Origin of the sequence: Streptomyces sp. UW30, assembly GCF_008042075.1 — a bacterium.
GTDB lineage: Bacteria > Actinomycetota > Actinomycetes > Streptomycetales > Streptomycetaceae > Streptomyces.
This window is the reverse complement of record NZ_RDBN01000008.1, coordinates 1-57,671: the sequence shown is the minus strand read 5'-3', so window position 1 is coordinate 57,671 and position 57,671 is coordinate 1. Positions and strand designations below refer to the sequence as shown.

General features: G+C 71.2%; 43 protein-coding genes and 1 pseudogene (1 of these 44 running past the window's edge). 26 read left to right on the top strand and 18 right to left on the bottom strand.

What is annotated here, in order from left to right; all coding sequences use genetic code 11:
* The 6 genes from EAO75_RS08200 to EAO75_RS08175 all read left to right on the top strand — a co-directional run.
* Positions 1-2,849, top strand: partial view of an AfsR/SARP family transcriptional regulator gene (locus tag EAO75_RS08200; RefSeq protein WP_147994391.1) — the 3' portion only. The gene continues 283 nt to the left of window position 1, outside the view; 2,849 of the gene's 3,132 nt are visible here — the last part of the coding sequence; its start codon lies beyond the left edge, outside the window; its stop codon occupies positions 2,847-2,849.
* Between the two features lie 137 nt (positions 2,850-2,986).
* Entirely contained in the window at positions 2,987-4,540 is a 1,554-nt protein-coding gene (locus EAO75_RS08195; RefSeq protein ID WP_147994390.1) for a GMC family oxidoreductase, read from the top strand.
* A 146-nt stretch (positions 4,541-4,686) separates the two neighbouring features.
* Positions 4,687-5,529, top strand: coding sequence for an oxygenase MpaB family protein (locus EAO75_RS08190; RefSeq protein WP_147994389.1), 843 nt, complete (start codon positions 4,687-4,689; stop codon positions 5,527-5,529).
* A 124-nt stretch (positions 5,530-5,653) separates the two neighbouring features.
* Positions 5,654-7,831 (top strand): tetratricopeptide repeat-containing serine/threonine-protein kinase, encoded by a 2,178-nt coding sequence (locus EAO75_RS08185; protein WP_261989196.1) that lies wholly within the window; start codon positions 5,654-5,656, stop codon positions 7,829-7,831.
* Positions 7,832-7,949: 118 nt separating this feature from the next.
* Complete coding sequence (locus EAO75_RS08180; RefSeq protein WP_147994387.1) at positions 7,950-8,465, top strand: hypothetical protein; 516 nt, start codon at positions 7,950-7,952, stop codon at positions 8,463-8,465.
* Positions 8,466-8,531: 66 nt separating this feature from the next.
* Positions 8,532-10,130 (top strand): phytoene desaturase family protein, encoded by a 1,599-nt coding sequence (locus EAO75_RS08175; RefSeq protein WP_187284346.1) that lies wholly within the window; start codon positions 8,532-8,534, stop codon positions 10,128-10,130.
* Here the strand turns inward: EAO75_RS08175 and EAO75_RS08170 are convergent.
* Positions 10,127-10,912 carry an SDR family NAD(P)-dependent oxidoreductase gene (locus tag EAO75_RS08170; RefSeq protein WP_147994386.1) on the bottom strand — a complete coding sequence of 262 codons (786 nt, stop codon included), beginning with the start codon at positions 10,910-10,912 and terminating at the stop codon, positions 10,127-10,129. The genes EAO75_RS08175 and EAO75_RS08170 overlap by 4 nt on opposite strands.
* A gap of 87 nt (positions 10,913-10,999) precedes the next feature.
* Here EAO75_RS08170 and EAO75_RS08165 point away from each other — a divergent pair, with 87 nt between their 5' ends.
* Positions 11,000-11,851, top strand: coding sequence for a helix-turn-helix transcriptional regulator (locus EAO75_RS08165; protein ID WP_147994385.1), 852 nt, complete (start codon positions 11,000-11,002; stop codon positions 11,849-11,851).
* 4 nt (positions 11,852-11,855) lie between these two features.
* Here the strand turns inward: EAO75_RS08165 and EAO75_RS08160 are convergent, their stop codons facing one another.
* On the bottom strand, positions 11,856-13,625 hold the full coding sequence (locus tag EAO75_RS08160; RefSeq protein WP_147994384.1) for a serine hydrolase domain-containing protein: 1,770 nt from the start codon (positions 13,623-13,625) through the stop codon (positions 11,856-11,858).
* 167 nt (positions 13,626-13,792) lie between these two features.
* Here EAO75_RS08160 and EAO75_RS08155 point away from each other — a divergent pair, with 167 nt between their 5' ends.
* Together EAO75_RS08155 and EAO75_RS08150 are read left to right on the top strand one after the other, a co-directional pair.
* Entirely contained in the window at positions 13,793-14,902 is a 1,110-nt protein-coding gene (locus EAO75_RS08155) for an NAD(P)H-dependent flavin oxidoreductase (RefSeq protein ID WP_147994383.1), read from the top strand.
* Positions 14,899-16,476, top strand: a complete 1,578-nt coding sequence (locus EAO75_RS08150) for an acyl-CoA synthetase (RefSeq protein WP_147994382.1) — start codon at positions 14,899-14,901, stop codon at positions 16,474-16,476. Before EAO75_RS08155 ends, EAO75_RS08150 begins: the two co-directional genes overlap by 4 nt.
* Before the next feature lie 24 nt (positions 16,477-16,500).
* Here EAO75_RS08150 and EAO75_RS08145 read toward each other — a convergent pair whose 3' ends face one another.
* The 4 genes from EAO75_RS08145 to EAO75_RS08130 all read right to left on the bottom strand — a co-directional run bounded on the left by EAO75_RS08145 (position 16,501) and on the right by EAO75_RS08130 (position 24,730).
* Positions 16,501-19,410: an ATP-binding protein gene (locus EAO75_RS08145; RefSeq protein ID WP_147994381.1), complete on the bottom strand. Its 2,910-nt coding sequence runs from the start codon at positions 19,408-19,410 to the stop codon at positions 16,501-16,503.
* 205 nt (positions 19,411-19,615) lie between these two features.
* A complete protein-coding gene (locus EAO75_RS08140) occupies positions 19,616-20,623 on the bottom strand; it encodes a (-)-alpha-amorphene synthase (RefSeq protein WP_261989195.1) in 1,008 nt (335 codons plus the stop codon).
* Complete coding sequence (locus EAO75_RS08135; RefSeq protein ID WP_147994379.1) at positions 20,607-22,091, bottom strand: cytochrome P450; 1,485 nt, start codon at positions 22,089-22,091, stop codon at positions 20,607-20,609. Before EAO75_RS08135 ends, EAO75_RS08140 begins: the two co-directional genes overlap by 17 nt.
* Before the next feature lie 221 nt (positions 22,092-22,312).
* Positions 22,313-24,730 carry a penicillin acylase family protein gene (locus tag EAO75_RS08130; protein ID WP_147994378.1) on the bottom strand — a complete coding sequence of 806 codons (2,418 nt, stop codon included), beginning with the start codon at positions 24,728-24,730 and terminating at the stop codon, positions 22,313-22,315.
* A 109-nt stretch (positions 24,731-24,839) separates the two neighbouring features.
* Between EAO75_RS08130 and EAO75_RS08125 the strand changes: the two genes are divergently transcribed.
* The gene (locus EAO75_RS08125) at positions 24,840-26,348 is read left to right on the top strand and encodes an acyl-CoA synthetase (RefSeq protein ID WP_147994377.1); all 1,509 of its coding nucleotides are present in this window, start codon (positions 24,840-24,842) and stop codon (positions 26,346-26,348) included.
* Between the two features lie 10 nt (positions 26,349-26,358).
* Here the strand turns inward: EAO75_RS08125 and paaK are convergent, their stop codons facing one another.
* On the bottom strand, positions 26,359-27,651 hold the full coding sequence (gene paaK / locus EAO75_RS08120) for a phenylacetate--CoA ligase PaaK (RefSeq protein ID WP_147994376.1): 1,293 nt from the start codon (positions 27,649-27,651) through the stop codon (positions 26,359-26,361).
* A 259-nt stretch (positions 27,652-27,910) separates the two neighbouring features.
* Between paaK and EAO75_RS08115 the strand changes: the two are divergent.
* The 3 genes and pseudogenes from EAO75_RS08115 to EAO75_RS08105 all read left to right on the top strand — a co-directional run.
* Positions 27,911-28,108: pseudogene (locus EAO75_RS08115) on the top strand (alpha/beta fold hydrolase); the annotation flags it as partial.
* A 92-nt stretch (positions 28,109-28,200) separates the two neighbouring features.
* On the top strand, positions 28,201-28,686 hold the full coding sequence (locus EAO75_RS08110) for a cation:proton antiporter regulatory subunit (protein WP_147994375.1): 486 nt from the start codon (positions 28,201-28,203) through the stop codon (positions 28,684-28,686).
* Between the two features lie 6 nt (positions 28,687-28,692).
* Positions 28,693-30,006 carry a cation:proton antiporter gene (locus tag EAO75_RS08105; RefSeq protein ID WP_147994374.1) on the top strand — a complete coding sequence of 438 codons (1,314 nt, stop codon included), beginning with the start codon at positions 28,693-28,695 and terminating at the stop codon, positions 30,004-30,006.
* Between the two features lie 211 nt (positions 30,007-30,217).
* On the opposite strand, the gene EAO75_RS08100 is transcribed toward EAO75_RS08105, so the two are convergent.
* The 3 genes from EAO75_RS08100 to EAO75_RS08090 form a co-directional block, all read right to left on the bottom strand.
* A complete protein-coding gene (locus EAO75_RS08100) occupies positions 30,218-30,640 on the bottom strand; it encodes a hypothetical protein (protein ID WP_187284345.1) in 423 nt (140 codons plus the stop codon).
* A gap of 136 nt (positions 30,641-30,776) precedes the next feature.
* Entirely contained in the window at positions 30,777-32,594 is a 1,818-nt protein-coding gene (locus tag EAO75_RS08095; protein WP_147994372.1) for a sulfatase, read from the bottom strand.
* 116 nt (positions 32,595-32,710) lie between these two features.
* A complete protein-coding gene (locus tag EAO75_RS08090) occupies positions 32,711-34,339 on the bottom strand; it encodes an acyl-CoA synthetase (protein WP_147994371.1) in 1,629 nt (542 codons plus the stop codon).
* Between the two features lie 166 nt (positions 34,340-34,505).
* Here EAO75_RS08090 and EAO75_RS08085 point away from each other — a divergent pair, with 166 nt between their 5' ends.
* From EAO75_RS08085 to EAO75_RS08055, 7 genes are all read left to right on the top strand, one after another.
* Complete coding sequence (locus EAO75_RS08085; protein ID WP_147994370.1) at positions 34,506-35,306, top strand: crotonase/enoyl-CoA hydratase family protein; 801 nt, start codon at positions 34,506-34,508, stop codon at positions 35,304-35,306.
* A 116-nt stretch (positions 35,307-35,422) separates the two neighbouring features.
* A complete protein-coding gene (locus tag EAO75_RS08080; protein WP_147994369.1) occupies positions 35,423-36,364 on the top strand; it encodes a Zn-ribbon domain-containing OB-fold protein in 942 nt (313 codons plus the stop codon).
* Positions 36,361-37,410, top strand: a complete 1,050-nt coding sequence (locus EAO75_RS08075) for a thiolase domain-containing protein (protein WP_147994368.1) — start codon at positions 36,361-36,363, stop codon at positions 37,408-37,410. Before EAO75_RS08080 ends, EAO75_RS08075 begins: the two co-directional genes overlap by 4 nt.
* The gene (locus EAO75_RS08070) at positions 37,407-38,573 is read left to right on the top strand and encodes a thiolase domain-containing protein (protein ID WP_147994367.1); all 1,167 of its coding nucleotides are present in this window, start codon (positions 37,407-37,409) and stop codon (positions 38,571-38,573) included. Before EAO75_RS08075 ends, EAO75_RS08070 begins: the two co-directional genes overlap by 4 nt.
* Before the next feature lie 121 nt (positions 38,574-38,694).
* Positions 38,695-38,940 (top strand): DUF397 domain-containing protein, encoded by a 246-nt coding sequence (locus tag EAO75_RS08065; RefSeq protein ID WP_147994366.1) that lies wholly within the window; start codon positions 38,695-38,697, stop codon positions 38,938-38,940.
* Positions 38,941-39,091: 151 nt separating this feature from the next.
* Positions 39,092-39,589 (top strand): hypothetical protein, encoded by a 498-nt coding sequence (locus tag EAO75_RS08060; RefSeq protein ID WP_019758880.1) that lies wholly within the window; start codon positions 39,092-39,094, stop codon positions 39,587-39,589.
* Positions 39,590-39,832: 243 nt separating this feature from the next.
* Positions 39,833-42,067, top strand: coding sequence for a glycosyl hydrolase family 95 catalytic domain-containing protein (locus tag EAO75_RS08055; protein ID WP_147994459.1), 2,235 nt, complete (start codon positions 39,833-39,835; stop codon positions 42,065-42,067).
* 4 nt (positions 42,068-42,071) lie between these two features.
* Here the strand turns inward: EAO75_RS08055 and EAO75_RS08050 are convergent, their stop codons facing one another.
* Entirely contained in the window at positions 42,072-43,970 is a 1,899-nt protein-coding gene (locus EAO75_RS08050; protein WP_147994365.1) for an N-acetylmuramoyl-L-alanine amidase, read from the bottom strand.
* 288 nt (positions 43,971-44,258) lie between these two features.
* Positions 44,259-45,401 carry an aminoglycoside phosphotransferase family protein gene (locus tag EAO75_RS08045; RefSeq protein ID WP_147994364.1) on the bottom strand — a complete coding sequence of 381 codons (1,143 nt, stop codon included), beginning with the start codon at positions 45,399-45,401 and terminating at the stop codon, positions 44,259-44,261.
* A gap of 244 nt (positions 45,402-45,645) precedes the next feature.
* Between EAO75_RS08045 and EAO75_RS08040 the strand changes: the two genes are divergently transcribed.
* Entirely contained in the window at positions 45,646-47,139 is a 1,494-nt protein-coding gene (locus tag EAO75_RS08040; RefSeq protein WP_147994363.1) for a hypothetical protein, read from the top strand.
* A 79-nt stretch (positions 47,140-47,218) separates the two neighbouring features.
* Here the strand turns inward: EAO75_RS08040 and EAO75_RS08035 are convergent, their stop codons facing one another.
* Positions 47,219-48,625, bottom strand: coding sequence for a PP2C family protein-serine/threonine phosphatase (locus EAO75_RS08035; protein ID WP_147994362.1), 1,407 nt, complete (start codon positions 48,623-48,625; stop codon positions 47,219-47,221).
* Between the two features lie 430 nt (positions 48,626-49,055).
* Here EAO75_RS08035 and EAO75_RS08030 point away from each other — a divergent pair, with 430 nt between their 5' ends.
* Positions 49,056-49,469, top strand: coding sequence for an SsgA family sporulation/cell division regulator (locus EAO75_RS08030; protein WP_147994361.1), 414 nt, complete (start codon positions 49,056-49,058; stop codon positions 49,467-49,469).
* 40 nt (positions 49,470-49,509) lie between these two features.
* Here the strand turns inward: EAO75_RS08030 and EAO75_RS08025 are convergent, their stop codons facing one another.
* The gene (locus EAO75_RS08025) at positions 49,510-50,607 is read right to left on the bottom strand and encodes a chemotaxis protein (protein WP_147994360.1); all 1,098 of its coding nucleotides are present in this window, start codon (positions 50,605-50,607) and stop codon (positions 49,510-49,512) included.
* Between the two features lie 65 nt (positions 50,608-50,672).
* Positions 50,673-52,259 (bottom strand): alpha/beta hydrolase, encoded by a 1,587-nt coding sequence (locus EAO75_RS08020; protein ID WP_147994359.1) that lies wholly within the window; start codon positions 52,257-52,259, stop codon positions 50,673-50,675.
* A gap of 270 nt (positions 52,260-52,529) precedes the next feature.
* On the opposite strand from EAO75_RS08020, the gene EAO75_RS08015 reads away from it, so the two are divergent.
* Both EAO75_RS08015 and EAO75_RS08010 read left to right on the top strand, forming a co-directional pair.
* Positions 52,530-53,168 carry a chaplin gene (locus tag EAO75_RS08015; protein WP_147994358.1) on the top strand — a complete coding sequence of 213 codons (639 nt, stop codon included), beginning with the start codon at positions 52,530-52,532 and terminating at the stop codon, positions 53,166-53,168.
* A 260-nt stretch (positions 53,169-53,428) separates the two neighbouring features.
* A complete protein-coding gene (locus tag EAO75_RS08010) occupies positions 53,429-54,283 on the top strand; it encodes a GNAT family N-acetyltransferase (protein ID WP_147994357.1) in 855 nt (284 codons plus the stop codon).
* A gap of 63 nt (positions 54,284-54,346) precedes the next feature.
* On the opposite strand, the gene EAO75_RS08005 is transcribed toward EAO75_RS08010, so the two are convergent.
* Entirely contained in the window at positions 54,347-54,832 is a 486-nt protein-coding gene (locus tag EAO75_RS08005) for a nucleoside deaminase (protein ID WP_147994356.1), read from the bottom strand.
* Between the two features lie 133 nt (positions 54,833-54,965).
* Here EAO75_RS08005 and EAO75_RS08000 point away from each other — a divergent pair, with 133 nt between their 5' ends.
* Positions 54,966-55,742, top strand: a complete 777-nt coding sequence (locus EAO75_RS08000; RefSeq protein WP_147994355.1) for a GNAT family N-acetyltransferase — start codon at positions 54,966-54,968, stop codon at positions 55,740-55,742.
* A gap of 195 nt (positions 55,743-55,937) precedes the next feature.
* On the opposite strand, the gene EAO75_RS07995 is transcribed toward EAO75_RS08000, so the two are convergent.
* A complete protein-coding gene (locus tag EAO75_RS07995) occupies positions 55,938-56,201 on the bottom strand; it encodes a GlsB/YeaQ/YmgE family stress response membrane protein (protein ID WP_147994354.1) in 264 nt (87 codons plus the stop codon).
* A gap of 70 nt (positions 56,202-56,271) precedes the next feature.
* Entirely contained in the window at positions 56,272-56,847 is a 576-nt protein-coding gene (locus EAO75_RS07990) for a hypothetical protein (RefSeq protein WP_147994353.1), read from the bottom strand.
* A gap of 72 nt (positions 56,848-56,919) precedes the next feature.
* On the opposite strand from EAO75_RS07990, the gene EAO75_RS07985 reads away from it, so the two are divergent.
* On the top strand, positions 56,920-57,660 hold the full coding sequence (locus tag EAO75_RS07985; protein WP_187284344.1) for a phosphotransferase family protein: 741 nt from the start codon (positions 56,920-56,922) through the stop codon (positions 57,658-57,660).
* Positions 57,661-57,671 lie beyond the last annotated feature (11 nt).

The following is a 57,671-nucleotide window of genomic DNA, read 5'->3' as shown; positions in this document are numbered from 1 at the left end:
CGGGCGACGACATCGACGTACCGCTGTACGAGGCCGACGTACAAGAGGGCCGCAAGCGCCTGGCCGAAGGGGCGTACCGCCAGGCAGAAGAGCGTCTTCGGCGGGGCCTGTCGCGATGGCACGGCCAGGCGCTGGAAGATCTGCCGGGCCGGTTCTTCGACGGTGAACGGGCACGTCTGGAGGACCTGCGCCAAAGCGCTCTGGAGGACGCCGCCTTCGCCGCCGTGGAACTCGGGCGCGCCGACGAGGTCATCGCCGAGCTGAAGGCGCTGGTCGCGACGGTACCGCTGCGCGAGCGCTCCCGGGCCCGGCTCATGCTCGCGCTCCACCGCGGCGGCCGGCCCGCCGAGGCATTGGAGGTCTACGAGACCGGCCGCCGCCTCCTGCGATCCGAACTCGGCGCCGACCCGTCGTCCGAGCTCCGTCAGCTGCATGCCGCGATCCTCCGCGACGAGGATCCGGTTCGCGGGCTGCTTGCCGTGAGCTCGGAAGCGAGGCCGGAGCCGTCCCGCCGTCCTGCCGCTTCTCGGGCGGCGTCCACCGAGGGCAATCTGGTCCGGCCGCTGGGGAAGTTCATCGGGCGCCGCGACGCCGTCGACGCCGTACGTGCCATGGTCGCCCGTGAGCGCTTGGTGACCGTGCTGGGGCCGGGCGGCGTGGGAAAGACCCGACTGGCGCTCGAGGTCTGCGCGCTGTCGGTCCGCTCCTACGACGCCGTCTGGTGGGTCGACCTGGCGCCGGTCGACGTCGCTGCCGTCCCCGCGGCGATCGCGGGCACGCTCGGCTTGTCGGACACCTCGGTGCGTCCCGACCAGCGCCCCCACGACTACGTCCACCGGCTCACGTCGTTCCTGGCCGGGCGACGAACCCTCCTGGTCCTGGACAACTGCGAGCATCTGCTCGACGCCGTCGCGCCGGTGGTCGCAACCCTGCTGAGCGCATGCCCCGCACTGACCGTCATCACCACGAGCAGGGCGCCGCTGGAGATATCCACCGAGGCGCTTTATCCGCTGTCGCCGATGACCGACGACGAAGCCGCCCGGCTCTTCGTCGCCCGCGCCGTCATGGCTGATCCCGCGTTCGCCGTGGCTGCCACGCAGGAGAGCGCGATGCGCGACGTCCGCTCCCTGTGCGGCAGGCTCGACGGCCTGCCGCTGGCAGTGGAACTGGCCGCCGCCCACGTCCGCCTGCTCTCGGTCCGGGAGATCGAGGCCCGCCTCGACAACCGTTTCGCCCTGCTGGCCAAAGGGGACCGCACCGCACCGCCCAGGCACCGCACCCTGCGAGCGGTGCTCGACTGGAGCTACGACCTCCTGGACGAGAGCGCACAGCAGGTGCTCACACAGCTGGCCCTGTACGCAGGCGGCTGCTCCATCGAAACGGCGGAGGAGATCGCCCCGTTCCCACCGACGGACGACTCGGAATCGCTCACCGTCCTGGCCCGTCTGGTCGACAGTTCCCTTCTGGTCCCCACCACCACACCCTTCGGCAGCCGACTGCGGATGCTGGAGACGGTCCGCGAGTACGCGCTCATACGGCTACGGGAATCGGGCTTCGCGCAGGACGCCGAGGAACGCTTCATGGGCTGGGCCGCGGACTTCGCCCGGGAAGCCGCCGAGGGCGTCGCCTCCGGCGACCAGCAGTGGTGGGCCCGACGGCTCACCGAGGAGGGCGCGAACCTCCGCGCGGCCTCCGAACTCATGGCGGCCGGCGCCCGCCCCTCCCGATCGCTGCTGCTGGAAGCGCGCCTGGGCTACTACTGGTTCATCAGCGGACGTGAGGAGGAAGGCATCGAACCTCTGCGGCGCAGCCTGCGGGCGTACGACGCCGCCGCGGAGGACACCGGAACGCGGCCGATCGGGGATGACGAGGAGTGGGCGCTCTTCTACACGATCGCCTGGCTGGTCTGGCTGAACTACATGTCGGGTCGCTACGCCGAGGCCGGCGCACTGGCCGAGCGGCACCGCGAGGTCTGGCGGCGCGCGAGGAACCCCGTCCTCGCCGTGCTGGGGCGCTGCTACGACCCGCTGCACGCGATGCTGAACGGGCGGGAGGATCTTGAGCAGTTGTTCGTCACGGCGGACGCCGCCGTGACGGGCACGGATCTGTACTGGGAGCGGGTCGTCCTGCAGACCAAATGGTCGATGTACTGCCTTCGGCACGGGGACGCCGAAGGCGCCCGCGGGCACGCCCTGACCGCCGTGGAGGTTGCCACCGCGGCCGACGACGCCTTCGCCCGAGCCTGGTCGCTCACCCTCTGCGGCGACGCGGAGGAGAGCGACGGTCGTCGCGAAAGCGCGCGGCGCCGCTGGACCGAGGCCGCGGCCGTCTTCGGCTCCGTCGGCGCCCGCATCCGGTGGGCGTACGCCGTTCTGCGCGTCGGATTCCTTGATCTCGCCGAGGGCGACCACGCCGCGGTCGAGCGGCGGTTGACGGACGTACACCGCCTGGCGGACGAGATCGGCGCCGAGGATCTGCACGCGGCGGTCGGCAATCTGCGCGGTGTGCTGATGCTCCAGGGCGGCCGGCTCTCCGAGGCGGCGGCCGCATTCCGCCGTACCTGGGCGAACTCCACGGCTCCGCTCGACCGCAGAGCCGTCGCGGGCGCGGGCCTGGCAGCGGTCCGGCACGCGGCCGGCGAACCGGGCCACGGGGACGACGCCCGGCCGCACATCGACCTGGTGCGTGAGATGCAGTCGCGACTGCTCGAACCGCAGGCCCGCCGTGCCGTCGGCGTCCTCCTCGACAGCCTGGAAGCCCACCGGCACACACCGCCCACGCACACCGACGCGCTCCGCACGCACGACTGGCCGCTCGGCGGCCCCTCCGTCCTCGCGGCCTTCTGCTGAAACCCGCCCCGTCCACGGACGCCCCCGCGCGGGACGCCCGATGCCGTCGGCAGTGAACCTGCCCGGCGCCGAGGTCGTAGAGACCCCTGGCGCCAGAGCAGGACGACAGCACGGACGACAACGACGGGACAGAGACAATGAACGACTACGACTACGACTTCGTCGTGGTGGGTGCGGGAACCGCGGGCTGCGTGCTCGCAGCCCGACTGTCGGAGAACCGGGCCACGCGCGTCCTCCTGATCGAGGCCGGCGCCGACAAGGCTCCCGACAACCCGCTGGACTACGTCGGCATGTGGGACTCCGGCGTCGACTGGTCGTTCCGCAGCACGCCCCAGGCAGGACTGGACGGCGTGGTCGTTCCGGTGCCGCGCGGCCGGGTGATCGGGGGCAGCAGCGCCATCAACTCGATGGCGCACGTCCGCGCCCACCGATCCAGCTACGACGCGTGGGAACAGGCCGGGGCCACGGGCTGGAACTTCGACACCCTGCTGCCGTATCTCCGGCGCAGCGAGCGGGCCGACGGCATGGCCCCCCGGTGGCGTGGCACGGACGGACCCATGCGGGTGGCCCCGGGTCCGGCGGCGGAGCCCGGATCCTTCTACGACGCCTGCTACCGGGCCGCTGCCGAGTCCGGCGCGCCCACCACGGCGGACGGAAACGGCGAGCAGACCGAGGGGGTCGCGCGCACCGAGATGAACCTCGTGGACTTCGCCCGCCAGAGCGCCGCCGACGCCTATCTCGGCCAGGCCCGCGACCGGCCGAACCTCACCGTCGTCGCGGACGCGTTCGTCCAGCGGCTGCTCTTCGAAGGGCGCCAGTGCACCGGCGTGGAATACATCCTCGGCGGACAGCGGCGCACGGCACGGCCCGCCCGGGACGTCGTGCTCGCGGCGGGAGCGATCGGATCACCGCACCTGTTGCTGGCGTCGGGGGTCGGGCCGGCCGAACAGCTACGGCGCCTCGCCATCGACGTCGTACACCACCTGCCCGGCGTCGGGGAGAACCTGCAGGACCACCCCTTCGCCCAGGTCACGTTCACGACGAGGGAGCCCGTCGACGCCGGCGGCATGCCGGACACCCCGCACGTGGTGCTGCGCAGCGACCCGGCCGCGGACCCGGACCTGCAACTCGTGTTCGTGCACTTTCCCCTGCCGCACCGAGGGCCCGGCGCAGCCGTGGAACCGTGGGGCAGTTCGGCCTGGCAGCCGGAGCGGATGGACGGCTACTCGGTCCTCTGCTCACTGCAGCGGCCGTACAGCCGCGGCAGCCTCGAGCTGGCCGATCCCGATCCCCGCGAGTCCCCCCTCATCGATCTCGGCTACTACACGGATCCACGCGACCTGGACCTGATGGTGACCGCCCTGCGTCGAGCCCGTCGGATGGGTACCGCGAACGCGCTGGATCCGTGGCGGACCGGCGAGTTGGCCCCGGGCGAGGAGGTCATCGGCGACGCGGAGATGCGCGAGTACGTCAAACTGGCCACCAGCTCGTACGGCCACCTCGTGGGCACCTGTGCCATCGGCACCGGCGAACGCGCCGTCGTGGACCCGGACCTCCGGGTACATGGCATCGGCGGCCTCAGGGTCGCGGACGCCTCCGTCATGCCCTCGATCGTCGCCGCCAACACCAACGCGACCGTACTCGCCGTCGCCGAGCGTGCCGCGGCGATCCTCACGGGACAGAGCGCCTAGGACGACGGCCGGGTGCGGACCGACAGGGGCCCGCACCCGGCCGCCGTGTGGTCTTTGCCGGGCAGAAACCCACGGCAGAGCGGTCTAAAGCACAGGTCAGCGGCGACATCACGTGACAACCACTGGCTGCGGTCATACTTGCGGGCATGGGCGATCCCGGGCTGTTCACGCCGAACTCGGTGACCTGGCAGATACACGGCGACCCGATCATGTGGGTCGCCGGAATCCGCGCGCTCTATCTCCAGGCCCTGCACCCGCGCGCCGTACGCGGCGTCATGCAGAACTCCGACTTCCGGCACGACGCCTGGGGCCGGCTGCTGCGCACCGCCAACTTCGTCGGGACGATCACGTACGGCACCACCGAGGCCGCCGAGAAGGCCGGCGCCCGCGTGCGAAGGATCCACAGCCTGCTGGGCGCCACCGATCCGGACACGGGGGAGCGCTACGGCGTGGGCGAACCCGAACTGCTGCTGTGGGTGCACTGCGCCGAGATCGACTCCTACCTCCAGGTCGCGCGGCGCTCCGGCCTCCCCCTCACCGACGCACAGGCCGACCGGTACATATCCGAACAGCAGGTGAGCGCCCGCCTGGTGGGCCTCGACCCCGACGCCGTACCGGCGAACCGGGCGGAGATGGCGGCGTACTTCGAGAAGGTGCGCCCCGAGCTGGCGTGCGGACCCGAGGCTCGCGCGGTGGACGACTTTCTGCTCCGCCCGCCGACGCACCCCCTCCTCGTCCCGGCGCGCGAGGTGCTGTGGCGGCGCGTGGCGCAGCTGGCATACGCCGCCCTGCCGCCGTACGCCCACGAGCTGTACGGCAGACCCGCCCCGAAACCCGCCACCGTCACCCGTCAGTTGCGTGCCACAGGCACCCTGCTGCGCTGCGTTCCCGCACGTCTGCGCTGGCAACTCCCGCCCAAACACATCCTGCGCGCCATGGCACGACTCGGTCCCGGCTCGCGCCCGGCACCGTACAAACTCGGACGATAGCTCGCCATACTGGACGCCCAACTCGCGTCCGTCGTGCGGGCGTTCCTCGGGGCGCTTGGCCAGCAGGTCGAGGATGACCTTCTCGAAGTACTCGGGCAGCTCGGCGCGGTGACTGCGCGGCGGTATGGGCGAGGTGTGGCGTGCGCGCGACGAGTCGCTGGGCCGGCACGTCGCCGTGAAGTGCCTGAAGCCGATGGGACCCCACCACGACCACTCCTTCACCCGTGTCCTGCGGGAGCGGTTTCGCCGCGAGGCCCGGGTGGCCGCGGCCCTCCAGCACCGCGGTGTCACCGTCGTCCACGACTTCGGCGAGTCCGACGGCATCCTGTTTCTGGTCATGGAGCTGCTTCAGGGCCGCAACCTCAGCCAGCTCCTGGAGGACAACAAGCACCATCCGCTGCCTGTCCCGGACGTCGTCGAGATCGCCGAGCAGGTCGCCGCCGCCCTTGCCTACACCCACCAGCAGGGCATCGTGCACCGCGACCTGAAGCCGGCGAACATCATGCGGCTCGCCGACGGCACGGTGAAGATCTGCGATTTCGGCATAGCGCGCCTCGCCCACGACATCGGCTTCACCTCCCGGCTGACCGGCACCGGCATCGCGATGGGCACCCCGCACTACATGTCGCCGGAGCAGATCGGCGGGGAGGAGGTGGACCAGCGCAGCGACCTGTACTCGCTGGGGTGCGTGTTGTACGAGATCGCCACCGGGGTACCGCCCTTCGACCTCGACGACCCCTGGGCGATCCTCGTCGGCCACCGCGACACCCCGCCCCGGCCGCCGCGCAGTCACCGCGCCGAGCTGCCCGAGTACTTCGAGAAGGTCATCCTCGACCTGCTGGCCAAGCGCCCCGAGGAACGCCCGCACGACGGACGCGAGTTGGGCCGCCGGATCGGTCTGGGCCGTACGACACCCGCGTACGTGCCGACCGTGGTGACCCCGCAGCCGGCCCTCAGGCCCCCGGAGCCCCTCGCCCGCGGGCCCCGCCTGCCGTCCTGGACCCGAGGCATGACCACCGGCCACAAGGCCACCGGCGCGGGACTGCGCACCACACCTCCCGACGCCGGGGCCGGACTCACCGGCGAGTGGATCCCGCGGCCCACCACCGGCCGGCCCGAGGAGACCGCCGCGCCCGAGGTGCCGTCCGCCCCGTCCGCGGCGACGCTCACCGCGCTCGCCGGACGGCACAACGCCGGACTGAGCCTCGGCCGGCTGGGCCGCTGGGCCGAGGCGGGCGAAGTGCACCGGGCCGTCGCCGCCGAGCGCGAGCACCTCCTCGGACCCGACCACCCCGACACCCTCGCCAGCCGCTACGAGGTGGCGTTCACCCTCAGCCGTACCGGCCGCGCCGCCGACGCCCTGCGCGAGTACAAGCACGTCGCCCGCGCCCGCAGTCTCTCCCTCGGCCCGGACCACCCCGACACGCTCGCCGCCCGGCAGGAAATGGCCTACGTGCTCGGTCAGTTGGGCCGCCACTTCGACGCGCACCAGGTCTACACGTCCGTGCTTCTCGCCCGCGAGCGCAGCATGGGCGCCGAGCACCCCGACACCCTGCGCTGCCGCCACAACCTCGCCTTCAATCTCAGCAGGCTCGGCCGCCTGGAGGACTCGTACCGCATGGCCGACGAAGTCGCCGCCGCCCGCTCCCGCATCCTCGGCCCGCACCACCCCGACACCCTGGTCACTCGTTACGAAGTCGCCTACGCGCTCGGCCAGTTGGGGCGCTGGGCGGAGGCCCTGCAGACCTACGGCGAGGTCGCCGACGCCCGCGCCCAGGCGCTCGGACCCGACCACCCCGACACCCTCGCCGCCCGCTACGAGGTCGGCATCAGCCTCGGCCGCCTCGGGCGCAGCGCGGAGGCGCTCCGGCTCTACCAGGACCTCGTCGACAACCGCACCCGCGTCCACGGCCCCGCCCACCCCGAGACCCTGCGCGCCCGCCACGGCCTCGGCGTCAACCTCGGCCGGCTCGGGCGCTGGGAGGAGGCCCTCGCCGAGTCCCGCGACGTGTGCGCGATCCGTGAGCGGGTGCTGGGCCCCGACCACCCGGACACCCTGGTCAGCCGTCGCGAGGTCGCCGTTGGTCTCGGCTGGCTGGGCCGCTGGCCGGACGCGCTCACCGAGTACCGCAGGGTGGCCACCGCCCGCGAACGCGTCCTCGGCGCCGACCACCCCGACACCCTCGCCAGCCGCAACGACGAGGCCCACTGCCTTCAACAGCTCGGCCGCGGCGCGGAGGCGGTCGAGCTGTACCGGAGGGTGGCGGTGCTGCGCCAGCAGCGGGCGTCGGGCGGACAGTGATCCCGGCCCTCGCGGCTCACCGGGCCGAGCACCAACTGCCGTAATCCGCCCCCTTGTTGTGATATTGGACGGCGGTCACACTGCCTCTGGCAACGCTCCGACCGAGACGGAGGGCGCCATGTACAACGCCGCCACGCTTGCTGTCTCACTCATCGCCCTCGTGCTGTCGGGGATCGCCACCCTCCGACAGACGCGGCACGCGCGCTCCGCGAGCGACATGACCATGGTCCTCGAAGTGGCCATGCGCAACATCCGCGACAAGGAGTTCCAGAGCGACCAGCGATACGTCCTGACGCAGCTCGTCAGAGACCACCCGGCGGACGGCGGAATGGACGCGCTGCCCGAACCGGCCCGATCCATGACGCGCAACGTCGCCTTCACCTACGAGTACATCTCCATCCTGTACGCGCTCGGAATCGTGGACTCCCGTGTCGCCCTGGGCATCTTCCACTTCCGCGTCAACCAGGTGTGGGAAACCCTCGAACCGTACATCCGAGCGGAACGAGTGGCCCGGCGGGCGCCGTGCTGTCCGTTCTTCGAGAGCCTCTACCTGCAGGCCCGCAGCAAGCCCGCCGAGGAGATCCTGCGGTCCCTCGGGCTGCGCAGCGTGCGCGGATTCAGCCCGGACCCCTGAGCCGGCGTGCCCGCCGAGGGCCGCGTACCTCTGGCCGACCTAGATCAACGCGTGTTACGAAGAACCATGCCTGCACACGAGGGAACCACGGGACACGGTACGCACGACGTCGTCATCGTCGGCGGCGGTCACAACGGGCTGGTCGCCGCCGCCTATCTGGCCCGGGCCGGGCGGTCCGTGCTGGTGCTGGAGCGGCTGGACCACACCGGCGGGGCCGCCGTGTCCACGCGGCCGTTCGCCGGGGTCGACGCACGGCTCTCCCGGTACTCGTACCTGGTCAGCCTGCTGCCCGACAAGATCGTGCGGGACCTCGGCCTGACCTTCCGGGTCAGCACGCGCGACGTCTCCTCGTACACGCCCGTGGAACGGGACGGACGGCCGACCGGACTCCTGGTGGGAGGCGGTGAGAGCCGCACCCGGGAGGCCTTCGCCCGGCTCACCGGCGGCGAGCGTGAGCACGAGGCCTGGCAGCGCTTCTACGGCATGACCGGCGAGGTCGCCCAGCGGGTGTTCCCGACGCTCACCGAGCCCCTGCCCAGCCGCGAGGAACTGCGCCGCCGGGTGGCTGACGAGGACGCCTGGCGCGTCCTGTTCGAGGAGCCCATCGGCGTCGCGGTCGAGGAGCGCTTCACGGACGACCTGGTGCGGGGCGTGGTCCTGACGGACGCCCTGATCGGCACCTTCGCCGACGCCCACGACGCGTCGCTGAAGCAGAACCGCTGCTTCCTCTACCACGTGATCGGCGGCGGCACCGGCGCCTGGGACGTCCCCGTCGGCGGCATGGGCGCACTCACCGACGCGCTGGCCGCCGCGGCACGCGAGGCGGGCGCGGTCATCGTCACCGGGCACGAGGCGGTACGGATCGACACGGACGGCCGCACAGCGGAGGTCACCTACCGCACGGACGACGGCGAGGGCGTCGTCGCCGCCCGGCACGTCCTGGTGAACGCTTCCCCGCAGGCACTGGCCACCCTCACCCAGGACACGCCCCCGACCCCCGCCGAGGGCGCCCAGCTCAAGGTGAACATGCTGCTCAAGCGCCTGCCCCGGCTGCGCGACAGCTCCGTCGACGCGCGCGAGGCGTTCGCCGGCACGTTCCACATCGCCGAGGGCTACGACCAGCTGGCCACCGCCCATGCCCAGGCCGCCGCCGGTCAGCTCCCCGCCGCGCCGCCGTCCGAGATCTACTGCCACTCGCTGACCGACCCGACGATCCTCGGCCCCGCCCTCGTGGAACAGGGCTACCAGACCCTCACCCTGTTTGGCCTGCATACGCCGGCCCGGCTGTTCGAGCGCGACAACGACGCCGTCCGCGAGGACCTGCTGAAGTCCACCCTCGCCCAGCTCGACGCCCACCTCGCCGAACCGCTCGCCGACTGCCTGGCGACCGACGAGGACGGGCGCCCGTGCATCGAGGCGAAGACCCCGTTGGACCTGGAACGCGACCTGCGCCTGCCCGGCGGAAACATCTTCCACCGTGAGCTCTCCTGGCCGTACGCCCAGGAGGGCACCGGCCGCTGGGGCGTGGAGACCCGGCACGCGAACGTGCTGCTGTGCGGGGCGGGCGCGGTGCGTGGGGGAGGGGTGAGCGGAGTGCCGGGGCACAACGCGGCGATGGCGGTGCTGGAGGGTTCTGCCCAGGCCCTGCCCCAAAGTGGGGTCTAGGCGCGGACGCCCCCGTCCACCTGGAGGATCACACCGTTGACATAGGACGCGCGGTCGCTCAGGAGCCATGCGGCTGCCTGGGCAATCTCCTCCGGGGCGGCGGCGCGGCCCAGCGGGTTCTGCGCGGTGAGCCGGTCGATGATGCCGGGAGACTGGCGCTCCCACTCGTCGACCATCTCGGTGAGGGTCAGGCTGGGCGCGACGGCGTTGACGCGGATGCCCTCGCGGCCGTACGTGACGGCGGCCGACGCGGTCAGGCTGTTGACCGCCCGCTTCATCGCGCCGTACACCGGCAGCTCGGGGTTGGCCGCGAGGCTGCCGACGCTGGAGTTGTTGACGATCGCGCCGCGCCCTGCGGTGGCCCGGATAGCGGCGATCTCGGCCTTCATGGCCAGCCACGGCCCCCTGAGATTGACGGCAGCGACCCGGTCGAACTCGGCGTCCGACAGCTGGTCCAGCGGGCCGGGCGGCTGGATGGTCGCGCCGTTGTTGAAGGCGACGTCCAGCCGGCCGTACAGGTCCACGGCCCGGTCGACGGCGGCCCGGACGCTGTCGGCGTCGGCCAGGTCGCACAGCACGTGCTCCGCGGTGCCGCCGGCCGCCCGGATCTCCTCCGTGACCGCCTTGAGCTCCGACTCGGTGCGAGCCGCCAGGACCACCCGGGCGCCCTCACGGGCGAACAGCCGAGCGGCGGCGGCGCCGATGCCACGGCCGGCACCGGTGACGAATCCGACCTTGCCGTCGAGCAGGCCGGTCGGGGAAATCGGTGTGTTCTCGTTCATGCCGTCGAGCCTGCGACCGACCGCAGGGCCTATCCAGGCACCGGCGGTACCTGGCTGGCCACCCGACCGCACGCGCACACTTCAGATGTGGACCGACGACAACTGGCGGACTTCCTGCGCAGCAGGCGCGAGCGCGTCACCCCTGCCGACGTGGGGCTCCCGGCGGGGCCGCGCCGCCGGACACCCGGCCTGCGCCGCGAGGAGGTGGCGCACCTGGCGTACATCTCGACCGAGTACTACACGAGGCTGGAGCAGGCCCGCGCCCCGCACCCGTCCCGCGAGGTCCTGGCGCAGCTCGCCCGCGCCCTGCGCCTGTCGGAAGCCGAGCGAGCCCACCTCCACCACCTCGCCGGGGCGCCGCCCGGACCACCGCCGGGCCCCTCGCGCGAGGTCCGCCAGAGCATCGTCGACCTGCTGCACCGCCTGCCGAACGCTGCGGCGACCGTGATCTCGGCGACCTTCGAGGTCATCGCCTTCAACGACCTCGCCGCCGCCCTCATGGAGGACTTCTCCGCTCTGCCCCGCCGCGAGCGCAACCTCGTCCGGCGCGCCTTCCTCGGCCCGCGACCGGACGGCCGGCGGCTCTACGGCGTGTCCGACGTGGCCGAGTTCGCCCGCAACTCCACGCAGCAGCTGCGCGCCGCCACGGCCCGCTACCCGGACGACCCGGAACTGGCGGAGCTGGTCCGTGAACTCCTCGACGGCAGCGAGGAGTTCGCCGAGCTCTGGGCAACCCACGAGGTGGCCGCCGCACCCACCCTCCGCAAGACCTTCGACCACCCTGTCGTCGGCCCCGTCACCGTCAACTGCGACGTCCTCGACATCACCGACCGCGACCAGCGGGTCGTCATCTACACCGCCACCCCCGGTTCGCCGTCCGAGGAGGCGCTGCGGCTGCTGTCCGTGATCGGCACGCAGCGCCTGGACGTGCCGGGCTGAGCCGTCAGTCCGCGGAGGCGGTCCAGCCGCTCGCCGTGATCCGGGCCGCGTCCGCCGGTCGGGCCTCGTCGAAGAGGACGGTGTCCGCGGCCTCGACACGCAGGCCGTCGACGTACGCGCCACGTCCCACGTACAGCCGGTCGGTGGCGTACCGCCAGCGCAGGAGCAGCTGTCGGTGTGCGGGGAGGCTCGCCGTGAGCCGGTGCCAGACGCGGCCGGACCAGCCGGTGGCGATGCCGGTCGGGTGGGTCTGCGGCTGCTCGCCGTGGCGCGTCGTCGTGAAGGGGACCGGCTGCCAGGTGGCGCCCCCGTCGGTCGTCGACTCCAGCGCGAGGACGTCCGACTGGGGCTCGGTGTCCCACCACAGGGCGCAACACAGCCGGGCGTCGCCGGACGACGTGTCGAGCGCGGGGAGCGCGAGGGTCGCGCTCGTGGAGGTCGCCATTCCCGAGAACCATGCCCTACGACCGTGCCGTGGGCGGACCGCCACCGCGCGGGCCATGTCGTTGGCCGTCGCGACCCGTGGAGCCGAGCCGGAGCGCCAACTGCGCACCGGGTGCACCGAGTTGCCGAGGACGACGAGGAAGGAGTCGGTCGTCGGGTCGAGCACCAGCGAGGTGCCGGTGAAACCGGTGTGCCCTGCGGTGCGCGGGGTGGCCATCGCGCCCATGTACCAGTGCTGGTAGAGCTCGAATCCGAGGCCGTGCTCGTCGCCGGGGAAGGCGGTGTTGAAGTCGGTGAACATCAGCTCCACCGAATCCGGCTCCAGGATGCGGCAGCGGCCGTAGGCGCCGCCGTTGAGCAGGGTCCGGCCGAGGACCGCGAGGTCCCAGGCGTTCGAGAACACGCCCGCGTGGCCCGCGACCCCGCCGAGACTGAAGGCGTTCTCGTCGTGCACCTCGCCCCACACGAGCCCGCGATCCAGGCCGGACCAGGGCAGGCGGGCGTCCTCGGTGGCCGCGATCCCCGGCTTCCAGGCGGCGGGCGGGTTGTAGCGGGTGCGGCGCATGCCGAGCGGGCCGGTGATCTCCTCGTGCAGGAGGGTGTCGAGCGCACGGCCGGTGATCTTCTCCAGGACCAGCTGGAGGGAGATCAGGTTCAGGTCCGAGTAGAGGTACTTGGTGCCCGGCGGGTTGAGCGGCGCCTCGTTCCAGATGAGCTGGAGCTTCTCCTCGTACGTCGGCGCGGCGTACAGAGGGATCCAGGCGCGGAACCCCGAGGTGTGGGTGAGGAGCTGACGGATCGTGATGTCCTGCTTGCCCGCGCGGCCGAAGTCCGGGAGGTAGGAGGCGACCGTCGCCTCCAGGCCGAGCGCACCGCGTTCGATCTGCTGCACGGCGAGGATCGAGGTGAACAGCTTGGAGACCGAGGCCAGATCGAAGACGGTGTCCTGCGCCATGGGGAGCTGCTGCCCGGGCGGGAATTCGACGCCGGTGTCGGTCTTCTCGTCGTACGCCTGATAGCGCAGAGCCATCCCGATGGGCTCGTGCAGTGCCACGGTGCCGCCACGGCCGGCGAGCAGCACGGCGCCCGCGTACCAGGGGTGCTTGGGTGAGGGGCCCAGGAACGCCTCGGCGTCGGTGACGAGTTGGCGCAGGTGGTCGGGGAGGAGGCCGGCGCGCTCGGGGGAGCCGTGCCGCAGGGTGGTGCCGCGGCCCGAGGGGGAGGCGGCCGCCGGTCCGACGGGGAAGGGCGCGATGGCCAGGGCGCCGCCCAGGGCCAGAGCCGTCCTGCCCAGCTGACGTCGAGTCGGTCTGCTCGTGCCGTCGGTCATCGAGGTTCCTCCCGCCGTTCCGCCTGAAAGTATCTTTCGGGACCGCCGTGCGTGGTGAAACTTTCGTGTCAGGCGTGAGCTGTGTCAACGGGGCGTTCGACGGAGAGATCTGACGGAGCATCAGAAAAGGCCTTCCGTCGTCCGGAGGACTGCGGCATCCTGCGCCCATGCAGACGGAGCTGAGCAAGAAACTGGGAGTCGAGCACGCCATTTTCGGCTTCACGCCGTTCCCCGCCGTCGCCGCGGCCATCAGTCGGGCCGGCGGTTTCGGGGTGCTCGGCGCGGTCCGCTACACGGCCCCGGACGACCTCAAACGCGACCTCGACTGGGTCGAGGCGCATATCGACGGCCGGCCCTACGGCCTGGACGTCGTCATGCCCGCGAAGAAGGTGGAAGGCGTCAGCGAGGCCGACGTCGAGGCGATGATCCCGGAGGGGCACCGGCAGTTCATCAGGGACACCCTCGCCAAGTACGCCGTCCCCGAACTGGCCGCGGGGGAGGTCTCCGGCTGGCGTATCACCGGGTGGATGGAGCAGGTCGCCCGTACCCAGCTCGACGTCGCCTTCGACTACCCGATCAAGCTGCTCGCCAACGCCCTGGGCTCACCGCCCGCGGACGTCGTGGAGCGCGCCCACGACCGGGGCGTGCTCGTCGCCGCGCTCGCGGGCAGCGCCCGGCACGCCCGCAAGCACCAGGAGGCGGGCATCGACATCGTCGTAGCGCAGGGCTACGAGGCCGGCGGCCACACCGGTGAGATCGCCTCCATGGTGCTCACCCCGGAGGTCGTCGACGCGGTCGACCCGCTGCCCGTACTCGCGGCCGGGGGTATTGGAAGCGGACAACAGGTGGCCGCCGCATTCAGCCTCGGCGCCCAAGGTGTGTGGCTGGGCTCCATATGGCTCACCACCACAGAAGCGGATCTGCACTCGTCCGCCCTGACCGCCAAGCTGCTCGCCGCCGGCTCCGGGGACACCGTCCGCTCCCGCGCCCTGACCGGGAAGCCCGCACGCCAACTGCGCACCGAGTGGACCGACGCCTGGGACGACCCGGACGGGCCCGGCACCCTCCCCATGCCCCTGCAGGGACTGCTCGTCGCCGAGGCCGTCTCCCGGATCCAGAAGTACGAGGTCGAGCCCCTGCTCGGCACACCCGTCGGACAGATCGTCGGCCGGATGAACAGCGAACGCAGCGTCCAGGCCGTCTTCGACGACCTCACCCGCGGCTTCGAGCGAGCCGTCGACCGCATCAACCGCATCGCCGGAAGGAGCAGCCAGTGACCAGCACGTCCGCGGCACACGCCGTCAGCACCCCGCCCGTCGGCTTCTGGGCCCAGGCCACGGCCGACCCCGGGCGCACGGTCCTCGTCGCCCCCGACGGCGAGCGGTGGACCGCCGGTCGCCTGCACGCCGCCACCAACCGCCTCGTCCACGGCCTGCGCGCGGCCGGCCTCAGGCGCGGCGACGCCTTCGCGGTCGTCCTCCCCAACGGCGTCGAGTTCTTCACCGCGTATCTGGCCGCCTCCCAGGCCGGCTTCTACCTGGTCCCCGTCAACCATCACTTCGTCGGCCCCGAGATCGCCTGGATCGTCGCCGACTCCGGCGCCAAGGTGCTCATCACCCACGAGCGCTTCGCCGGCACGGTCCGCGAGGCCGCCGACCAGGCCGGATTCCCGGCCACCCACCGATACGCGGTCGGCGAGGTCGAGGGCTTCAGGCCCTACGCCGAACTCCTCGACGGACAGCCGGATTCGGCACCCGAGGACCGCACGCTCGGCTGGGTCATGAACTACACCTCCGGCACCACCGGCCGCCCCCGCGGCATCCGCCGTCCGCTGCCCGGCAAGCCGCCGGAGGAGGCCTATCTGGGCGGGTTCCTCGGCATCTTCGGTATCAAGCCGTTCGACGACAACGTGCACCTCGTCTGCTCGCCGCTCTACCACACCGCCGTGCTCCAGTTCGCGGGCGCGTCCCTCCACATAGGGCACCGGCTGGTCCTGATGGACAAGTGGACACCCGAGGAGATGCTGCGTGTCATCGACACCCACAAGTGCACGCACACCCATATGGTCCCGACCCAGTTCCACCGTCTGCTCGCCCTCCCGGAGGGGATACAGACCCGCTACGACGTCTCCTCCATGCGGCACGCCATCCACGGCGCCGCACCGTGCCCGGACCATGTGAAGCGGGCGATGCTCGACTGGTGGGGTCCCTGTGTGGAGGAGTACTACGCCGCCAGTGAGGGCGGTGGCGCCTTCGCGACCGCCGAGGACTGGCTGAAGAAGCCCGGCACGGTCGGCAAGCCCTGGCCGATCAGCGAACTCGCGATCTTCGACGACGACGGCAACCGGCTACCGCCCGGCGAACTCGGCACCGTCTACCTCAAGATGAACACCGGTGGCTTCGCCTACCACAAGGACGAGACCAAGACGAAGAAGAACCGCATCGGCGACTTCTTCACCGTCGGCGACCTCGGCTACCTCGACGAGGACGGCTATCTCTTCCTGCGCGACCGCAAGATCGACATGATCATCTCCGGTGGGGTCAACATCTACCCGGCCGAGATCGAGTCCGTCCTACTGGCCCACCCGGCCGTCGCCGACGCCGCCGCCTTCGGCATCCCGCACGACGACTGGGGCGAGGAGGTCAAGGCCGTCGTCGAACCGGCCCCGGGCCACGAGCCGGGTCCCGCCCTCGCCGCCACGATCCTCGACCACTGCGCCGGGCAACTCGCCGGCTACAAGCGGCCCAAGAGCGTCGACTTCATCACCGACATGCCTCGTGACCCCAACGGCAAGCTGTACAAGCGGCGGCTGCGGGATCCGTACTGGGAGGGGCGCACACGGCCGGTGTGAGCGGAACCGCAGGGCGTTCGTGGGTCACGTCCGAGGGCGCGGGAAGGTCTCCAAGGCCTGGGCGAGGCCCGCCGCGTCGGTGCCGATCTTGCGATAGACGCAGGACAGCAGTTGCCGTACGCCCTGCTCGGTGAGACGCAGTTCCTTCGCGATCACCGCCTCCGGATGGCCCTGGACCGTCAGTTCGGCCGTTTGGCGTTCTTGAGCGGTGAGGGTGTCCGTCTGCGCGTAGCGCAGCGGCAGCGGTCGCAGCCCGGCCGCCGAGAGCTCTTGCCTGGCCCGGGCGACGAGAGCCTCGGCACCACAGTGAACGGCTCCTTCCAGCCCCTGGTAGAGCCGATGGGCGGCCTCCTGCACCTGTCCGTCGCGGGACAGCGCGGCGCCGTGCCCCACGAGCGCACGCGCCAACTCGTACGACGCGGGTGATCGCTCCAGGTGTTCGACGGCCTCGGCGTGCAGATCGAGCGCGGCCGGACCGCCGGTCACCTCGGCCTCGACGTGGAGCGCCTGGCCGATCGCGGAAGCCGCACCGAAGTCCCGCGCCCGCTTGACGGCGTCCTGGGCGTGGCGGACCGCCCGGTCGGGGGCGGTGCGGGCGAGAGCGGAGGCCAGGTCCAGCTGCCAAGGGCACCAGGCCGGGTTGCGCCAGTTCCGTGCCTCGAGCCAGTCCCCGACGGCGGACAACAGCCGTGCCGCCTCGACGTGTCGCTCCTCGGCCAGGAGTAGTTCGGCGTACACCGTGCGGGGATCGGGGAAGATGACGGCGTTCGGGACCACATCGCCGTAGTGGTGGGCGTCGGCGAGCCGACGCGCGTCGGCGGTCCGCCCGCGGGCCAGCAGGATCTGGATGAGGATGCCGATGGCGAACCACTGGGCGGGTACCGCGCCTTCGACGCGCTCGGCGGTGCGCAGCCCGGCCCGAACGAGCTCCTCCGCCTCGGAGAGGCAGCCGCGACGGTAGCGGATGTAGCCGGAGAGGGTCTGCCCCTGCGCCAGGTGGGAGCCGCTCCAGCCCTTGTGCTCGCATTCGGCCATGCCCTTGGTGAACAGCTCTTCGGCCCGCCACGGCTGGTCGCAGTACATGAAGAGCAGGGCGACCGCGACGGGCACCTCGAAGCCGCGGTTCTCATCGGTCCAGCTCATTCCCCCGCGCAGCGCCTCCTCGGCATGCCCGAGGGCGGTTCGCCGCGGTTCACCGCGTACCAGGGCGTCCCACGCCCGCAGGCCCAGGATGTAGCGCTCCTCCAAGCCGCGGCCGGTCAGCTTGTCGGCCAGCCGTGCCAGCCGGCGCGAGCGGGCGGACGAGTCGGGCTCGTCGGCGCGGAACGCGCTCCACACGAAGTGATCGGCCTGCATGCGCAGTTTGATGCGCGGATTGGGGGCCCGCCGTGCCTCGTCGGCGGCCACGGCGGCGGCCTCGGTCAGCCGGTCGGTGTTGGCCAGCGCCTGGGCCAGCTTGTAGACGATGGAGGCGCGGAGTTCGGGGTCCATCGCGGGCTCTGTCAGCGCCTCCTGGAGGTGGCTGACCGTGGCTGTGGGCTCGATCAGGAAGGTCGAGCAGGCGAGTTCGTGCAGGAGCGCGGCGCGGTCCTCCGCAGGGGGCGGCTCTCGCAGCGCTCGGGTCAACACGCGACGCGCGGCCTCCGGGGCCCCGGCGCGGAGATACTCACGCGCGGCGGCGCGCAGGACGGAGACCGCTTCGGGCCGACCGTCGCAGGGCACTTCCAGCAGGTGTCGGGCGGCGGCCGTGGGGCCGAACCCTGCCGCCTGTGCCGCGTCGGCGGCCGCGTTGTGCATGCCCACCCGCAGGCCCGAGGGGATGTCGTGGTAGATCGTCGTGGCGATCGACGGGTGGACGAACTCCAGGCTGCGCCCGGGCCCGTCGCCGTCCGCGAGGATGCGGGAGGCGCGCAGCTTCCGGGCCGCTTCGGCGGCCTCCTCGCTGCCGACCACGGCGATGCCGGTGGCGAGCTCGGCGGAGAAGGACCCACCCAGTACGGCCGCGGCCCACGCGAAGCGGACGGTGCTCGGGCCGAGCCGGTGGAGACGCTCGATCAGTCCGGGGCCTTTGACCGCCGCGGCAAGGTCCCCGATCACGGGCAGTTCGTCCTGACTGCCCTTCATCTGCCGTTCGCGGAGCCTGATGGCCAGTTCGACGGTCTCGAACGGGCTGCCGCCGGTGAGCGTCCAGCACTCGCCGCAGAACTCGTCCTCGGCTTCCTCACCCACTTCGTTCCTGACGATGCGCGCCACACCGTCCTTGCCGAGCGGAGACAGCGCGTGAGGGCGCTCTTCGTGGCGCTCGACGAGCGTGCGGAAAGAGGTCGCGTCGGGCGGGAGGTCGTCGGGCCGATAGGCGACGACCATCAAGAGCGGGAGGTCCGCGACCCGGGGCGCGAAGGAGGCGAGCCAGTCGAGGGATTCGGCATCGGCCCAGTGCAGGTCGTCCAGGAGCAGAACGACAGGCGCGTTCATCACCGTGAGGCGCGTCATGACCCAGTCGAGGCCGTCGCGCACTCCGGTCGGGTCCGGCACCTGAGTGCCGGCCGTCGCCTCGAGGCCGAGCGCGGCGCCGACGATCCCGTACCAGCTGCCCAGGAAGGTCCGACGTTCTGTTTCGCTCATCGTGGCCAGGGTGGGCTGCATGACCTGGCGGACGACGCGGAACGCCAGGCCCTGCTCCTTCTCGCCGCCCTTGCCCGAGAACACCGTGAGTCCGAGTGCGGCGGCGCGGGCGCGCGCTGCCGCGATGAGTGTGGTCTTGCCCAGCCCGGCCGCACCGGTGAAGGCGAGCAACCCGCCGCGCGGCGTCCGGGGTACGCCGTCGACGGCGTCACGGAGGTCCGACAACGCGGAGTCGATTGCCTGGAGTTCCCGGTCGCGTTCCAGTAGAGGCCGGTGTTCGGTGGTCGGTTGCCGCAGCCCATGGGCCATATGGTCCACCGCTTCCTGTCGTTGCTCCCCGCGGGACGGGGGCGAGCGTACGCCCTCACGGACGCCCCTTGGACGGGTTGGAACAGGAGGTCGACAGGGAAGGGTGAACTTTCCCGCAGCAGGCGTTCAAGTCTCGGCCCTTTGGGTAAAATGTCCTGCTCCCCGCTCGGGCCCCTCTGCTGTGGGCGAGCGGTCAGGCAGAGGCTCAGGGCACGGCGGATGCGGCGATCGTGTCCGCGTACCGCGGAACGGTACGCGACCAGAAGTAGCATCCGGGGATCCAGCCGCCCATGCCCTCCACATAGCCGACGCCGCTCGGGCTCAACTCCGGCCTGATCTCGGCGTAGAGCTCCTCGAACTCGCTGATCGTGCTGTTGATGCGTCGGATGGCCAGCGTGACGGCCTCCGGCAGCGAGCACTGGTGTGTGCGCTGGTAGTCAAGGGCCAGATTGATCACGCCGCCTGCCCGCTGCTCCTTCACGGCGGAGAACAGGTCGGCTATCCACACCGCCGCGTCCACCGACAGCCGCCCCAGACGCCGGACGACAGGATGCCGGAGCTCCTCCGGGGCCAGCTCGTGCGGCTGCGCGGCCTCGCACAGCGGGTGGAACGGCTCGATGCCCGCGATGAGGGAACGTATGGACCGGCACAGCCCGCTCCCCGGAGGGGTGGAGTGGGTCTGGGCCACCGCTTCGTACAGCAGACCGTGCACGTACTCACGGCTGTTCCAGGCCCATCGTGCGGCCTGAGCGGGTGTGCACCGCTCCTGGACCTGCCGGTGGAGATCGGCAAGGGCGGCCCCGAGCGGGGTGTCGGGCGGTTGGCCGTCCCGCAGGATCCTGACGCTCTCGGACAGCATGGGCAGCAGCCGGCCGGGCCGCTGCAGGCCGACGTCTTCCGCCTGGTCGTCGAAGATGAACTGGTAGGCAATTTGGTTGGCCATGATCTGGAGGAGGCCGGAATCCACAGTCGGGCTGTTGTGGGCCGCGAGTTCGGCGGGGCGGGTATAGGAGATCATGGCCGCTACTGTCGGCTCATCGGTAAGCCCCCATGTATTCAGCCAATTCTCGACGCCCGCTGCGGCTTCAGAAGCGTGGGGATTGCTCTGGAACGGGAAGGGCATGTAAAGGTTCGCGTCGATCAGCTGCCGCAGATTGGGGGCGGGAATTGCGCGCGATGCGGCGACCGCGATTTCCTCATGCGTCGTGGACACCGCTGCCACCTGCCGTTCGGGGGTCGTGGACGACGGGGGTCCCCGTTGCCCGGGGTGCGGAAGCGGGCGCCCGAGGCGGTGTGCCCATCGGCCGTGGTGTCCGCGGTTCGCAGACCATCACCAGATCCCTCGGCCCCAAGGACGCCGCGGGGCGCAGCCGTTCGACGTGTCCGGGCAGATGGTGCAGCCGCCAATGGCGGGCGATGAACGCGACGGCCACCGTGGCTTCCGCCATGGCGAACGTCTCGCCGATGCAATTCCGGGTGCCCGCGGCGAACGGGATCATCGCTCCGGGCGGGACCGTGACGGCCTGCTCCGGCCGCCAGCGGTCGGGGAGGAAGCGGTCGGGGTCGGGGAACGAGGCGGGGTCGTGGTGCAGGAGATATGGGCTGTACAGGACGGTTGCGCCCCGCGGGAGACGGTGCCCGGCGAGATCCGTCTCCTTCGTGGTGACCCGGGTGAAGAGCCAGCCCGGCGGGCGGTGGCGAAGGGTCTCGGTGATGACGCGCTGCGTGTGGACGAGCCGCGGCAACTCGTCGCGGCCGGGCGGCCGCCCTTCGGCGAGCACGGCGTCGACCTCGCAGTGCAGGCGGTGTTCGTCCTCGGGATGCCGGGCCAGGAGATCGAAGGCGGAGGCGAGGCACAGGGAGGTGGTCTCGGCTCCGGCGAATATCAGCGTGAGCACCTGGCTGCGCACTTCCTGTTCGGTGATCGCCGCCCCTTCGCCGTCGCTCCGCGCGGCCGACAGCAGGACCTCCAGCAGGTCGTCCCGGTCACTTGAGGGAGTGCCTCGCCGGCGCTCGGCGATGGCCGCGTCGACGATCGCGCGCAGGCGGGCGGAAGCGTGCCGGAAACGCCGGTTCGCGGGCGTGGGAACCCGGAACAGGGCCTCGACCGGCACCACCGTCCGCAGGAACAGGCCGCGGACGATGGTGACGAGGCAACTGTGCACCTCGGCGGCCGTCGCGGCGTCCAGCGAGTCGGAGAACAGGACGCGGCCGATCACCCGCGCCGACAGCGTCAGCATGGTCGCGCTGACGTCGACCTCCTGCCCCGCCCGCCACTCGCGGCACACCGACTCCGCTTCCTCGCCCATCAGTTCCGTCTGGTCGGCGACGCGGGCCTTGCGGAAGCCGGGTTGGAGAAGCCTGCGTTGCCGCCGATGGGCCTGATGGGGGCATGTGCCGATGCCGTCACCCAAGAGCGTCCGCAGCCTGTCGTAGAGCGGCCCCCCTTTGTCGAAGGTGCGCGCGTCCATGAGTACCTGGTGGACCAGCTCCGGGTGGCACACCGCCCAGGCGCGCAGGGGGCCCAGGCGGACTTCGACCAGATCCCCGTGAGCGGGTAAGGATTTGAGAAAATCCAGCGGTCGCCGAAACAAAGCGATACCGTGGGCTACGGTGGGGAATATGCCTGGCGCAACCCCCACCCTCCAGGTGTGTCCTGATTCAGGCACGACATGACTCATGGGAAACCCCTGTCTCAATCACCACATGGAACTCGGTAAATGCTCCACCGAGTTGGCGCTTGAGTCATGTCCTGCCCAGTTCAACCAGCTGTCGCTTTCGCGAATCCTTTCTGCACGGGGGCGCACAGGAGCACAGAGATGCAAAGAGCAATTCGCCCGGGTCGTTCTTGTGGGGACGAAAAGTGGTCCCGCCCGTGGGACGGGGCGGGACCACATCCCTGTTACCTGTGTTCGCCCACCGACACCACCCTCAACACGGGTGACGCCAGGACGTCCTTCTCGCAGAACCGCGCGGTCACCCACTTCTCACCGGAGAACAACCGGGTCTGATCGCTGAAGTGGGGCGAGTTCGGGTTCGACGACTGCGCGTACGTCAGCAGCGTGCGGGCCACCGGGCAGCGGCTGCCGTTCCAGCCCACCGCCTGGATGTGACTGGAGCCGGTCGTCACCTCCGTGTAGCCGCCCCGCGCCTGATCCCACACCGGCTCGATCTTGTTCCACACACCCATGCCCTCCGTGCCGCCGTGCACGGGGATGCGCTGACCGTTCCGTACGACGACCTGGTGCTCCCCGAGGCGGGAGTCGAGCACGATGCCCGCCGCCCGCAGCTCGGCGACCGCGTCCGCGAGGGCCGTGGCGAAGCCGGGAGCACCGGTGTTGAGCGTGTTCGGGGTGCGCACCGGGTCCGCCGCCGAGAACGGCACCTTCCACCGCTGGGCGGCCGGCACCTTCGCGGACAGCTTCCGCCAGAACCGGTCGAAGAGCAGGGCGCCCCGGCTGGAGGTGTCCATCGTCCGGTCCCATGCCGCGAGCACCGAACAGGCCTGTGTGACGTCAACGGCCTTGCCGTCACTGCCCGTTGCCGTACCGCCCGGCAGCGCGGCACACGCCTTCGCGGTGTCGGCCACGGCCAGGTCGGCCGCGGGCACCCGGTTCCCGAACTGCTGACGCTCCAGGTCCCGGACCGTCAGACCGCCCCGCTGCGCCATCGCCGCCACGTCCTCGATCGCACCGCGGGTGCGCAGGGAGCGCTGCGTACCGATGTTGCCGAAGACCCGCTCGTACCCGGTCAACGGACGGTCGGCGTTGGCGAGCCACGCGCTGTCGTTGGAGTTCTCCACGTACGGCGCGTCCTTCAGCGTCGGCATCCGCGCGGGCCCGAACGTCCCACGCTGGACGGCGTCCGGGTCGCTGCCGAGCGCGCAGTCACCGCGGGAGCCGTCGAGGACCGCGAGACCCCCCGCCGGGTAGGTGGCCCGGCCGAGGTCCGTGGAACACCGCGCCGCGAGGTCGTCGGTGATCCGCGGCAGTACCTGCGACTGGGAGTACAGGGAGTGCCCCGAAGAGTCCGCGGCGATCGTGTTCACCCACGGCAGGCCCTGATGCCGGGCGAGCGACGCGAGGACATCGGCCGTGCCGCGCGCCTTGCTGAAGCCCAGCGAGGTGTCGGCGAACCGCATGTTGGCCGCGTTGGGGTCGTTGAACGCGAACGCCGTCGTAGCCGTCCAGGGCAACGGGAGCTCGCCCCCGGCGTCGGCCGCGACAGGGCCGTACCGGGTCCACCACTGGGTGCGGGTCACCGGTGCGCCGCCCTTGACCGCGACGGTGACCGTCCGCTTCTTCATCCGCTCCGGCTTGCCGTCCACCAGGTACACGGTCGGATCGGCAGGGTCCAGCTTCAGCTGATGCAGATTGAACGGAACTCCGGTCGACACGGTGTGGCTCCACGCCACATGGGAGTTGTATCCGATGGCGAGCGTCGGCGACCCGAGCAGCGCCGCGCCGGCGACGTCCAGCTCGCCGGGAATCGTCTGCTGCGCCTGCCAGAAGCGGCGTCCGCCGTGCCACGGATAGTGCGGGTTGCCCAGCAGCAGCCCGCGCCCGTTCGCCGTGGTGTCGCCCCGGAAGGCGACCGCGTTGGACCCCATGGCCGTATCCGCGCTCCGCTCGCGCACGGCCCGGACCAGGGCCTCGGCGTTCGGGGCCGCACCGCCGCCGCGGGCGGCGGATCCGGTGGGCGGCCGGGCTGAGGTGATCTCGTCCACGGCGCCGCCCTGCCCGCCGAGCACGGCGATGGCGTAGAAGCGGGCGGCCACGTCCAGCGTGGTGACCGGCCGCACCCAGGTGGCTCCCCGGCACGCCGGGTCGTTGATCCGGTTCTGTTTCAGCCAGGTGTTGTACCCGGCCGCGAAGCCCCGCATCAGGTCCCTGACCTGGCGGCTGGGCCCGCGCGGTGCCGGTTCGGCGAGCAGCTTCTCCACGGTGCCGGTCTGGCGTACGCCGCGGAAGTACAGGTCGCCGGCGAGGTTGCCGGTCGCCGAGGACAGCGCGGAGTCGGTCGCGCCGTCCGTGCCGAAGAAGCGGGAACGCTCGCCGCGCACGGTCACGAACCCGTCCGCCAGCGTGCACACCTGGTCGGCGGCCTGCGCCCAACCGGTGCCGAAGCCGAGCGACTTGTAGTCCTTGCCGACGATGTGCGGGATGCCGTACTCGGTGTAGCGGATCACGGCGGACATGCCGCCGTGCGAGGGATGTTCCTGACGACTGTGCCCTTCGGCCGCGGCAGCCGGCAACGCGGCCGTGGCGGTGAGCAGGGCGGCCGCCGCGGCGGCCAGTCGTCTCGGGCGGGTGGTGCGCATCTGTGCCTCCCAACGTCGTTGAGGGAAGGAGCGGTTGAGCGTACCTACTGGTCTGTCCGCGCTCCCAGGTGCTTGACCTGCCCGGGTGTCGGACCCAGGATCATGAGTCATGACGCAGGGACAGGGCAGCACGGTTGACGGGGTGCTGCGGCGCAGCGCGCGGCGCACTCCGGCACGGACCGCGGTGGAGTACGGCGGTCGCTCATGGACGTACGAGGAACTGGACGAGGCGGTCTCCCGCGCGGCGAGCGTCCTGCTCGACCAGGGCCTCACCCGAGGCGACCGGGTCGGCGCCTACGGCCACAACTCGGACGCCTATCTGATCGCTTTCCTGGCCTGCGCCCGCGCGGGCCTTGTCCATGTCCCGGTCAACCAGAACCTGACCGGCGACGACCTCGCCTACATCGTCGGCCAGTCCGGGAGCTCCCTGGTGCTCGCCGACCCGGGCCTCGCCGGCCGGCTGTCCGAGGACGTTCGTACGCTGCCCCTGCGTGACGCCGACGACTCGCTCCTGGCACGCCTCGCGACGGCGACCGCGTACGACGGCCCCGAGCCGCGCGCCGAGGACCTGGTGCAGCTGCTCTACACATCCGGTACGACGGCCCTCCCCAAGGGCGCGATGATGACGCACCGCGCCCTGGTCCACGAGTACCTCAGCGCGATCACCGCCCTCGACCTCAGTGCGGGCGACCGCCCCGCGCACTCCCTGCCGCTCTACCACTCGGCGCAGATGCATGTGTTCCTGCTGCCGTACCTCGCGGTCGGCGCCACGAACATCGTCCTCGACGCACCCGACGGCGACCGGCTCTTCGACCTGATCGAAGCGGGCCGCGTGGACAGCCTGTTCGCCCCGCCGACCGTGTGGATCGGCCTGGCCAACCGCCCCGACTTCGCCGAGCGCGACCTCGGTGGGCTGCGCAAGGCGTACTACGGCGCGTCGATCATGCCCGTGCCCGTGCTGGAGCGACTGCGTGAACGGCTCCCGGAGCTCGGCTTCTACAACTGCTTCGGGCAGAGCGAGATCGGCCCCCTCGCCACCGTCCTCGCGCCGGACGAGCACAAGGGACGCATGGACTCCTGCGGACGGCCCGTCCTGTTCGTCGACGCGCGCGTGGTCGACGAGGACGGCGAGGGCGTCCCCGACGGCACCCCCGGCGAGATCGTCTATCGCTCCCCGCAGCTGTGCGAGGGCTACTGGGACAAGCCCGAAGAGACCGCCGAGGCCTTCCGCGACGGCTGGTTCCGCTCCGGCGACCTCGCCGTGCGGGACGCGCACGGCTACTTCACCATCGTCGACCGGGTCAAGGACGTCATCAACTCCGGTGGCGTACTGGTCGCCTCACGGCAGGTCGAGGACGCGCTGTACACCCACGAGGGCGTCGCCGAGGTCGCCGTGATCGGCCTGCCCGACGAGCGGTGGATCGAGGCCGTCACGGCGGTCGTCGTGTCACGCGGCGAGGTGAGCGAGGCCGAGCTCATCGACCACGCGCGGGACAAGCTCGCCCACTTCAAGGCGCCGAAGCGGGTGGTGTTCGTGGACGAGCTTCCGCGCAACGCGAGTGGGAAGATCCTCAAACGGGAGCTGCGGGACCGGTTCGCCGGTGACGCCGCCCGCTGAGCGCCGGCGGTTAACGCGGACGCAGATCCTCGATCCGGCGGATCTTGCCCACGGAGCGTGCCAGGGACTCCGGTTCGACGATCTCCACGGCCACCGACACCCCGATGCCGTCCTTCACGGCCGCCGCGATGGCCTGCGCGGCGGCGTCCCGGGTCTCGGGGGACGCGTCGGGGCGGGCCTCCGCCCGCACGGTGAGCGCGTCGAGACGGCCCTCCCGGGTGAGCCGCAGCTGGAAGTGGGGCGCCACGCCCGGTGTGCGGAGCACGATCTCCTCGACCTGTGTGGGGAAGAGATTGACTCCGCGCAGGATGACCATGTCGTCACTGCGCCCGGTGACCTTCTCCATCCGCCGGAACACCCGGGCGCTCCCCGGAAGCAGCCGCGTCAGGTCCCGCGTGCGGTACCGGATGACGGGCATGGCCTCCTTGGTGAGCGAGGTGAAGACCAGCTCGCCCTCCTCGCCGTCGGGCAGTAGCTCGCCGGTGATCGGGTCGACGATCTCGGGGTAGAAGTGGTCCTCCCACACATGGAGCCCGTCCTTGGTTTCCACACACTCCTGCGCGACCCCGGGCCCGATTACCTCGGAGAGCCCGTATATGTCGACGGCGTCGATCGCGAACCGCTCCTCGATCTCGCGGCGCATCTCCTCGGTCCAGGGCTCGGCGCCGAAGATCCCCACGCGCAGGGACGTGCCGCGCGGATCGACACCCTGCCGCTCGAACTCGTCGAGCAGGGTGAGCATGTACGACGGCGTCACCATGATGATGTCGGGCCGCAGATCCTGGATCAGCTGGACCTGACGGGCGGTCATCCCGCCGGATGCGGGGATGACCGTACAGCCCAGCCGTTCGGCCCCGTAGTGTGCGCCGAGACCACCGGTGAACAACCCATAGCCGTACGCCACATGCACCTTGTCGCCGGGGCGTCCGCCCGCCGCCCGGATGGAGCGGGCCACCATGTCGGCCCACAGGGAAAGGTCGGCTTCGGTGTAGCCGACGACCGTGGGGCGTCCGGTGGTGCCGCTGGAGGCATGGATGCGGCGGATACGGTCCTGGGGCACGGCGAACATCCCGTACGGGTAGTTCTCGCGCAGGTCGGCCTTGGTCGTGAACGGGAAGCGAGCCAGGTCGGCGAGCGAGCGGCAGTCCTCGGGCCGTACGCCGGCCTTGTCGAAGGACTCCCGGTAGAAGGGCACGTTGTCGTACGCGTGCCGCAGCGATCTCTGCAACCGCTCCAGCTGCAACGCCCGCAGCGCCTCCGGGGCGAGTCGTTCCCCGGAGTCCAGTTCCGTCGCGTCCGCCATGAGGTGCTCTCCCTCGCCAACCGCATCAATCCGGACGACCGATCATTCGGTCTGGGTGCTCGGGATCAGTAATTCAGGCCACGAATGATCAGGCAAGAGGATGGGTCACACTTTCTCCGCGTGAGGCCGCCCAGGCCGTGCCCGCGACGCCCGTCGGACCGGGGCAGGCCCGTTGCGCCGTGGGCGCCGGGGATTCGCGGCGCCGGAGGACCCGGCCACGTAGCGCTGCGACCACATGGTCGACGACGTGGAAGAACCGGCCCGTTTCACCGCCCCGGTTCTCGTCCTCGCCGGCGAACTCGACGGTGGCCCCCGCCCCGAACTCGCCCGCCGCACCGCCGAGATATTCCCCGACGCCGAGTACGCCCTGCAGCCCGGCGCCGGGCACTGTCCGTGGCTCGACGACGCGGATTGGTTCGTACGGCGGGTCGTCGCGTTCCTGGACGGGAGTGGCTGAAGGGCGGGCTGGGTTCGGCCCGCACGTACCCCAGTAGGTAAAGTTTCGCCAAAGAGTGCTGGAAGAGAACACGTTAATGAGGGGGGACAGCTATGGGCGCTCCTCGCCTGAGCAGTACGCCATTGCCCGGCATCGGAGTCCGCTACGACCTCACGACACGCGAACAACGCCGCCTGTCCGTGGTCGCCCACCGGGACGGATCACGCACGTTGAGCGCGTACCGCAAGGACGATCCGGACGCGTGCGCGCTGTCGGCGCGGCTCAGTTCCGCCGAAGCGGCCACGCTGATCGACGCGTTGATGCCCGCGCACCACAGTCCGAGCCTGCTGTCCACCACGGAGCTGGGCCTCGTCGCCGAGCGCGTCGAGTTGTCCGCCACGTCGCACTGGAACGGACGGCTGCTGGGCGAGACCCGGATGCGGACCGAGACGGGCGTATCCATCGTGGCCGTACTGCGTCGCGCCGAGGCGATCCCCTCGCCGGCGCCGGACTTCCGCCTGGCGGGCGGCGACATCCTGATCGTGATCGGCACCCGCGAGGGTGTGGACGCGGCCGCCGAGATACTCGGGCGGGAGTGAGCCGCGATGCATTCCTCCGCGGTTTTCCTCATCGAGTTCGGCGCGATCATCCTCGGCCYCGGCCTGCTGGGCAGGTTCGCCGGGCGATTCCAGTTCTCGCCGATACCGCTCTACCTGCTGGCCGGGCTCGCCTTCGGGGAGGGTGGGCTGCTTCCGCTGGGCACCAGCGAGGAGTTCGTCGCGMTCGGCGCAGAGATCGGTGTGATCCTGCTGCTGCTCATGCTCGGCCTGGAGTACACGGCCAGCGACCTGGTCTCCAATCTCAAGACGCAGTATCCGGCGGGTCTTGTCGACGCCGCCCTGAACGCCCTGCCCGGTGCCGTCATGGCGCTGCTGCTGGGCTGGGGCCCGGTCGCCGCGGTCGTCCTGGCCGGCGTCACCTGGATCTCGTCGTCCGGCGTCATCGCGAAGGTCCTCGGCGACCTCGGCAGGCTCGGCAATCGCGAGACCCCGGTCATCCTGAGCATCCTGGTCCTGGAAGACCTCTCCATGGCGGTCTACCTGCCGATCGTCACCGCCCTGCTGGCCGGGGCCGGTCTGGCGGCGGGGAGCGTCACCCTGGCCATCGCGCTCGGCGTCGCCGGACTCGTCCTGCTGCTCGCGGTGCGCTACGGCCGGCACATCTCCCGCTTCGTCTCCAGCGACGATCCCGAGAAGCTGTTGCTCGTCGTGCTCGGTCTCACCCTGGTCGTGGCCGGACTCGCCCAGCAGCTCCAGGTGTCGGCAGCCGTCGGGGCGTTCCTGGTCGGCATAGCGCTGTCCGGGGAAGTGGCGGAGGGCGCGCACAACCTGCTCGCCCCGCTGCGGGATCTGTTCGCCGCCGTGTTCTTCGTCTTCTTCGGCCTGCACACGGACCCCGCGAGTATCCCGCCGGTGCTGGTGCCCGCGCTCGCGCTGGCCGTCGTCACCGCGCTCACGAAGATCGCCACCGGGTACTGGGCGGCCAAGCGCGCCGGAGTCTCGGTCAAGGGCCGCTGGCGCGCGGGCGGAACCCTCGTGGCACGCGGCGAGTTCTCCATCGTCATCGCCGGCCTCGCCGTCACCTCCGGCATCGAGCCCTCGCTGGGCCCGCTGGCCACGGCCTACGTGCTGATCCTGGTGATCGTGGGGCCGCTCACCGCGCGCTACACCGAGCCGGTGGCCATGCGGCTGACGCGGTGGCGCGCGGGTCGGGGTGCGCCGACGGGGCCGGTTGTCGCCGAGGGCGGCGCTGGGGTCGAGGGCGAGACGCGAGTCGTGGACGGCGAGGCTTCGGCCGAGTCGGCGGCGGACGCGGCGCAGGAGTCGGCGGACGGCCGGGACGTGCTCGACCGGTCCTGAGAGGGGCCGGCCAGGTCCCCTGCCACGGCCGGGAGTTGCCGTTCTTCCGGCCGTACGTCCGTCTCCCGGTCGTGCGCCTGTCTCCTGGCCGTGCGCCTGTCTCCTGGCCGTACGCCCGAAGCGACCCTGCGTACCGCTCCGATGAGCCTGCCTCGAAGGTCGCAGGACAGCACGTCCCGACGCTCGGCGTGAGAAGAGCAGCGGGCGCTCCTCAGCGGCCCAGCCGACGCCGGTACACGACGAAGCCGGCGGTCAGCGCGAGTGCGCCGACTGCCAGGCCGGCGCCCAGAACCACCTCGAAGTCCGCCGGCCCCGTTCCACCTCCCATGCCGCCCCTGACCCCCTGTGTGGGGAGCACCGTGCTCGTGGGGAGCACCGTACGTACGGGGAGCGGTGTGACGGCAGACTCGCGGTGTGGCAGGACCTCGCAGGCGATGCTGTCGTCCGCACCTTGGTCCTCGTCCAGGCGATTGGGGTCGCTCAGGTCACGGTCGAACTCCGCCTGCGCGTCCTCCTGAAAGGCGAAGTCGCGGCAGTCCAGGTCGCCACGGGCGTGCGCCACCTGGGCCACCGGGCCGGCGGTCACGAGAACGGTGATCGCGGTCGTGCATATCGCGCGGGTACGTCTCTTCACGGGCGCTCCCTCTTGGTCCATCGGTCTCGACGACCGTCATTGCGACCGTAGGTACGCCGCCCGCGCACCGGCGCGTGATGCTAGGCCGTTCGAGCGTCCGTTTCGGGATCCTCGAACGGCCCAGCCGCCCCGCTGCTCACTCCCCCCGGGGCCCGTACGCCGTCATGAAACGGTCCCGGAAGCGGTCCATGCCCCAGGTGGGGGCGTTCTCGGCGGGCTTGAGGCCGTCCGTCCAGTGCCAGTCGGCGATCCTGTCGAGGACCTTCGGGTCGCGGGCGACGATCGTGACGGGGACGTCCTTGCTGGTGCTGCCGGCCGTGACGGTGGGGACGGGCTGATGATCGCCGAGGAAGACCAGGACCGTGTCGTCGGTGCCGTAGCGCTCGACCCATTCGGTGAGGCTGTGGAGCGAGTACTCGATGGCACGGCGGTACTCGGTGCGGACGCGCTCGGGGTCCTTCCAGACCTCCTTGGGGTCGGTTCCCTCCTTCTTGATCTGATGGAAGACCGAGCCGTCGCCGAGGTCGTCCCAGTCGGTCATGCGGGCGATGGGGGACCAGGGGTTGTGGCTGGAGGCCAGGATGATCTCCGCCATGATCGGGTCGCGGCCCTTCTTGCCGTGCTCCAGACGCTGGAACGCCTCCAGGCTGAACTGGTCGGGCACGGGCGTCCAGCTGAAGTACGGGCCGTGGTAACCGAGGTGCTCGGAGTCGTAGATGTGGTCGAGCGCGAAGAACTTGCCCTCCGGCCAGGCCCGCCGCACCCCCGGCACGACACCGACCGTCCGCCACGCGCCGGTCTTCCTGAAGTAGCTGCCGAGCGTCGCCCGGTCGCTGGTGGTCAGACTCCGGTACCGCTGCTGGTTCTTGATCCAGAGGCCGGAGAGGAAGGTGGAGTGGGCCAGCCAACTGCCCGCCCCCGTCACGGGCGACCTCAGCCACGCACTGCGCGACTGGAATCCGGCCGCCTTGAGGTTGCTCGTCCCTTCCTTGAGTGCCGCGTCGATCTGCGGCGCCATCGCCGGGTCGTCGATCGCGACGCGGCCGTAGCTCTCGATGAACGTGAACAGCACGTCCTTGCCGCGCAGCCCCGTCAGCAACTGGTCGGGCGGCGTCTTCGCGAACGCGTCCACGGCGGCCTGCTTCTCGAAGACCCGCCCGTCCTTGAGGCCGGCCTGCACCTGCTCGATACGGTTGTTGAGCAGGTCGGCGTTGCCCTTGGTGGCCAGCGGGACCCCGGCGACCTGGACGCCCAGGGTCATGCAGGTGATCCACGCGGTGCCGAGGATCAGTGTCGTGCGGGTGGCGACGGCACGATGGCCGACCATCAGGTTCGTCACCCGAACCATCGCGAGCGTCATCAGCACGAGCACCGCGACGACCAGGACGATCACCCCGACGACCGCCAGCACCTGTCCGGTACGGCCGAACGACTCCCGTACGAATTCCGCCGCGTCGTCCAGCAGGATCCAGTCCAGGACCAGGTCGAAGGGGCGCGCCAGTACCGAGTAGAAGCCCATGTCGACGAACTTCAGGACGGCGAGCACCCCGAGCAGAGCACCGGAGACCAGTGACATCAGCCGCCTGGAGCGCGGCGGCACCGCCAGCAGCAGGCCTGCCAGCAGGATCCCCTCGGCGGGGAGACGGAAGAACGCCTCGGGGCCGAGCCGTTCGAGACGGTTGGGCACCAGGAGCGCGAAGAGCAGCAGTGCGCCGGCCAGGACGGTTGTCCCCACGGTCACGCCGCGTGCCGTACGGGGGTAGCGGCGCCGCCAGCCGAACCAGCCGGGGGAGGGGGAGGCCGTTGCGGCATCCTCAGCCGCCTCAGCCGCTCCCACTGATTCCGCTACCCGTTCCCTCTCCCCGTCCTCCCCGGTCGCGGCGACATCGTCGTCCGAGGCCGACCCGCCCTCAGCGGTGTTCAGCGGCTGACGAGAGCGAGTGAAGAGCGACACCCGGCGGTCCTTCCGTGCGGTCTTGCGATGGCATGGCAAACAGCGGTCCATGACCGAGCCTGCCACCATCAGTACGTCCGCACGTCACCTTGGGTTCAACCAGAGCTGCCCGGGATTCATCCGTCCGCCGACGCCGCCACCTCCCGGGCCCAGCGGTAGTCCGCCTTGCCGCTGGGCGAGCGCCGGATCGAGTCCGTGATCACCAACTGGCGGGGGATCTTGTAACCCGCGAGGTGGGAGCGGCAGTGCGTCTGGATGTCCGCCAGTGACGGCCGTAGGGCTCCCGTGCGCAACTGCACCACCGCCGCCACGTGATGCCCCCACTTCGCGTCCGGCACCCCGGCCACCAGTGCGTCGTACACGTCGGGGTGGGACTTGAGCGCCTGCTCGACCTCCTCGGGGTACACCTTCTCGCCCCCGGTGTTGATGCACTGCGAGCCGCGTCCCAGCACGGTGACGACGCCGTCCTGGTCGACCGTGGCCATGTCGCCGAGCAGCACCCACCGCCGGCCGTCCTTCTCGAAGAAGGTCTCGGCGGTCTTGCGCGCGTCGTTGTAGTAGCCGAGCGGCACATGGCCGCATTGGGCGACCCGGCCCACCTCGCCCACGGCGACCGGCTCGTAGGTGGCCGGATCGACCACCTGCGTACGGGAGTTGACGCGGATGCGGAACCCGCGCTCGGGCCCGGAGTCCTCGGTCGCCGTACCGTTGAAGCCGGATTCCGAGGAGCCGAAGTTGTTCAGCAGCATCACGTTCGGGACCAGGTCCTGGAACTGCCGGCGCACCGTGTCCGACATGATCGCCCCGGAGGACGACACGCTGAACATCGACGAGCAGTCCGTGCCCTTCATGGGGCCGTTCAGCGCGTCGACCAGGGGCCGCAGCATCGCGTCGCCGACCAGGGACACGCTGGTGACCTTCTCCTTCTCGATCGTGCGCAGGACCTCCTCGGGCGCGAACTTGCGGTGGATCACGATGCGTTGGCCGAAGTTGAAGCCGATGAAGGCGGTCAGCGTGGACGTCCCGTGCATCAGCGGGGCGGTGGGGAAGAAGGTGATGCCGTCGCCGCCCGCCGCGACGCGTTCGGCGAGTTCCTCCGGCTTCTGCACCGGCTCACCGGTCGGCGCGCCGCCGCCGAGACCGGAGAAGAACAGGTCCTCCTGGCGCCACATCACGCCCTTGGGCATTCCGGTGGTGCCGCCGGTGTAGATGATGAACTGGTCGTCACCCGACCGCGCCGGGAACCCCCGATCGGGCGATCCCGCGGCCTCGGCGTCCGCGAACGTCACGGCCGGCACGACCGGCGCGTCGGCCGCACCCGGCGCCACACTGCCGACGCGCACCAGATGCCGCAGCCCGTCCACCCGTGGCAGCGCCGCCGCCACCCGGTCAGTGAACTCCGCCTCGAAGACCAGGGCCACCAGATCGGCGTCCCGGTACAGGTACACCAACTCCTCTTCCACATAGCGGTAGTTGACGTTGACCGGGACGATCCGAGCCTTCAGGCAGGCCAGCACCGTCTGGAGGTACTCGACGCCGTTGTAGAGGTGAAGCCCGAGATGCTCGCCGGGACGTATCCCGCTGTCGAGCAGATGGTGACCGATCCGGTTCGCCGCCGCGTCCAGCTCCGCGTACGTCAGACGGCGCTGCGCACCCGTGCCCGGATGGTCGATGTACACCAGTGCCTCGCGGTCGGGGACCGCGTCGACGACCGACTCGAACAGGTCGGCAAGGTTGTACTCCACCGTTCCTCCCGCCCTCGCACTCCACCGGCTGCCGGTCATCAGAGCAAAGGGCGGCACAACTGTGAAGGGTCCGCGCACAAGAAATCTGACTACCTGTCAGAAAACCCTTGAAGTGCCCCGGCGCCTCCTGCAACCTGTTCTCGTTCTTTCAGAGGGGAGATGGGCGATGAGTGGGACGGAACACCTCACCGTGCGACGCGAGGGCGCCACACTGGTGCTCACGCTCAACCGGCCGGAGGCCAAGAACGCACTCTCGTTGGCCATGCTCGTCGGCCTGTACGACGGCTGGCTCGAGGCCGACGCGGACGACACGATCCGCTCGGTCGTGTTCACGGGTGCGGGCGGCTCGTTCTGCGCGGGCATGGACCTCAAGGCCCTGGCCGGCAACGGCATGGAGGGGGAGCGCCACCGCGACCGGCTCAAGGCCGACCCCGATCTGCACTGGAAGGCGATGCTGCGCCACCACCGCCCCCGCAAACCGGTGATCGCCGCCGTCGAGGGGTACTGCGTCGCCGGCGGCACCGAGATGCTCCAGGGCACCGACATCCGAGTCGCGGGCGAGTCGGCGACCTTCGGGCTCTTCGAAGTGAAGCGCGGCCTGTTCCCGATCGGTGGCTCCACGGTCCGTCTGCAACGGCAGATCCCGCGCACCCACGCCCTGGAGATGCTGCTCACCGGACGCCCCTACAGCGCCCGCGAGGCCGCCGGCATCGGCCTGATCGGGCATGTCGTCCCGGACGGCACGGCCCTGGACAAGGCCCTGGAGATCGCCGAACAGATCAACGCTTGCGGCCCGCTGGCCGTCGAGGCCGTCAAGGCGTCCGTCTACGACACCGCCGAGCTGACCGAGACCGACGGCCTCGCCGCCGAACTCAAGCGAGGCTGGCCGATCTTCGACACCGCCGACGCCAAGGAAGGCGCCCGTGCCTTCGCGGAGAAGCGGTCACCCGTGTACAAGCGCGCGTAACGCTGCGCCGGCTGAGGCCGGTTCAGCAGCCGCGGGCCGTTTGTGGCTGGTCGCGCAGTTCCCCGCGCCCCTTTGGGGCACGCCTTCACCGCCGGCCTCCCAAGGAGGTAGTCCCGATGCCCGAAGTCCTCAAAGCCCCCCTCGTCGTCGAGTTCCCCTTCACCCGCTCCCTCGGCCCCGTCCAGAGCGCCTTCCTCACCGGGCTGCGCGAACGAGTCGTGCTCGGGGTGCGCACCGGCGACGGCCGCACGCTCGTCCCACCCGTCGAGTACGACCCCGTCACCGCCGAGGAGCTCCGCGACCTGGTCGAGGTCGCCCCCACGGGCACGGTCACCACCTGGGCCTGGAACCACGCCCCCCGCCGCGACCAGCCTCTCGACACGCCCTTCGCCTGGGTCCTGGTCCGCCTCGACGGCGCCGACACCGCCCTCCTGCACGCCCTCGACGCCCCCGGCCCCGACGCCGTGCACACCGGCATGCGGGTCCGCGTCCGCTGGGCCGAGGAACGCACCGGCGCCATCACCGACATCGCGTGCTTCGAGACGTACGACGGTGACCCGGCCGAACCGGAGGGCCACACCGGCGAGTTCGAGGACCCGGTCACCGGCATCGTCGCCCGCGCCCGGCTCGACTACACCTACTCACCCGGCCGCGCCCAGTCCGCCTACATCAACGCCCTGGCCGAAAACCGCAACGTCGGCGAGCGCTGCCCGTCCTGCCACAAGGTGTACGTCCCGCCCAGGGGTGCCTGCCCCACATGTGGGCTCGCCACATCGGAACAGGTCGAGGTGGGGCCCCGCGGCACAGTCACCACGTTCTGCATCGTCAACATCAAGGCGAAGAACCTCGACATCGAAGTGCCGTACGTCTACGCCCACATAGCCCTCGACGGCGCCGGCCTCGCCCTGCACGCCCGGATCGGCGGCATCCCCTACGACGAGGTGCGCATGGGACTTCGGGTCGAACCCGTGTGGAGCGAGGGTGCCCGCTTCCCCGACCACTACCGGCCCACAGGGGAGCCCGACGCGGACTACGACACCTACAGGGAGCTGCTGTGAACCGCGAGATCGCCGTCGTCGCCTTCGCGCAGACCGACCACCGGCGCACCAGCGAAGAGCTCTCCGAGGTGGAGATGCTGATGCCGGTCCTGCACGAGGTGCTGGCGCGGACCGGCCTGAAGACCGCCGACATCGGCTTCACCTGCTCCGGCTCCAGCGACTACCTCGCCGGCCGCGCCTTCTCCTTCACCCTCGCCCTCGACGGCGTCGGCGCCTGGCCGCCGATCTCCGAGTCACACGTCGAGATGGACGGGGCCTGGGCGCTGTACGAGGCGTGGACCAAGCTGCTCACCGGTGACGCCGACACCGCGCTCGTGTACTCCTACGGCAAGTCCTCGCCGGGCCCCCTGCGCGATGTCCTCACCCGCCAGCTCGACCCGTACTACGTCGCCCCCCTCTGGCCCGACTCCGTGGCCCTCGCCGCCCTCCAGGCCCAGGCCCTCATCGACGCCGGCGACACCGACGAACCCGCCCTCGCCGCCGTCGCCGCCCGCAGCCGGGCGGACGCCACCGCCAACTCCCATGCCCAGCTGAGGGGTTCGGTGCCCCAGGGCGACTACGTCGTACGGCCGCTCCGTACCGGCGACTGTCCGCCCATCGGCGACGGGGCCGCCGCCGTGATCCTCGCGGCGGGGGAGCGGGCCCGTGAGCTGTGCGAACGGCCCGCCTGGATCCGCGGCCTCGACCACCGCATCGAGGCCCACGGCCTGGGCGTGCGCGACCTGACCGACTCGCCCTCGACCCGCCTAGCCGCGGAGAAGGCCGGCGCTTTTGAACGGCCCGTCGACACCGCCGAGTTGCACGCGCCCTTCACCGCGCAGGAGGTCGTCCTGCGCAAGGCGCTGGGGCTCGACGACGGTGTGCACGTCAACCCGTCCGGCGGGGCGCTCGCCGCCAACCCCGTCATGGCCGCCGGGCTCATCCGCATCGGCGAGGCCGCCGCCCGCATCCACCGGGGCGAGTCCGACCGGGCGCTCGCGCACGCCACGTCCGGCCCCTGTCTGCAACAGAACCTGGTCGCCGTACTCGAAGGGGATCCGCGATGAGCAAGGAGCCCGTGGCCGTCGTAGGCATCGGCCAGACCAAGCACGTCGCCGCGCGCCGGGACGTGTCGATCGCCGGCCTCGTCCGGGAGGCGGCGCACCGGGCACTCCTGGACGCCGAGCTGACCTGGGCGGACATCGACGCCGTGGTCATCGGCAAGGCGCCCGACTTCTTCGAGGGCGTGATGATGCCGGAGCTGTATCTCGCCGACGCGCTCGGCGCGGTGGGCAAGCCCATGCTGCGGGTGCACACGGCCGGCTCGGTCGGCGGGTCCACGGCCCTCGTCGCCGCCAACCTGGTCGCCGCCCGCGTGCACGGCACGGTGCTGACACTGGCCTTCGAGAAGCAGTCCGAGTCCAACGCCATGTGGGGACTGTCCCTGCCGATCCCCTTCCAGCAGCCGCTGCTGGCCGGGGCGGGCGGGTTCTTCGCGCCGCACGTACGCGCCTACATGCGGCGCAGCGGAGCGCCCGACACGGTCGGCTCGCTGGTGGCGTACAAGGACCGGCGCAACGCGCTGAAGAACCCGTACGCGCATCTGCACGAGCACGACATCACCCTGGAGAAGGTCCAGGCCTCGCCCATGCTGTGGGACCCGATCCGCTACTCGGAGACCTGCCCCTCCTCCGACGGCGCCTGCGCCATGATCCTCACCGACCGGGCAGGAGCCGCCCGGGCGCCCCGCCGACCGGCCTGGATGCTGGGCGGTGCGATGCGCAGCGAACCCACACTCTTCGCCGGCAAGGACGCGGTGTCGCCGCAGGCCGGCAAGGACTGCGCCGCCGACGTGTACCGGCAGGCGGGGATCGCCGACCCGCGCCGGGACATCGACGCCGTGGAGATGTACGTGCCGTTCTCCTGGTACGAGCCCATGTGGCTGGAGAACCTCGGCTTCGCCGCCGAGGGTGAGGGCTGGAAGCTCACCGAGGCCGGGGTGACCGAGCTGGACGGCGATCTGCCCGTCAACATGTCGGGCGGCGTCCTGTCCACCAACCCGATCGGGGCCTCCGGCATGATCCGCTTCGCGGAGGCGGCCCTCCAGGTGCGCGGCCAGGCCGGGGAACACCAGGTGGAGGGGGCCCGCAGGGCGCTCGGGCACGCCTACGGCGGCGGCTCGCAGTTCTTCTCGATGTGGCTCGTGGGCTCCGAGCCTCCGGACGCCTGAGCGGACTCCCCGGACGGCGTGGGAGAGGACTGCGCAAAGGTCCCCCTCACGTGGCCTGTTGACACTCGGAACCGATCGCTAGGCTGGCCCGCGGACGACGCGAATCGGGAGGAGCACGGACGTGGCCGAGAGCACCACCATCCAGCAGCCGCCACTCACGGGCTGGGACAAGCCGGAGCTGGACCTCAGCAACGCCGACTGGCACTCGAGCAGCCGCGGACGGGGGGATGTCCAGATCGCCTTTGTCGAGGGGTTCATCGCGATGCGCAACAGCGGCAGCCCGGACAGCCCTTCCCTGATCTTCACGCCTGCCGAGTGGGGCGCGTTCGTGTCGGGTGCGCGCGAGGGCGAGTTCGACCTGACCTGACGGAGCGGACGACGGTGGGCCGGCGGGCGGTGGCGCCGCGCGCCGGACCGCCCTGCTGCGCGCGGTGGCGCCGCGGGACGATCCGTGCTCGATCGGGGGTGAACGAATGCCCTCACGTCACGGAACAGGTCCGGCCACGTACCATGGCGACATGTCGTTCCTCCGCCGCCGCAGCGCCACGCCCGCCGGGCCCGACTTCGACGTACTGGCCATGGACCCGGGCGACTGGCCCGGCAATCTGGGTGCGGGACTGCTGCCCGCCCCCGACGGCAGCTGCCAGGGCGTCTTCCTGCGCTACGACCTCTTCGGCGGCCGCGGCCCGGCGATGATCATCGGCAATCTGCCCGAGGGCTCCCCGGCCCGCGAGGTGGCGGAGGGCGAGATCCCGTTCGAGGTCGCCCAGCTGCTGCTGGCCCTGGAGAACGACGAGGACGTCACCGTCGTCGGCAGCGAGGACGTGCCCGTGATGCAGGGCGACAACCTCCTGATCGTGCGGCGCCTCAAGCTCTCCGAGAGCCGGATCTCCTGCGTGCAGTTCGACCGCAGCGACAATGTCCTGGTCACCATCGCCGCCTGGGACCGCCCCATCACGGACGACCTGTACGCACTGCTGAAGCCGCTGCCCGCAGAGCTCTTCCAGCAGGGCTGAATCGTCACCTCACCCTCACCGGGCGGGCCTGTCGGCCGGACAGACCTCTGCTGGTGTTGTCATGACCCTTGCCGCTGAGTCATCGGATCTCTAGCGTCAGGGGTCATGTCGTATGAGCCGCATGGGGTCACCCGAAGAACCACCTTGAAGGCAGCGGTCGGAGGGGCCGGAGGGCTCACCCTGGGGGCCGGGATCACGGAGGCTGCCGCCGCCGATTCCTCCGATGTGTCGCACACGCCGTCCGTGCTCTGGTACGCGGCACCGGCCGCCGACTGGGAGCGCGAGGCACTGCCCATCGGCAACGGTGCACTCGGTGCCATGGTGTTCGGCACCCTCGCCTCCGAACGCCTCCAGTTCAACGAGAAGACCCTCTGGACCGGCGGCCCCGGCTCCGTCCAGGGCTACGACCACGGCAACTGGCGCGCACCCCGCCCCGGCGCGATCACCGCCGTACAGGACGACCTCGACACCCGGACCACCCTCGACCCCGAGTCGGTGGCCGACCGGCTCGGCCAGCCGAGGCTCGGCTACGGCGCCCACCAGACCTTCGGCGACCTCCACCTCGACCTGCCCGGCGCACCGACGACGCCCCCGCAGGACTACCGCCGTCGGCTCGACCTCGACAACGCCGTCGCCTCCGTCACCTACACCCACCAAGGCGTCCGCCACCAAAGGGACTTCTTCGCCTCCCACCCCGACGGCGTGATCGTGGGACGGCTCACCGCCGACCGGCCCGGCAGCGTCACCTTCACCCTGCGCCACACCTCGCCCCGCGCCGACTTCACCGCCACCGCCGCCGACGGAGCTCTGACCGTGCGCGGCGCCCTCGCCGACAACGGGCTGCGCTTCGAGGCACAGGTCCGGGTGCACGCCGAGGGCGGCGCCGTGACCTCCGGGGCCGACGCAACGATCGCCGTGACCGGGGCCGACAGCGCCTGGTTCGTCCTGGCTGCCGGCACGGACTACGCGGACACCTACCCCGACTACCGCGGCCGGGACCCGCATGCCGCCGTCAGCCGTGCCGTAGGGCGCGCGGGCGAGCGGTACCAGAGCCTGCTCGACCGGCACGTCCGCGATCACCGGGCCCTGTTCGGCCGGGTCGGCCTCGACATCGGCCAGTCGCTCCCCGCGGACGTCCCCACGGACCGGCTGCTGTCCTCGTACACCGGCGGCACGAGCGCGGCGGACCGCGCCCTGGAGGCCCTCTACTTCCAGTACGGCCGCTACCTGCTCATCGCCTCCTCACGACCCGGCTCCCTGCCCGCCAACCTCCAGGGCGTCTGGAACAACAGCACCACGCCCCCGTGGTCCGCCGACTACCACGTCAACATCAACCTCCAGATGAACTACTGGCCCGCCGAGGCCGCCAACCTCGCCGAGACGACGGCGCCCTACGACCGCTTCGTCGAAGCCCTGCGCGCCCCCGGACGCCGCAGCGCACAGGAGATGTTCGGCTCGCGCGGCTGGGTCGTGCACAACGAGACCAACCCGTACGGCTTCACCGGCGTGCACGACTGGGCGACCGCGTTCTGGTTCCCCGAGGCGGCGGCCTGGCTCACCCAGCAGCTGTACGAGCACTACAGATTCGGCGGCTCCACCGACTACCTGCGCACCACCGCGTACCCGGTGATGAAGGAGGCCGCCGAGTTCTGGCTCGACAACCTGCGCACCGACCCGCGCGACGGAACCCTCGTCGTCACCCCCGCCTACTCGCCCGAGCACGGCGACTTCACGGCCGGCGCGGCCATGTCGCAGCAGATCGTCCACGACCTGTTCACCAGCACCCTCGAAGCCGCCCGGACCCTGGGCGACGCGCCCGACTTCCGGCGCCGGATCGAGGACGCACTGAACCGGCTCGACCCCGGCCTGCGCATCGGCTCCTGGGGCCAACTCCAGGAGTGGAAGGAGGACTTGGACGACCCCACCGACACCCATCGGCATGTCTCGCACCTGTTCGCTCTCCACCCCGGACGCCAGATCGAGCCCGGCAGCGCATGGGCGCGGGCCGCCGAGGTCTCCCTGACGGCACGCGGGGACGGCGGCACCGGCTGGTCCAAGGCCTGGAAGATCAACTTCTGGGCCCGGCTGCGCGACGGCGACCACGCCCACACCATGCTCGGCGAACAGCTGAAGTCCTCGACCCTGCCCAACCTCTGGGACACCCACCCGCCGTTCCAGATCGACGGCAACTTCGGCGCCACCTCCGGCATCGTGGAGATGCTCCTGCAGAGCCAGCACGACGCCATCGAGGTGCTCCCCGCCCTGCCCGCCGCCTGGCCCGCAGGCTCGGTGCGCGGCCTGCGCGCCCGCGGCGGTGCCACCCTCGACATCGAGTGGGCGGACGGCAGGGCGACCCGCATCGCCCTGAACGCGTCACGGACCCGCGAACTCACCCTCCGCAGCGACCTGTTCGAGGCCGGACAGCACACATTCAAGGCAGTGGCCGGGCGACGGTACACCTGGGAGAAGGAGGACTGATCCGCTACGACCCCGAGGCCATGACGTTCACGTCCGCCGCCCGCACGAACGCCACCCGGTGACCGAACTGGATCTCGTAGTAGAGGTCCTTGCCGACCACGACCCGGTGTGACCCCTCGTCGAAGTCCACCGCGTAGTAGTACTCACCCGGCACCTGGCCACCCACCGCGTACCGCTGCCCGGCGGGCAAGGTGTAGGGCAGCGCGGACACGGCCTGCGCGGGCACGTCCGCCGGATAGGCGGCGGACTCGGGATAGGCGCGCCCGTACACCGGGACGCTCTCCAGGCCGTCCTTCGGGGTCACCACATCACCGGACGCGTGCACGGCGGTCGGACTCTGCTGCGGGTTCCTGAACCACGCCTTCTGGCCCAGATACCAGATCGCCGTCCAGTCACCGTCCTGTCCGGCGACCGCGTACTGCTGCCCGGTCGACACCCGCGAGGCCAGGTCGTTCACGCCCTTGGTCGGCTCCGAACCCAGCCCGACGTCCTTGATCAGGGGATACGACTCGCCGGGCCCGGAGTACAGCCGCACCGCGCTCGAACCGTGGTCCGCGCAGGCCTGACCGGCGGAGACACAGCCCGTGTACTCGGGCCGGTTGGTGGCGTAGTCGGGGCGGATCGTCACCAGGCCGCCGTTCGGGCCGGCGGAGGGCTCGATGGGGCGGCCGAGCAGCTCGAAGTAGTGCCGCCAGTCCCAGTACGGGCCCGGGTCCGTGTGCATGCCCCGGACCGTCGACGCGGTCGGGCCCGGCACGGTGTCGTGGCCGAGGATGTGCTGCCGGTCCAGCGGGATGTCGTGCTCCTTCGCCAGATACGCCACCAGGCGCGCCGAGGACCGGTACATCGCCTCCGTGTACCAGGCGTCCGGCCGCGCCAGGAAGCCCTCGTGCTCCAGACCGATCGACTTCGAGTTGATGTACCAGTTGCCCGCGTGCCAGGCCACATCCTTGGCCTTCACATGCTGGGCGATGTGGCCGTCCGTGGAGCGCAGTGTGTATTGCCACGACACATAGGTGGGGTCCTGCACCATGGTGAGGACACCCTCCCAGGCGCCCTCCGTGTCGTGGATGACGATGTAGTCGATGTCCTGTGCGGCCGGCCGGTCACCCAGGTCGTGGTTGCCGTAGTCGCCGTCCCCGAACTCCTCGTGCGGCGCCGGGATCCACTCGCAGGACACCGTGGGCGGGCACTCGGTCTCGCCGGCCTCGGGCGTGCGCAGCCCCGCCCGCCGCAGCTGCCCGGTGTCGGGGGACAGGCCCGGCTGCGCGGCCAGGGCCACCAGCTGGCCCGCGTCGGTCCGGCGTTCCTGGCCGGTGCGCAGCACGGCGTAGACGTCGTTCGCGTAGGCCGCGGCCGTCGCAGTGTCATCGGCACCGGAGAAGCGGGCCACCGCGCCGTACCAGTCCGCCGGATCCGAGCTCATCGGCGCGCCGAGCTCCTTCTGCGCGGCGGCGAGCAGTGCGGCGCCGCCGGCCACGTTGGCGGCCGGATCCATACGCAGCCGCGCCCGGCTCAGTCCGGTCAGTTCGGCCGCCTTGGGCAGCGTCCTGAGCCGGGCCGGGATCTCGGAGGTCTTTGGCGGCTTCACCTTCGGGTGCAGAGCCGCACGGGCGCCGTCGCCACGCGCGTCCTCCGAGCCGTCGCCGTGGTGCGACGCGGACTCGGCGAGCGCGGTACGGGCGTCGGTGAGGTGCATCGGGCCGTACCCGCCGGTCACGCTGGGCGCCCCGGCGTGCGTGTCCCAGCGGGACTGGAGGTAGGAGACGCCGAGCAGGACGCTCGGCGGCACGTGGTATCGGGCGGCGGCGGAGGTGAAGGCCGACTGGAGGCCGTGATCCGAGCCGCGGGCGTCGGACGGGGCCGCGCCGAGCAAGGGGAAGAGCAGTGTCGCGGCGGCCATGGCGGTGACGGATCCTCGCAATGCAGCCTCCTGGGACGGTCGGGCGCGATGAGCCGTGCGGGGCCGGGCGTGGGTCTGTGGTACCGGCTGTCCGACGATCCGTCAATCATGCCAAGGGCCGGGTGAATTCCCTTGTCAAGCCCGATTCCCGGGAGTTTCGTGCCGAGCGCCTCCTGGCCTGCGGGGCGTCAGTGGCGTACACCAATGGCCGAGCGCAGGAAGGGCCGGGCACACGAAAGCCCGCGGTACGGCACTGTCTCCAGTGCGTACCGCGGACCACCGTCCCCGTCAGCGAGTGCCGACCGCCGCACGTACGGCCCGGCGGGCCAACTGGCAGTCGTCGTGCAGCCGCCGTAGCAGCAGCCGCTGTTCCTCGCCGGACGGCGCAGCACCCGGGTGGGCCACTCCCGATGCCGCCGGGGTCGAGTCGTGCATCGAACGCTGCACGGCCGTCTCATAGGTACGGATCTCGCGGGTCAGCACGAGCATCAGGTTCACCAGGAACGCGTCCCGGGAAGCAGGGCCCGCCGACTGGGCGATCTGGCTGATCTGCCGCCGGGCCACCGGTGCGTCCCCGAGCACCGACCACAGCGTCGCCAGGTCATAGCCCGGCAGGTACCAGCCCGCGTGCTCCCAGTCCACCAGCACTGGACCGGCCGGTGAGAGCAGGATGTTCGAGAGCAACGCGTCGCCGTGGCAGAACTGGCCCATGCCCTGGCGGCCCGCGGTCGCCGCGATGCCGTGCAGCAGCTTCTGCAGATCGCCCATGTCCCGGTCGGTGAGCAACCCCAGCTCGTGATACCGGGAGATCCGGGCCGCGTAGTCCAGCGGGGCGTCGAACGTGCCAGCCGGTGGCCGCCACGCGTTGAGCCGGCAGATCGCGCCGAGTGCCGCCCTGATGTCCGCACGCGGCGGCACCTCTATCGGGTGCCGCTGAAGTGCCGCCACCCGGCCCGGCATCCGTTCGATGACGAGTGTGCAGTTGTCCGGATCCGCCGCGATCAGTCTCGGCACGCGCACCGGAGGGCGGTGCCGGACGAACGAGCGGTATGCCGCTATCTCGTGCCTGATGCGCTCGGCCCAGGCCGGCGACTGGTCCAGTAAACACTTGGCGACGGCCGTGCTGCGCCCGGTCGTGCCGACCAGGAGTACGGACCGCCCGCTGCGGCGCAGGACCTGGACCGGCGCGAACTCCGGGCAGATCCGGTGCACCGACGCGAGCGCGGTACGCAGCTGGGTGCCCTGGGGGCCGGACAAGTCGATTCTCCCGCTGAGCGGTTGGGTGCCGAGCCCCGCGGCGCGAGGCGGTCGGCCCGCGCCGAGCACGGGGGCGGCCGCCGGCCGCGCCGGGGCGAGGTAGGGGCCGCCGCCCGCCGGGCGGGCATGCAGCGACCGGGGCGGGGCGGACACGGAGGACGATGCTGCGTACATGGGAGATACAGATCCCTTCGTGTGCCTGCGACGTCATTGCGCTACCCGGCCCGGTCGCCCGGGTGCACCCTGGGGAGTGCGGTCCGTTGTTCAAAAGGCGACCGGGTCGGGGTGGCGCGTTCCTACCTGACACCCGATGCCCAGTGGCACACCATCTGGCGCACCCTGGCGAACCCTGGCGAATAGTCCCGAGGCAACTCTCACCGGGCTACTGTCAACTCAGCCGAGAACCTGGGGGCTTGACGTGAGCGGAGAACCCAACACCCGCCTGGCGGACCTGTTCGGCCTGGCCGGCTGGTCCAAGGGCGAGCTCGCGAGGCTGGTCAACCGGCAGGCGGCGGCCATGGGCCACCCCCAGCTGTCGACCGACACCTCGCGGGTGCGGCGGTGGATCGACATGGGAGAGATCCCGCGCGATCCCGTGCCGCGGGTGCTGGCAGCCCTGTTCACCGAGCGTCTCGGCCGTGTCGTGACCATCGAGGACCTCGGTCTGGTCCGGCACGGGCGTGGTGGGAAACGGCAGGACGCCGGGAATGTGGAGCATCCCGACGGTGTGCCGTGGGCGCCCGAACGGACCGCCGCGGTCCTCACCGAATTCACGGGAATGGACCTCATGCTCAACCGACGCGGCTTGGTGGGCGCGGGTGCCGCGCTCGCCGCGGGATCCGCACTCAGCAGCGCCATGCACGACTGGCTGCAATCCGACCCGGCCCTCAAGGCCGACGCCCCCCAGTTCGACGACCCCCTGCACGCCGACCCCGCCGGGTTCGACCGCTATGAGGCCGCCCCCATCGGGTCGCAGGAGATCGAGGAACTGGAGCGCTCGGTGGAGGTGTTCCGGGCCTGGGACGCGGCCCGCGGCGGCGGGCTGCAACGCAAGGCAGTCGTGGGGCAGCTCAACGAGGTGGGCGGCATGCTCGCCTACCGACACCCCGAACATCTCCAGCGGCGCCTGTGGGGCGTCGCCGCCAACCTCGCCGTCCTCGCGGGCTGGATGTCGCACGACGTCGGCCTGGAGCCCACGGCGCAGAAGTACTTCGTCATCGCCGCCCACGCAGCCCGAGAGGGCGGCGACCGGCCCCGCGCCGGAGAGGCGCTCTCGCGAGCGGCTCGCCAGATGGTGCACCTCGGCCGGCCCGACGACGCACTCGACCTCATGAAACTCGCCCAGTCCGGCTCCGGTGACGAGGTGCTGCCGCGCACCAGGGCCATGTTCCACACCATCGAGGCCTGGGCACAGGCGTCGATGGGCAAGGGCCAGGCCATGCGCCGCACCCTCGGTCAGGCGGAGGACCTCTTCGTCTCCGACCGCAGTGACGTGCCACCGCCGAGCTGGATGCAGACCTTCAAGGACGAGGATCTGTACGGCATGCAGGCCCTGGCCTACCGCACGCTGGCCGAGTACGAGCCGACCGCGGCCGCGCACGCCCAGCACTACGCGGAGAAGGCCCTGGCCCTGCGGATCGACGGCCGCGAGCGTTCGAAGATCTTCGACCATCTGTCCATGGCGTCCGCCTGCTTCATCGCGGACGACCCCGAACAGGCCGACCGCTACGCACGGCTGGCCCTGATGTCGATGGGTTCGAACTCGTCCGGCCGCACCTGGGACCGGCTCCGGCAGATGTACCGGCTCACCGCCGAGTACTCCGGCTACCCGAAGATCCACGAACTGCGGGAGGAGATCCGGTTGGCGCTGCCCAGGGCGAAGAGGCCGGGCGGCGCCAGCGCACGAGCATGACAGCGCACAGCCATAGGGGGACTGTGCCGCTGACCGAATCGCCAAGGCTCCGGGGCAGCGCCCTTGGGAGCGTCACCTTCTAGTACATCACCCTGGCCACGAGCACGCAGGCGTCGTCCGCGCGCTCACTGTCACCGAACTCGTCGACGACCAGCCGTAAACACTCCTGCGCCGTGCCTGCCTCGCCGAGGCGGGGGCCCAGGTCGAGGAGGAGGTTCACGGAGTCCGCCGCGCTGTGCCCCGGCACCAGTCCGTCGGTGTGCAGCATCAGCAGGTCGCCCACCTCCAGTGTCTCCTCGGCCTGTGCGTAGACGGCGCCCGAGGTGGCGCCCAGCAGGACACCGCCCGGCGCGTTCAGCCTGCGCCCCGTCCCGTCGCGGAACAGCAACGGGGCGGGGTGTCCGGCTTGCGCCCAGGTCAGGGTGCGCGTGTCAGGGCGGTAGCGGCAGCAGACGGCGCTGCCGAGGGCCGGCTGGACGGTGGCGTCGAGCAGTTGATTGAGCCAGGACATGAGCTGCCCCGGCTGGGTGCCGGCCATCGCCATGCCGCGTACGGCGCCCAGCAGGGCCGCCATGCCGGATGCCACGGCCACGCCGTGGCCGGTGAGGTCGCCGACGCTCAACAGCGTCTCGCCGTCGGCCAGTTCGAGCGCGTCGTACCAGTCGCCGCCGATCAGCGCGGTCGTCGACGACCGAAGACATCGAGCCGCGAGGTCCAGCGTTTCGGGGCCCTGGTGCGGGAGCCGCAGGGAGCCGCGCCACGGCGGCAGCACAGCCTCCTGCAGCTCGACCGCGAGCCGGCGCTCGGTGTGCGCCCGGTGGCGCTGGAGCGAGTCACGGGTCTCGCTCACGGCGCTTTGGCTTCGGCGCAGTTCGCTGACGTCCCGCAGCACGGCCCACATCGAGGCGGTGCTGCCGTCAGAGTCGAGCACGGGCTCGCCCATCATGTGTACCGTCCGGGCCTCGCCGTCCGGCCGCACGATCCGGAACTCCCCGTCGATGGGCTTGGCGTCGACCAGGCAGTCGGTGACCATCGACGTCAGCTTGCGCCGGTCCTCGTCGAGCACGACGGACGGCAGCTCGTCGAGGGTGAGCGGTGCGGCGCCGGGGTCGCGGCCCAGGATCTGATAGAGCTCGCCGGACCAACTGGCCTCGTCCGTCAGCAGGTTCCACTCCGCGCTGCCGACCCGGCTCAGCAGGGAGTCGCGCGAGGGAGGGGGCGGCGCGGCCGAGAGAGTCGACGACACCGCGGACGGGCCGTCGCGCAGCTGCCCCAGGTGCTCGTCGAGGTCCTCGAGCTGGTGCAGCGCGAGGTCGTACAGCGCTCGCTGCCACCGCTCCCGCGGGTCCGACTCGTCGCTCTGCGTGTCCCGCCGCACGGCGTCGACGTCGCCCTTGAGTCGTCGCGCCTGCGATATGAGGGCGTCGACCGAGCCGCGTCCTGGCGGCTGAGCGGCGGGGTGGTCCGCAGAGAGATGGGGCGGCATGACGCACTCCGATGCGGGGACGGTACGACCAAGGCTGACGGAAGGACCGTTACGACTGTTGCACAGCCTGCGACGCCCCGTAAGGGATTTGGCAACACCCGATGCGGTGGTGCGTCCGGCATATGCCAGAGTCTCCTCGGAGGGCTCGTGTGGTGCGAACGGCGTACGTCGCCGGAGGGGTCAAGTCGTAGGTGGCGTACGGGTTTTGATGGGCTGAGGAGGCGATCGTACGGCCCTCATGCGCATGTTCGACGGCCGGATGTTCTAGGGGGTGGGGCGGCGCTCGACGCCGGGCGGTCGGTTCCGCGTGCCAGGAGTGACGCAGCTCACAAAATTGACGCGCGTTCCGGTGTAATGCAAACGGCGACTGCGGAGTCGTAAAAGCACAGCGGCAAAACCGTCCGACCGCCGACCGCAGGGGAGACCGCCCATGGACATCGCCCTCGAGCAGCCCGCCCGCGCCCGCCTCATCACCGGCGAGGAACGCGAGGTCCCCGTGTCCGCCAAGCTGCGGTACGCCTCCACGGACCCGCTGGCGGTGTACATCGACTTCCCGGGCGAGGTCTCCCTCGACGGCCAGGGCGCCACCTGGACCTTCGCACGCACCCTGCTGGAGGCGGGGCTGCGCGGGCCCGCGGGGGACGGGGACGTGCACATCTGGCCGAGCGGCGACGAGCGGACGGTCGTGGAACTGCACTCGCCGTACGGCATGGCACTGCTCCAGTTCGACACCGGCGCCCTGCACCGCTTCCTGCTGCGGACCTACGCGGTGGTCGCGGCCGGCGAGGAGGATCTGGAGGCGGTCGTGGAGCGCGGTCTGAGCGCGCTCTTCGACGGAGTGTGAGGAGGCGGGCGGGCCGCCGCGCCTCCTCGGCACCCCGGCGTCAGTAGCGCAGCACCCCCGCGATCCCGCTCGCGTCACTCAGCGTGCCGTCCGGTACGAAGCGGACCTCGGCGCCGGTCTCCAGGCACTGCTCGACGATCTCGTCCACGATGTCCTCGCGGGCGTCGAGATCGCCGCTCACGGCCGGGATCAGATGGTCGCCGCCCTCGCCACGCACCGTCACCCGGTAGTTCTCCTCGACGGCCAGCAGCCGTACGCGGCCCTCCCGGGCGCTGCGCCAGACCTCGTCGACGCCGGCCGCGAACGCCTTGCGGCCCTGGGCGGTTTCGAGCTCGTGCATGACGGCGCCGGCGCTCTCGCGGGCCTCGGTGGTGATCCGTGGCTGGATCGCCTGCCACACCGCCTCTCGCGTGCCGTGCGCGAGCCCGCCGTGCGGGATGTGTACCGCGATCTTCGTGCTCCCGCCGATCTCGGTCAGCAGGGACAGCGCCGCCTGCTCGCCGGTGACGTAGAGCGGCCGCGGATCGCGCCGCAGGATCGTGCTCATGGCCGAGTCGGCGTCCTTGAGGAAGTGGCGGGTGTCCTCGTCGCGGAACTTGCTCGGTGTGTCGCCGATCTGCTCACGGCGTTCGGCGTCGAAGTTCTCGACGGGCCGGGTCAGCGGGAAGCCGCCGAGGTGGGCCTCGGTGATGCGGTCGAGGCTGCCGTTCCACAGGGTGACGCGGTCGGCGGAGATCGACAGTACCCAGTACGGGCGCTCGGCGGCCTGCGCGGAGACCAGGTTGCGGGTCAGGAAGGTGTCCGAGAGCACCACGCGCTCGGGCACCGTGCGGGCGAGCGACCACACCTGGTGCTCACCAGGTGCGGCGAAGATCACCAGGCCGTCCTCGGCGTAGGTGAGATCGACCTCGGCGAGTGCCTGGTCGAGCTGTCGCTCGACGTCGGCCCTTCGCTCGCGGGTGACCGAGGGATCGGTCTCCAGCTGCTTCTTGGCCTCGGCGACGACATTGCGCAGCCGGACCTGGTCCTGGGCCCGATAGGGCTCTCGGCGATGCGTCGGCGTCAGCACGGACACGGCCGGATACGGGCGCGGGCGCCGCAGCTCGGTGAGGGTTGTGGGACTGAGTGCGTGCTCCATAACAGCACGATAGGGCGGATTCACCGATAGGGCATTAGGGGCAATACGATCACCGCGCCCCGGGTCTACTCGCTGTCGTCCTCCGGCCCGCAGGAGCTGCCGTCGGCCGGCAGCGTGCCGTACAGCAGGAAGGCGTCGACCTTGTTGTGCACGCACTTGGAGGATCCGTAACCGGTGTGCCCGCCGCCCTTGTTGTCGAGGACCACGGCCGACGAGCCGAGGCGCGCCGCCGTCTCCACGGTCCAGCGGTACGGCGTCGCCGGGTCGCCGCGGGTGCCCACGAGGAGCATCTTCGGTGTGTCCACGTCCTTCACGTCGTCGCGTATGAAGTCCGTGCCCCTCGGGCGGCCGTAGCACATCAGCACCCCGCTGAGCCGGTACGGGCCGAAGACGGGCGACGCCCGGTAGTACTCGGCGCGCAGCCGGTCGAGGTTGTCGACGATCTGCCGGCCGGTGGGCCGGTCCGGGTCGTCCGCGCAGTTGATCGCCATCAGCGCCGCGGGCATGTTGTCGAGGGGGACGTCCTCCTCGTCCACCAGGCCGCCGCCGTCGGGATCGTCGGTCTCCTCGCGGCCGGTGGGCGCGGCCCCGCCGGCCGCGAAGGTCTCGATGGCGTGCGTGTCGCCGTCCTCGACCAGTGAGGCCAGGGCACGCTCCAGGGAGGGCCACAACTCCTCGCTGTAGAGGGCCTGTCCCATGGCTCCGACCAGGTCCTGCCCGGTGAACGGCTCGCCGAATGCGGACGGCACCGGATCCTCGTCCATCGACTCGACGAGGCGTACGACCTGCTTGCGGGCCTCGCGCGCGTCCTGGCCGAACGGGCAGGCGATGTCCTTCACACACCAGTTGATGAACTCGTCCAGCGCCTTCTGCTGTCCCTGCGCACCGGCCACGCCCTGTTCGGTCAGCGGCTCGGTCAGCGTGTCCACGCCGTCGAGCACCAGTCGGCCGACCTTGTCGGGGAACTGGGCCGCGTACACCGCGCCCAGCCGCGTTCCGTACGAGAAGCCCAGGTAGTTGAGCTTGTCGTCGCCGAGGGCGTCGCGCATCACGTCCATGTCGCGAGAGGCGTTGACCGTACCTATGTGGGGGAGCACCGGCCCGGAGTGGCGGGCACACGCCCGTGCCGCCTTCTGCAACTGGGTCAGGACGGCCTGGGGATCGCGATCGAGGTCCGTGCCGTCCTCCGGCAACTCGATGTCCTCCTCGCCGTCCCCGCAGCTGACCGGAGAGGACCTGCCGACGCCGCGCGGATCGAACGTCACGATGTCGTAGTTGTCCGTCAGCTCCATGAACTCCTTGCCACCGGCCGCGAATTGGGGAATGCCGGAGCCGCCCGGCCCGCCGAAGTTGAGCAGCACCGAACCCCGCTTCTCGCCCGTGGCCCGGTAGCGGGCGAGCGCCAGATCCAGCGTCCCCGCGTGCGGGTGGGCGTAGTCGAGCGGAACGGTCACCTTCCCGCACTGGAGGTCCTTGGGCAGTCCCTCACCCGGGCACTTCGACCAGGTGACCTTCTGCCCGTAGAAGCGGGTCAGACCGGGCTCGGGGTCGTCCGTGCCCGCCGACAGGCCCGTGGCGAGCAGGGCGAGAGCGACCGTGCCGGTGACCGCGCAGCGTCGCAGCATGGGCCGCGTTGACAGCTTGGCCAGCATGAATGCCTCCAGGACGCCCGTCGCGGACCGGGAAACGGCGTCCTCGATCACGATAAGCGGGCCCCGGAAGGCACGCCTCCCGGCGAGCGGGACGGCCCGGGCGGCCGTACAGTGCACCCCTTGCGTTCCTATCGGGCGTTTTTGCCACTAGTTCGACAAACGTGCCACTCGATGGGGTGAAAGGCCGATAAGCCATAACTCTCATGGTTCGCCTGCGTTTTATCCGATGCGGGCGAGTGCCCGTGACCAATTCTGGAAGGCAGGGAACCTATGAGACGGGTTACCCGAAACGGTGTGATCGCCTTCGCCGCCTCGGGCGCGATGGCTGTGACGGTGCCGGCGTACGCCGATTCCGCGGCGGACGGGGCCGCGGTCGACTCGGCGGGGCTGCTCGCCGGCAACACCATCCAGGTCCCGGTGCACGTCCCGGTGAACGTGTGCGGGAACACCGTGAACGTGGTGGGGCTGCTCAACCCCGCCGTGGGCAACAAGTGCACCAACAAGGACGAGCACAAGGCGGGGGCGACGTCGCACGGCGGAGCCTCGGCCAAGGGAAGCGGAAAGGATTCGCCCGGTGTCGTGTCCGGCAACGTCGTGGAGCTGCCGGTTCACGTCCCCGTGAACGTCAGCGGGAACAGCGTGAACGTCGTCGGCGTCGGCAACGCGGCGGTGGGCAACGAGTCCGAGAACATCTCCGGCGGGCCCAGCACCAGGCCGGCTCCGAAGCCGTCCACACCCAGGGCGCGTCCGCCCCGTTCGGTGCCGCCAGCGCACGTGCCGCACGCGCCCGAGGCGACCCTCGCCCACACCGGAGCGGACCGGACCGCCCCGACCCTGGCGGGCGCCACGGCTCTCGTCCTCGGCGGGGCCGTCCTGTACCGCCGCTTCCGCCCGAAGGCGGTGCGCTGACCCGCGCCTCGATGCGGTACGGCAGGCCCCACCCGGTGAGCGAGCGGTGGGGCCTTTGTCGTACCAGGGGCCTTTGTCGTTCCAGGTGAGAGGGGCCTTGCTCCGGCGAGGCCGAGTGAACATCCGTCCGGCCGGTCCCCCTCGGGGTGCTTCAACGGCTTGATCATGCCGTGACGCCCTCCCGGCCGATCCGCGAGGATGCTGCGTGCGCGGTCGATCACCGCGCGTACGGAAATCCCCCCACGGAACGGAGCGCATCCATGGCCTCTCCGGCCCCCGAAGACCTCGTCATCACCCAGGCCGGCCTCGACGACTGGCCGGTCGTCCGCGGCTGGGCCGTCGACGAGGGCTGGAACCCGGGAGTCTCGGACAGTGCGGCCTTCTTCGCCCAGGACCCGGAGGGCTTCTTCATCGGCCGGATCGACGGCGAGCCCGTCTCCGCGATCTCCGTGGTCAATTACGGCTCCGACTACGCCTTCCTCGGCTGGTACCTGGTCCGCCCCGATGTGCGGGGCCGCGGCTACGGCCTCACCACCTGGAAGACGGCGCTGGCGCACGCGGAGAACCGCACGGTGGGCCTCGACGGCGTCGTCGCCCAGCAGGACAACTATCGCCGCTCCGGCTTCGAGTTCGCCCACCGCACGTTCCGGTACACCGGGACCGCGCCTGCCGTAGGGGCCCCGGCCGACGTGCGGGCGGTACGGCCCGAGGACGTCGAGGACATCGCCGCCTATGACGGCACCTGCACGCCGGCCGATCGCCCCCGCTTCCTCGCGCACTGGCTCACCGGCCCCGGACACCACGCCGTCGTCCGCCGCGCCGGCGACCGCGTCACCGGCTACGGAGTGATCCGCCCCGGCCAGGACTGCCCGCGCATCGGCCCGCTCTTCGCGGACACCGCCGAGGACGCGCGGGCCGTGTTCGCCGCCCTGACCGCCGAGGCGGCAGGCGGCCAGGTCGCCCTTGATGTGCCGGAGACCAACCCGGCGGGCGTCGCCCTCGCCGAGGAGGCCGGTTTCACGCCCTCCTTCGAGACGGCCCGGATGTACACCGGTGCGGTGCGGCCGTACGCCCAGGAGCGCGTCTTCGGCGTCACATCGCTGGAACTCGGCTGACGCTCCCGAGGCAGGACCCCGCAACGCCGGCGCCCGGGCCTACGGCACGCGCAGCGCCTGCCGTCAGCCGGTGCGCCGGTGGAACCGGAAGTGCAGTGCGCGGACGTCCTCCGTCAGTTCCGGCACCGGGCCTTCCACGGTCACGCCCGGTGCGATCTCGTGGATGGACAGCGTCCGTACCGGCGGGGCGGGCACTCCCAACTCGCCCAGCCATCCGCCGAGTTGCTCCGACGAGGCGACGTACACGATGCGCCCCAGGCCCACCCACGCGTGCGCGGCCGCGCACATCGGGCAGTGCTCGCCGGAGGTGTACACCGTCGCGGCCGCGCGCTCCTCGGGCGTCATGTGGGCGGCGGACCAGCGTGCCAGTTCGAATTCGGGGTGCCGGGTGCGGTCACCCGAGGCCACCCGGTTGTGGTCCTCGGCGAGGACCTTTCCGTCCGGCCCCACCAGCACCGAGCCGAACGGCTCGTCCCCGGCCTCCAGCGCCTCGGCCGCGAGCGCGACGCAGCGACGCAGATGCGGCAGTTCGGTGTCCTTCACGACCATGGCTCACGGCCCTCCAAACGGCGCGACTTTTCCCTGCGTACCCCATGGTCGCCGACCCGCGGCCGGAGGTGACGTGGGACGCCCGAGCCGTAAAGGTCTTGCCCCGGCAGCGGCGCGGTGCTGGAGTGAGTCCATGGATCATGCCGCGGTGCTCTCCCTCTTCGACCGGGACATGCGTGAAGGCGCGCGGCCGGACGGTCCCGAATCCCGGATCGAGCGGGTGGGCGGTGTCGTCCGCCAGGTGTCGTCCGCGCACGGCTGGAACGGCGTCGTGTGGTCCGACCTGGACGCGGCGAGCGCCGACAGAGCGATCGCCGAACAGATCGCCCACTTCTCCGGGCTCGGCCGCGAGTTCGAGTGGAAGCTCTACGGCCACGACCTCCCGGTGGACCTCGGACAGCGCCTCAGGGCCGCGGGCTTCACAGCCCAGCCCGAGGAGACCCTGATGATCGGCGAGGTCGCCGGCCTGAACCTGGACGCCGAGCCGCCCGAAGGTATCCGCGTCCTCCCCGTGACCGACCGGGCCGGCGTCGACCTGGTCGCCCAGGTGCACGAGAAGGCCTTCGGCACCGACAGCTCCCGCCTCCGGCACCAGCTGCTCGCCCAGCTCGCGGCCGGCACGGACACGGTGGTCGCGGTCGTCGCCCTGGCCGGCGAGACCCCGGTGAGCGCGGCCCGGATGGAGCTGGTGCCGGGGACGCGGTTCGCCGGGCTGTGGGGCGGCGGGACCGTCGAGGGCTGGCGGGGCCGGGGCATCTACCGGGCGCTGGTCGCCCACCGCGCCCGTGCCGCCGTGGACCGCGGCTACCGGTATCTCCAGGTCGACGCCATGAGCGCCAGCCGACCCATCCTTGAACGGCTGGGCTTCGAGCCGCTGACCACGACGACGCCGTACGTGTACACGCCGTAGGACGCCTGGTCGACGGCGAAGGCGGAACGGGAACTCGGGTGGACACCCGTGCATGCGGCTGCCCGCGATGGCCTGGCCGCGATGCAGGGCGCCGGGGCCCTGGCGTGAAGCGGACGCGTGGCGCTCGTGTGAAGCGGGGCGCCGTGGAGCTCGGATGACCGTGGCGGCGCCCCGCTCATGTCCTTGGGTGCGGCGTCAGCGGCGTGCCTTCGACCGGTCCAGCGCCGCGACGCCCAGCGCGGCGAGGCCGATCTGGATGAGCCACTCGACCCAGTCCACACCGTCGGTGTCGGCCACGTCGAGACCGGCCGCGACCGCCGAGCCGAGCAGCGCGGCCACGATGCCGACGAGGATCGTCCACAGGACCCCGATGCGCTGACGACCCGGAACGACGAGTCGGCCGAGCACACCGATGATGACGCCGATGACGATGGCACTGATGATGCCCGAGATCTCCATTTCGCCCCTCTTCCTCCTGTCCCCGCACCAGGGCGAGTTCCCCGCGGAGAGAGGGACAGTCCGTTCCGCTTCAGTCGGCGGCCGCAGCCGGAGCGGTCGTCGCCGCGGGCACGTCCGCGCCCCACCCGGTAGCGGCCACCACCTCCGTGGCGATGTCGATCACCGTGCGGCCGTCGGTCACCACGCGTACGACGTCCGGCGGGGCGTCTTTGTCCAGGAGCCGCGCCTTGCGTCGGCCGGCCCTCACCTCGTGCTCCAGCTCGGAGCCCAGCTCCCGCCCGGTCAGCCGCCGTTCGGCCGTGTCGTCGGTCGCGGTCAGCAGAACCCGAATGAGCCGTACGCCGTCCCCCATGGCGCGGCGGAACATGGGCGCGGCCATGTCGAGCACGCTCGCGGTGTTCGTGTAGACGAGACGCCGGTAGTCGAGCTCGGCGTAGTTCGCCCACACGGCGGCCAGGTTCCGCGCTGTGATGTCGGCCCGGCGGGGGTCCTCCGGTGGCGCCGGATGGACGGCCCCCATGAAGTCGCCGTCGATCACCGCGTGCGCGACCTGCGCGGCCCGCAGCAGCGCCGACACCTCCCAGCCCACCGTCGTCTTGCCGACCCCGGCCCGTCCCCCGATGAGCAGTGCCTCCGCGTGGTCCATGTGGGCAGCGTGCCCGGGTGGGGGCATGCTTGGCCATCGGTTTTGTTGGCTTGCTGATCGACGGAGGTGCGGATGGCGGAGCGGGTGCTCGGCGGCGGAGCCGTCAACGAGGTCGTGCGGGTCGGGACGACGGTGCGGCGCACACCGTCCGAGCGGTCGGGGTATGTACGGGAGTTGCTCGCGCTCTTCGAGTCCCGGGGGTGGGAAGGGGCCCCGCGCTACATCGGGACGGACGAGCGGGGGCGGGAGGTCTTCGGCTACCTGGAGGGGCGGGCGGCCGTCACTCCCCGGGAGCGGGCTGCGGCGTGCACGGATGCGGCGCTCGTGCGGGTGGCCCAACTCGTCCGCGCCGTCCATGACATGACGCACGGAACCCCGTCGGCCGGCGACCGGGACGTCGTGTGCCACAACGATCTCGCCCCGAAGAACACGGTCTACGCGGTGGAGGGCGCCGACTGGTGGCCGACGGCCTTCGTCGACTGGGACCTCGCCGCACCCGGCGAGCGCGTGCACGACCTCGCGCACGTCGGGGACGCCCGGGCCCAGATCCAGGTACTGCCAGCACACGTGCGCGAGGCGGCCCGGCGGATCGCGCTCGTCCGCGAGGCGTACGGTCCGTGCGCCGGCGGCGAGGAGATCGTCGACGTGATCCTGTGGTGGCAGGACCGCTGCCGGCGGGGCATCGAGGCGGGCGCGGCGCGCGGTGAGCCGGCCATGGTGGGGCTGCGGGAGCGCGGGGCCGCGGCCGAGGTGCGCGACGCCTATGCGTGGACGGCCGAACACCGGCGTGAGCTGGGGGCGTTGCTGCTCTGACGCCGGGCAGG

Coding starts and splice junctions, on each gene's coding strand:
- EAO75_RS08030 (WP_147994361.1), top strand. CDS start 49,056: ATGGACATCGCCCTCGAGCAGCCCGCCCGCGCCCGCCTCATCACCGGC.
- EAO75_RS08180 (WP_147994387.1), top strand. CDS start 7,950: ATGTACAACGCCGCCACGCTTGCTGTCTCACTCATCGCCCTCGTGCTG.
- EAO75_RS07990 (WP_147994353.1), bottom strand. CDS start 56,847: ATGGACCACGCGGAGGCACTGCTCATCGGGGGACGGGCCGGGGTCGGC.
- EAO75_RS08050 (WP_147994365.1), bottom strand. CDS start 43,970: ATGGCCGCCGCGACACTGCTCTTCCCCTTGCTCGGCGCGGCCCCGTCC.
- EAO75_RS08015 (WP_147994358.1), top strand. CDS start 52,530: ATGAGACGGGTTACCCGAAACGGTGTGATCGCCTTCGCCGCCTCGGGC.
- EAO75_RS08000 (WP_147994355.1), top strand. CDS start 54,966: ATGGATCATGCCGCGGTGCTCTCCCTCTTCGACCGGGACATGCGTGAA.
- EAO75_RS08135 (WP_147994379.1), bottom strand. CDS start 22,091: ATGAGTCATGTCGTGCCTGAATCAGGACACACCTGGAGGGTGGGGGTT.
- EAO75_RS08125 (WP_147994377.1), top strand. CDS start 24,840: ATGACGCAGGGACAGGGCAGCACGGTTGACGGGGTGCTGCGGCGCAGC.
- EAO75_RS08170 (WP_147994386.1), bottom strand. CDS start 10,912: ATGAACGAGAACACACCGATTTCCCCGACCGGCCTGCTCGACGGCAAG.
- EAO75_RS08155 (WP_147994383.1), top strand. CDS start 13,793: ATGCAGACGGAGCTGAGCAAGAAACTGGGAGTCGAGCACGCCATTTTC.
- paaK (WP_147994376.1), bottom strand. CDS start 27,651: ATGGCGGACGCGACGGAACTGGACTCCGGGGAACGACTCGCCCCGGAG.
- EAO75_RS08145 (WP_147994381.1), bottom strand. CDS start 19,410: ATGGCCCATGGGCTGCGGCAACCGACCACCGAACACCGGCCTCTACTG.
- EAO75_RS08010 (WP_147994357.1), top strand. CDS start 53,429: ATGGCCTCTCCGGCCCCCGAAGACCTCGTCATCACCCAGGCCGGCCTC.
- EAO75_RS08130 (WP_147994378.1), bottom strand. CDS start 24,730: ATGCGCACCACCCGCCCGAGACGACTGGCCGCCGCGGCGGCCGCCCTG.
- EAO75_RS08175 (WP_187284346.1), top strand. CDS start 8,532: ATGCCTGCACACGAGGGAACCACGGGACACGGTACGCACGACGTCGTC.
- EAO75_RS08070 (WP_147994367.1), top strand. CDS start 37,407: ATGAGCAAGGAGCCCGTGGCCGTCGTAGGCATCGGCCAGACCAAGCAC.
- EAO75_RS08085 (WP_147994370.1), top strand. CDS start 34,506: ATGAGTGGGACGGAACACCTCACCGTGCGACGCGAGGGCGCCACACTG.
- EAO75_RS08035 (WP_147994362.1), bottom strand. CDS start 48,625: ATGCCGCCCCATCTCTCTGCGGACCACCCCGCCGCTCAGCCGCCAGGA.
- EAO75_RS08110 (WP_147994375.1), top strand. CDS start 28,201: ATGGGCGCTCCTCGCCTGAGCAGTACGCCATTGCCCGGCATCGGAGTC.
- EAO75_RS08060 (WP_019758880.1), top strand. CDS start 39,092: ATGTCGTTCCTCCGCCGCCGCAGCGCCACGCCCGCCGGGCCCGACTTC.
- EAO75_RS08045 (WP_147994364.1), bottom strand. CDS start 45,401: ATGTACGCAGCATCGTCCTCCGTGTCCGCCCCGCCCCGGTCGCTGCAT.
- EAO75_RS08160 (WP_147994384.1), bottom strand. CDS start 13,625: ATGACCGACGGCACGAGCAGACCGACTCGACGTCAGCTGGGCAGGACG.
- EAO75_RS08080 (WP_147994369.1), top strand. CDS start 35,423: ATGCCCGAAGTCCTCAAAGCCCCCCTCGTCGTCGAGTTCCCCTTCACC.
- EAO75_RS08185 (WP_261989196.1), top strand. CDS start 5,654: ATGGGCGAGGTGTGGCGTGCGCGCGACGAGTCGCTGGGCCGGCACGTC.
- EAO75_RS07985 (WP_187284344.1), top strand. CDS start 56,920: ATGGCGGAGCGGGTGCTCGGCGGCGGAGCCGTCAACGAGGTCGTGCGG.
- EAO75_RS08005 (WP_147994356.1), bottom strand. CDS start 54,832: ATGGTCGTGAAGGACACCGAACTGCCGCATCTGCGTCGCTGCGTCGCG.
- EAO75_RS08020 (WP_147994359.1), bottom strand. CDS start 52,259: ATGCTGGCCAAGCTGTCAACGCGGCCCATGCTGCGACGCTGCGCGGTC.
- EAO75_RS08190 (WP_147994389.1), top strand. CDS start 4,687: ATGGGCGATCCCGGGCTGTTCACGCCGAACTCGGTGACCTGGCAGATA.
- EAO75_RS08025 (WP_147994360.1), bottom strand. CDS start 50,607: ATGGAGCACGCACTCAGTCCCACAACCCTCACCGAGCTGCGGCGCCCG.
- EAO75_RS07995 (WP_147994354.1), bottom strand. CDS start 56,201: ATGGAGATCTCGGGCATCATCAGTGCCATCGTCATCGGCGTCATCATC.
- EAO75_RS08195 (WP_147994390.1), top strand. CDS start 2,987: ATGAACGACTACGACTACGACTTCGTCGTGGTGGGTGCGGGAACCGCG.